This window comes from Yoonia vestfoldensis, assembly GCF_002158905.1.
GTDB classification, from domain to species: Bacteria; Pseudomonadota; Alphaproteobacteria; order Rhodobacterales; family Rhodobacteraceae; genus Yoonia; species Yoonia vestfoldensis_B.
Window position 1 is genome coordinate 2,393,492 of the sequence record NZ_CP021431.1, and the last position, 56,396, is coordinate 2,449,887.

Consider the following 56,396-nt stretch of genomic DNA (forward strand, 5'->3'; position numbering starts at 1 on the left):
AAAGGCAGTGTTTGGTTGATGAGGGCTTTGACCAGCGTTTCGCTGGTGCTGTCTGCAAAAATCATGTCGGCTGTTGTTTGTGGATTTGTAATAAGCATGTGTGTTCCCCTTATGCTGCTGCTTTGATTTCTGTAGTGCTGTCGACCGCCATCGCACGCGCATTTTTGGCGGCGATAGCGTGCTCTTCCGACACCTTTTTAGCGACCGCTTTGGTTTGCTTGCTGTGGTTGGTGTAGACGTTGCTGAGTGCTGCACTGACAGCTGTTTTTGCTGCGCACACCTTGTCTGACGGCGATAATTCGAAGCACACGTGCCGCACGTCCACCGTGCCTTTTGCAGTGACCACGCCCACCAGCAGAACAATGCTGCCTTTGAGTGTTGCAGCGTTGTGCTTGGTGCTGTCTACCATCACCTCCGCAAGTGATTTGCCGTTCAGCGCGATGCTGCGTCCTGTGTCTGCGCGTTGTTTGGGCGTTTTGGTGTTTTTGGCAAGCGATGCGCGGATTTCTTCAACCCCGCCGTATTTGCTGATAAACACGGGTACATCCGCTGCTACCATCACCTCGCTGCTTTGTGCGGCCGCTGTGAGCACACGTGTGTAGCTGCTGATGCGACGGCTGTCTGTGTCAGTGTCGCAGAACACAAGTTTGACGAGAAGCTGAATGAACGACGGATTTTTGTTGAGCGTTAGATTACGCTTTGAGCACTGCTGCAACAGCCAGTCACGCTTTGCTTCATCAGCGGCAGTGGCACCTTTGCTATCATCATAAAGTGCGTAGATTTCTGCCAGCAGTTCATACAGCGCGTCGTTGGCTGTTTTGAACTGTGTGTCTTGCCATGAGCGGCGGTCTTGAGTAATCGTGTTAACACGCTCTTTGAAAGATGCGACGATAGAAGTGGTGAGTTTATGAGTTGCGTTTGTCATTTTATATCCTGTTATGTTGATTTGCGTTGCCATCATCAGCAACATATACAGAATACGCTAAGGTGGGCGTTAACGGGACCGGCCAGCTTTATAAACGTTGATGGATGTTAACACATGCTGCGATTTTTTCATTCGCCCTACCCAACTTTTGGGAGCTACAAAAACCCCACGCATTGGAAGATTGAAGCAAGCCCATATTTTTGGTGGTGGTATGCGCTCACACTGAACACAGACTATGCACAGCTGTGTGAGCAGATGGCAGAGAAGCAAACCACACACAGCGCAGACGCGCGAATGCTCAAAGTGTACGAGGATTTTGGCGACACACGCTATGATGGCTGTCGCTACCTCGCATTCACTCAATGGTGGCTAAATCGTGTTAACACGATTGAGCAGCGTGGCGTGTATCTGTTCGCTGAGCCCTTGAACACAGCAGCCGTAAGTGTTGTTGACGGTATAGAACAGGCGACATCAGCATTGAGCTGCAACGACACAGTGATGATTGCAGTCAACGTCACACGGCAGCGCAAACACATCGACAAGAGAATTGACCAAATTCTCAAGCAGCACATGGGCGAGTTGAAGCGCGGGCGACAGGTGCGTAACCCCAAGTTCAGTCAAGCGCGCTACCGCCTCAGCCATGCTGTACAGGCACATTCGTTGAAAAAGACCTTTGCCGTATATGACATACGCAGCAGTGCTGCTGCTGAGGGGCGCAAAATCTCAAACTGGGACGTGGCAGAGTTGGCAAAGCTGGACTACCAACAGCGCGACAAACTTAGAGCAGCGCTGGACGGTGTTGATGAACGACGCGTGGTCAGCGCAATTGTTGCCCGCCATGTCAAAGACGCTAAAACGATGATTCAAAATACTGCTTTTGGTGTGTTTCCAAAATAGAGCAGCAGAGGGTGAGCGTAGCTATGGACAAGAAAACCGAACAACGCATTCAGCGTTTTGAAAAGCGTATGGGTTGCTCTCTGGGCGAATGCGGGGCGCACATCACAATCACAGCGTCTAAAGACTACTTGGACAATGTTGAAAGCGACAAGCAGGTATACAGTTCACGCTGTGCAAAATGTGGCAGCACCTTTCAGCTCAAAAAGACGGAACTTGAATTTTTCGAACGACATTTTGGCAAGGCTGAGTTTCAAATTCTCTCCACTACATTCAACACTTTGTTTGACGAATAGTGAGCCAGCTTTAACCTGCACAAGCCTGACGGCGAAGCTGAACTGCTGTTGTGTGCCTATTGCTGTTTATCAGCCATGCGCTAACCTCGTTGTGTTGCATAGAAGGGGTAAACCGTAATGAACGAAGAAGAAAAGCGTCAAATATTCATCCGTCGGCTCAACAGCGCACCACACGCAGCGAAAGGCTTTTTTGAAACAGTTGCTGCTCATTTCGAGCGCCGCAATGACACAGCCGTAAAGTACACCCGTAAAGATGGCGGTGACATGAGGCTTTGGGCCTATTGGACAACACCACGTGGAGCGGAGAAACGGCAGATATTTGCTACGTTGGCTTGGCAACCTACTGCGCAGACAGTGTTCACTCGCTGCCAGCTTGCACCTGACGAGCTTGAGTTACTTGGGCTAACAGGCGCAACGAAGCCCACATCCCCAACTGAACCACAACGCTCTGATAAACGTTTGGGTGAAGATTACTGGCGGCTGCACGTAGGTGCGTTTATCCGGATTTTGGAAACTGCGCGTATCAAACTGGTTGGGGTCTAATACCCACTGGCGTCAAACACGCGCTGTGCTGCGCGTACAGCCGTGCCACAGTCCCTGTAGGTGGTCAGTGTAGCGGACAACGCCAACAGCGCGCTGTGTGTGGGCTTTTAGCGGGTTTTTGTGATGGATAGTGCTGGACCAATGATCCGTTGCACAAACGGCGGACTGGCATAGCGATGCAGGTATCAAATGGTTTTGGTAGATGTTGGGCGTACTCCACACTAAATCGCTAGTTACCCACACCGCAACGCGATTGAGAACGGTGAGGTTTAATGCCCAACTCACCCTCCTCCGATGATCTAAAAAACACGTTTACGCAGCAGCCTCAGGCGCATCGAAACCAAACAGCCATGCTGTGCGTTCAATCTGTTCCTGCGTAGACCCAGCTCCGCGCAGCAAGAGACCGGTGCTGGATACAGCCATCGTGGTGCGCGTATCGGCCCCTGTGGCAATATCTGCGAAGTTACCTGAACGGCTCAACACGGTTTTCGAACTCAGTGAGCTTTCGGCCAACGTGTCAACGAACCGCACAGTGCCGTAATCCGCATGATTGACCAACGCATATTCTTTGTCGCTGTTATAAAGCTGCCTTGTCGCCGCACGTGCCGCATCTATCGGGTTGCCAGATGACATGATCTTTGACCAATCACGCAGGTCAGCGTTGCTGCCGATCACACCATAAAGAAGCTCGCTGGCGTTTGCTGCGGATGCACCGGTGGCATCCATGAATTCTTTCATGTTTGGTCGTGCGGCTGTTGCATCGCTTTGGCTATCAACCAACCAATCCGCCGCCTGAAACGCTGCAAAAGAAACCGCGTTTGGCTGAAAGGTAACGGGTGCGTTATCAATGTCAGCCGCGTTCACTGCGACTGGCACCACATTAGGCTGGTCAAGTTTCGACAAAGCGTCAGAAAACAGTGCATCAAACTCAGAGCGTTGCTGGCTATTTGGAACAGTTGGTGTCGACGCCTTGAAGGTCTCAAGGGTTGAAATCAAACGATCAACACTTGCTGCGATATCCATCCGAAATTCCCCACGATCAATTGCTTGTTACGCCTTGCTTTGCAGGAAACATGCCAATCATGGTGCAAGTTATCGGTTTGCAAGCAGCTATCTAAGGTAGATGGGCGTATTGAACTAATTACCACACACAATGATAAGATCGTGCGTGACAGTGCGCAGATGCACAGATGCACAGATCAGTATTCACTCCACTGCGAACATTTCGGCGCGGGTCGTTCGCCTGCGATACTAGCACCATCAGCGGTACATGCCCGCACACGGCCACCATAGGCATGGATAAACCAAAGTTTGTCTTCTAACAGCGGCATGGTCAGCAGCGCATCGGCACCGGTGTTCAACACAGTATTAGTATCTGGTGCAGGCTGGGTCTGGGCTATCGCCATGGGTGAATAGGACGACAGGAATGCTGCCGCCCCGATCATGCCGACGGACAATATCACGGCAGTGATCGCATTCATCGCGTCACGCTGTCCCGGTTTTTTCAAGCTCTGCCTTCAATGCGGCAGCATAGCCAGCGCGGGCTGTCTGATAGACCGCAATTTCGTTTTTCAGCTTCTGCATCTGCACTTCGAGGAATTGCAGGCTGGCCAATTGGGCCTTGCCGTTCGTGCTGAGGTTTTCGGTGTCGTATTCGGTGCCGTCTACGGTGATTTTGGGCATTTCAATCTTTCTATTGTCGCTGTCGGTAATCGGATCAGGCTTTGGCCAATTCACGGCTGAACGCGGCGGTATAGGCCATGCGGGCCGTGTCGCAAACCGCCCATTCATTGTTCAACTGTTGGATTTGCGCATCGACGAACTGGATATTGGCGATATGGGCGCGCGCGGCCTCGGTCAGATCGGCAAGTGCGTATTGTTTTTCGTCGATGGTGATGGTGGCGGCTTTGGTCTTGGTCATGAAATTCTCTCAATTCTTTGGTTATTTGTGGTGGTCGCGCCTGCCGGAATTTAATCGCTTTTCTCGGGTTTCACAAATGCCGACAGATCGAAATCGCCGGTATCGGCGGCGATATTGACGACATTGTCGTTTTCGACCGGTTCTAAATCTTGCTCTGGTGCGGAGGATTTATGCCGCTGCAATATCCCGTCAACATCGATCTGGTCACTCATTTCGGGCATCCGGTTTTTGACCTCTTCCAATTTGCGCGCAATCAGGCCCAGCGTCTGGATATTGCCCATGCTTAGCAATTGGCAGTAAGCAACGGGCAGACCACCGGCCTTTTGAACGCGGGCCAAGGCGTCGGCATCAAGGCTGTTCAAACGGGCCTCGTCGATGCGGAACAGGCCGTCGACGCGGCGTTCGCCATTGGGGCCTTGCACTTTCAACGGCCAGGGCTGGAACAGGTCTTCGGCGGCCAGTGCGGCGCACACACGCTTGGTGACGGCGCGGTTGTTGTGGATCTGCTGCAGAAAATTCAGCGCGTCCTTGACCGGTTGCGCGGCCTCGCCCGCGTCATCGAAAAACGGCTGGTCGAAACCGTCACCCGCGCCCACCAGCCCGCTGTCCATGTCGATGCACAGATGCAGATCATCGCCGTCACCCTGCGCCAGTGCGAAAGGATAGCCGCGATAGGCGGCGGGGGTGTAGGGGCCGACCCATGTGCCGTTGACCACGAACAAGTTGCGGCCAGCTTCCAGCCCCTGAACGGCATGGGGAACAAAGGCGTCGCCCTGCTGCAGAAAGGCGATAGGCAAGCTCATGCAGGCCTTCGCCAGTTCCTGCACCAAAAGCGGAGCAACAGCGTCCGTCGCGGCAAAGGCATGGTTGTCATATCGCCGCCAGGCCTGCGCAGCAAAGCCGGATTTGGTGATCAGTTCATAGCGGGGCATGGATATTCCTGACGTGTATTTACCAAAGAAAAACCCCGCACTTACGCACGGGGTTTATCACTCACCATGAGAAGGACCAGAACTCAGAAGCACCGGCGCCAAATTGGTTTGGTAGCAAATGAATGCTCAGTGGCACCGACAGCTTCAACATCAAAAATGATGCTTGGTAAGAATGATTTTCAGGTAGGTACCTGCCCCCGAAGGGGCAGGACCATTTCGAAAGAGCGAACTCTTATACGATGATGTCGGTAGCAGCCAGTGTACCAGTCAGACCAGTCAATTCGACAACAACATCGGCAGCTGTGAATGAACCGCTACCATCGATGTCGACCGCAAGAAGAATTTTGCCATCTGACAGGGTCAACAGAGCAGCATCGGCACCCGTACCATCGAACTTAGCCGTTGTCGCGGATCCAGTGGCTGCATTGAGCAAACCATTAAGTTCAGCGATTGTGTCGGCCTCAGAGTACGAAATCGTAAGCGTCTGAGAGTTAAGCTCAGTAGCAGCCACGCCCACTTTCAGATCGTCTGCAGCACCACCAACGAAATCGGTGATCTTATCAATCGCGCCAGCAGTTGCAGCATTCGAGTGAGCAGCAGTTGTAATCACGAAGATATCACTACCGGCACCACCAGTCATTGTATCGGTTCCAGCACCACCAGTGATTGTATCGACTTCAACAGAACCAGTTATTGTGTCATTACCAGCGCCACCGTCTAAGGTGATGGTGCCAGGTACTGAAGTACCCGTTCCCATCGTGAAGGTGATTGTGTCGTCACCAGCACCACCGTTGATAGTAACAATGCTAGTGTCATCTGCATGGTTTGCGTCGTAGTTAATAATGAACTTGTCGTTTCCTGCGCCCCCGGTGTAAACATCTGTTCCTGCATTAGAAGCACCAGTTACAACAGTGTTGGTCAATGTAAGCTCAAGAGCGTTCGCACCAGTCAGGTTACTCGCATCAACCGTAATCACGTCGGCTGTAGCTCCCGAAGCAATGTTTGCAGCAGTAACTTTCAGAACATTTGAAGTGCTTGACGCGAGTGTGTTCGCGAAGCCACCCAACGTCCAGGTCAAGTCCCCTGCAACCGCGCCACTCAAGGAAATGTTCTCAATGTTTGCAACCTTGCTAAACATTGTATCTGCGATAGTCAGTGTATTGGTGGTCGTAGCCGACTCAGACATCGTCAGCGTATCTGTACCATCGCCACCGTCAATTAAGACCGAACCGGTCAGAATTGCTTGGGTAGTAGAGGTGAACGTATCATTACCAGCATTGCCCAGGTAAGTGGACCCAGCAGCACCGATCGTGTACTGATCAACAGCTGCTGAACCCTTGACTGTCGACGCAGCAAACAAGCTGCCCGCAGCGACAAGGCCCAAGCTTGTGGCAGCGCCGTTGCCTGTCAGAGCGGTAGCATCGATCGTGACAGCTTTGGCAGTCGCCACGTTTTCAAGATTAAACGACGAACCTGTAAGGACGATGCTCGTTGCTGCATCCGCAGTGAAGCTTGCTACCGTAGCAACCTTGTTAGCAGCAGTTGCGCTCGCCCCGTGAATTGAGGCCAGATTGATTGTCTCAAAACCGTTTACAGTGAGAGCGTCGGCATCCACTGCAGCGCCAGTAGCAGTCGAAGCCGCGCCAAGCTTAAGGGTCAAGGCGTCAGATGTGCCTACAGCGTTTGCCAGCGAGAAGGTAACCCCGCTGCCGGCGTTAACTGCACCAGTAATAGTGATGTCAGATGCTTGAGCCGCATTGAGGTTAGTAAACGTTGTCGCACCGCCTGTCGCGGTGATCTCGAGCGCCGTTACCGAGCTTACGAGCGACGCATCGTAAGAAGTAGCCGTCCGAACAACCTCAAATCCAGTGTACTTTGCAGCATCTGCAGCGGAGTCGAGGTCTGTAACCGCATTCACCACGAGTGTGTCGCGACCAGCGCCACCACTTACTGCCGCTGTTGAGCCTATTGCAGCAGTCGTGATAACGTCATTACCGGAACCACCTACGAAGCTGGTGGTATTGGTGCCGAGGGCAATCGTTACGCCACCGCTGTTGTCAGAAGCATTGATCGTTTTCACGTTAGCAGCAGTACCCAGGTCGACTGCACCAGCGCCGTTAATATCAAACGCTGCAGTGGTTGCAAAGTCTGCGCCCGTCAGGGTTGCTGTAAGACCTGTGGTCGCATTTACTGTCAAAGATGTTACAGTATTCGCACCGGCACTATCCAAAAGAATTGTGTCGACCTTGTTCGCAGCACCAGTCGAATTGATTGTCGCGGTTGTCACGCCTGTACTTGCAGTAGCGGTAATATTAGCCACGCCAGAGTTGAGTGTACCACCCGAAATGTTAATCGTTTGGGCGGATGTCGCAGTCGCGTAAGCGAAGCTTACAATGCCGTTAACGACTGAGCCATTGCCGACCATACCTATTGCGGCACCGGCCTCGAGGCCCGTTACTGCAATGTTGCTATTGCTACGGTCAGCGTTAACAGCGGTAATACCAGTGGCGAGACCTGCGTTAAACGTTGCAGCGTCAGCCGCAACGGTACCGTCACCATCAATCGCGCGAATGTTAATTACTTCATCAATCGCGCGAATGTTAATTACTTCGATGCCGGACATGCCCACCGAAGCAACGCCAATGTTTGCGGCTAGCACATTTGCGACCACGTTTACAGTGTCGGTGCCAGCACCACCGCTGATCGTGTCTGTGTTAGAAAGCGTGTTTTCTGCGGCCGTTGCCGAAACAGATGCTGAGAAAGTATCGTTCCCAGCAGCGCCCGTGAAGTTGTCGGCGCCTGTAGTGAGCGTGAAGGTTTGGCCAGCAGGTGTCGTTGGCGTCGTTGGCGTCGTCGTGCTTGTCGTCGTGCTGTCGTCATTACACGCAGCCAGCGAGACGGCCATCAGTGTCAGACCAGCGCCCTTGGCGGTGCGCTGCGTTGTTTTCGCTTCCCAAGCTTTCATCAGCTTGGCAACAGCGGCATTCTTTGGCGTGGTTGCGGCTGCATCCACGGGCACCAGACGTTGTACATCATCAGCGATGAAGTCTGTCGAAACGATCTTGTTCATTTTTGGTCCTTTTTTACCGATGTTGTTAAGGGCTTCGAAAACTCGCCCCCAATCGCGTATCGGTTTAGATGCAAAAATGGGGGACATCTTTACCTTTATTTATAAACACTTTTTGGCGTTGATGGCCTGATGCGCCGCGCTGCCGCATGATGTGCGGCAGGGCAGCGGGTGCCGCGAGGCCCCCTGCCCCGCCGCGCCCCAAAACCCCGGATTACAAGGGGTTTTGCGCTATATTCCCGCTATGGCCCGCGTTAATCGCGCAGGGCGAGTTCCTGTATCTTTGCCACCGGCTGCCAGATATATTCCAGCACCGTCCGCTTGCCCGAAAGCACATCAACGGTGGCCGTCATACCCGGGATAAGTGTCACAATTTCGCCACTATCTACGCGCAATTCACCCTCGATCGCGACCTCGACCAGATAGCTGCTGGGGGCGTTGGGGTTCTGCTCGTCGGCGACGGCGTCGGGGCTGATCTCGATCACCCGCCCGGCGACAGAGCCGTATTTCGACGAATCATAGGCCGAAAGCCGGATCCGCACGTCATCATCCAAGCGGATGCGCGAGATGTCCTGCGGCATGATCCGCGCCTCGACCACCAGGGCCTCGCCGGTGGGGACCAGTTCCAGCATCACGTCACCGGTCGCCACAAAACCGCCCGGCGTGCGGAAATTCAGGCGGCTGACGATGCCTTCCATCGGGGCGCGGATGATGGTCCGGCTGACGCGTTCTTCAAGCTTTGGCAGCGCCTCGCGCAATTCGCTTTGTTCGGCGACGACATCGTTCAGCTCGTCCATGGCGCGCAGGGTGTAATTGTCACGGGCATTCACCATCTCGGCCTGCAGTTCGGCCATGCCGGATTCAGCCTGGGCCATCGACACCGCCGCGCGTTCCCCGTCGCCGCGCGCCTGTTCCATCTGCCGCCGCAATTCCAGCAGCCGCGTCGCAGGCACGATATTGTCGCGCACCAGCGGTTCGACCAATTCGATTTCCTCTTGCAACAGCGCCACGGTGCGCGCGGCGGTCCCCGCGATGTTTTCAGCAGCAACCAGATCTTGCGACCGCTGTTGCAGCCGCTGTTCGAGAACCGCGATCCGTCCGGCCAGCTCTGCACGACGCGCAGCGAACAGGGATTGTTCGGTCAAGCTGACAAGCGGCGACATCGCGCTGACATGGTTGGGCGGGTCGAAATCGGTGCCATCAATCTCGGCACGCAGGCGGGATTCCTTGACGTCCAGACCAGTCAGGCGCTGGTTCAGACGATTCAATTCGCTGCTTGAATCAATCGGGTCGATTTCAAACAGGACATCACCTTCACCGACAATCGTATTCTCGGACACGAAACGGCGCAGAATAACGCCACCCTCGGCGGCCTGAACAAGCTGGTTTTGCACCGAGGATATCACGCGGCCTTCGCCGCGCGTCACATTATCCAGCTCGGCCCAGCTGGCCCAGATGAAAATGGCCACGACCAGCACGACAATTGTGCCCAATATCGTTGATCCAGACAGGCCCTCGCGGCCGGCCATATCGCGCGAAAGTGCTTTGAAGTTGATTGATGACATCTAATGCATCCCGCCTGTCTATGATCTAATTCTGTCAGGTGTCGTGTCGGCAACGATACTGCCGCGATCGACAACCAAAACACGGTCGGCCAATTCAAGAAGCGAATTGCGATGCGTCACCATGATGACGGTCCGGTCACCCGACCAAAGTTTCAAACGGTCCACCACGCCTTTTTCGGTGACGGTATCCATCGAACTGGTCGGTTCATCCAACACGACCACCGCAGGATCGTGCAGCAAAGCGCGGGCAAGATTGATTGACTGGCGTTGACCGCCGGAAAGCCCCTCGCCACGTTCTTTCAATTCCATGTCATAACCGCGCTGGTCACCGGCGACGAAATCATCAACACCAGAGATTTTCGCGATATTCAGAATATGCGCATCGTCATATTCATAAAAACCCATTTGCAGGTTTTCTTTGATCGTACCGGAAAACAGCCAGGTATCCTGCAACATGATCCCAAGGTTGCGGCGCAGATCGGATTTATCAATCTGTCTGACATCGACACCGTCAATCAGCACCGCGCCTTCGCTGGGCGTAATCAGCCCCGAAATCAGCCGCGAAACCGTCGATTTGCCAGACCCCATGCGGCCGACAATTGCCACCTTTTCGCCCGGTTCGATTTTCAGGGACAGGTTCTTGATGATCGGGTTGCTCGACCCTGGAAAGGAATAGCTGACATTGCGCAGCTCGACGCTACCGGCCATCTTGGGGCGGCTCAGGCGCTGCAATGTTTCGTCTGGCTGGTCCTCGCTAGAGGCCATCACGCTGGAAAGCGACCGATAAGCCTCGAGTGCGCCATTCGCCCGCGACATTGCCGCCGCCAATTGGGACAAAGGTGCCAGCGTCCTGCCGCCCAGAATGACCGCCGCGATCATCGCCCCCATGGTGATGGTGCCGTCCTGGATAAGAAACACGCCATAGAAAATCGTCGCGACCTGCGCAAATTGCTGAATTGACGCCGCCGAGTTGATGGCGAATTGCGACAGCATCCGGCTTTTCAACCCAAGTTCGGATTGTGCATCTGCGGCTTCTTCAAACCGGCGACGCATCAGGCGGCCAGAACCAGTGGCCTGAACAGTTTCCAGCCCGTTCAGCGTTTCGACCAGAACGCTCTGCTTTGACATATTGCTTTGCATGGCATTCTTTGTATTCAACGCCAGAAACGGCTGAATAACCAAGCCGGACAGAATGACCAATGGCACCGCGATCAGCGGGATCAACGCCAATGGCCCCGCGATCAGCGAGATGACCCAAATGAAGAAGAAAATGAACGGAATATCGACAATGGCAATCAGGGTTGCGGATGTGAAAAACTCGCGCAACGTGTCGAATTCCCGAACAATACTGGCCATTGCGCCGGCTTTTTGCTTCCTGTGATCCAGTTTCATATTCAGGATTTTGTCAAAGATCAGCCGCAGCATCCGTGTATCGGCGCGCTTCCCCGCGCGGTCCACAAATTGCGAGCGGAGCGTTTTGATAATGAAATCAAAACCCAACGCCAGCATGACACCAATCGTCAATGCAATCAGGGATTCAATCGCTTCGTTAGGTACGACGCGATCATAGACAACCATGATGAAAAGCGACGTCGACAGTCCCAGAAAGTTCGTCAACGCCGCAGCGATGATCACCTGACCATAAAGCCATTTCCCCTGCAGAAACGACCCAAAGAACCAATCATTCTTGCCCTTCGGCTTTGCGCTGACATGCAGCTTTCGGCACAGTACGAAATGCGGCTGTAATTGATCCTCGATCTCTTCTTTCGCGATCCGTTCGACCGTCTGGCTTTCATCCTTGTCAAAGCGGACAATTTCCAGCTCTCCATCCGGTTCGACGGAAACGATGACGACAGCCTGGTCAGTATGCGTAAAGCCGATCGCGGGGCAATGGCTCTGCTTCAGCGCTGTCACCGGCATTTCGCCGAAATTTGCTTCGAAATTCAAATGTTGAAACGCGGAAACCGCAGCCCGTGGGCCGAAAACATCGCTGGATAATTCCGCAAGATCACGCACAGCTGCCGCCGAGAAACTGAACCCTGATTTCGCAAGAACAAATTTGACCGCCAGGATCAGATGAAAATCTTCGAAACTTTCGGTGGCCTCAGCTGCCGGAACGACAGCCAGATCAGCGGGTTCCGCATGATCGGCGGCTTGATCAGCGCCGTCGGTTTCTTGTTGATTGGATTGGAAACCCTGCATTAGGAAATTCTTTCTCTTGGACTTGCTTTACCGACGTTTGATTGCCGAAAATGCTTTGACACCGCTGTGGTGGAATTCTTTATGAATCCGCATCGCGCAAGCCGATCTCACGCGCCAATAGACCCAGGCGCGCACCTATCGTCAGCACAAGGATTTCGCGTTCCGCCCGCATCGCAATGCTTTGATCTCGTACACGAAATAGCTGCACCTCGGCGTCGATCAGCTGGCTCAGACCGGTTTGGCCGGTGGCAAGCTGCGACTGCAACGTGTCAATCCGGGCGAAAGCCAATTCTTCACGCTGGGTTACAATCTGCAGGCTGCGTTCAATTGCATCCAGCCGCGTTATTGAGATATCGAGATCCGTTTCCAACGCCTGTTTGGCGGCGGCAACTTGTGCCTCTGCTCTTTGCAATTGCGCGGTCGCGGAGTCGAATTGCGATTGGCGCCGCCCGCCATCGCCAATCACATATTCCACGACCATGCCAAGCGAGCCATTGACATCATCTTGCTGATCGACCGGCGAGCGAACGCCCGCCTGCAATCTGACGCGCGGTTCAAATCCCGCCTCGGCGCTAGAAACTGCGCTGCGCGCAACGATCAATTCGGCCACGCTTTTCTGCAATTCGGGTGCCTGCAGCGGCGCGCTGGCCTCTGCCCTGATTGCGGGCGCTGTGATTACATTTGCAGGCAGCGATAAACGCACAGGGGATGTATTAAATAAGCTCTGGAATCTCAATTCGGCATCTTGCAGGTCCGCCTGGATATTCAGATTGACCATTTCGAATTCCAGGCGTTCACGCGTTGCACTGTCAACGACAGACCGGTCCACCATGCCATTGGCGGCCATGCGTTCAACCTGACTAATAAGCTCATTTAGCTTCGAGATACGCGAGCCAAGCAATTCCGCGCGTGATTGCTGTTGCCATACATCCACCCAAGCCCGCGCGGCCTGCGAAGCTACGTCATTTCCACGTACCATACGGTCGGCTTCGGCAATCAAGACCTGGGCATTTGCGCGGTTTATTTCGGCAGTGCTTTCACCACCATCATAAATCAATTGCGACAGATTGATGCCGGCTATAGCACCTTTTTCGACGTCGTCATCATTCGACGTATCCTGTATCAAGCCTGCGTTCAGGCTGCTTGATATCTGGGGTCGTTTACTGCTGAGCGCAGTATTCACCTGAGCTTTCGCGGCGGTTTCCGCGGCCAGCGCCGCGCGGTAGAGATCATTTTGAGAGACCGCCGCCAAAAGCGCCGCCTCGAATTGACCAAGCTGCAAGGGTGTTGTTTCGGTTGCGTCAATATCTGACGTTTCCAAAAGGATTTGTTCATCGATCACTAAACGCATGCTGGCAATATCATCCGGCGCTTGACCACAGCCCACCAAGGAGGTCGTAACCGCCAAAGCATTCAGCAGGGTCAACCGACGATAGCGGCCATGCGATCCCGCCACCCCATGTTTTGCATTTGCCGTTTTTACGTTGAGGTGCGATTGTTCTGCGCTAATCATGTTTAATCTCTTGAAGCGAATTGGTTTATTTTAATTTGGTAGTGTTGAAAGTAATCTTTCAACTCTTCAGTTACCTTATCGCTCAAGGTCAACATCCGACGGCTTTTCTTTTCGCCCTGCCGTGATAATATCGTTCCCTCGGCAACACGGTCTTTGATAAAATTCCGGACCGTCACCCGATTAACCTGCATTGTCGCAATGTTATCAAGATAGTCCTCGATCCCGATGTCTTGGTTGTTCTCGTTGATCGCAATCAACAGCATCAGCTCCCAATACTCTGGGTATTTTATGAAAATTTTCAGGTATTTCGTTCCAGCGAGATACCGGAGCCGATCAAGCTCTTTATCAATGGGGGCTTTCATTTTTCAGGCGTTATGCTTGATGCGCAGATTGACGGCCGGGCTTTGCATCTGCCGACAGGAAGGTTGAAATCTTCATTTCGTCGGATTCATCCGGAATGTTGCACAGCGTCACAGTGGCATAATTTACCCGATCAACATTGCTTTTGATGCCAAGGATAGGCAGTAACTGATCAACCAATTCTTGCGATGGTTGCAGCAACACCTCTGACTGTTTTCTGCCTTTGCGCTCGATCAGCAATCCCTGTTTACGCAGTTCTGCGATACGCTTGATCATTCCCGAGCGCGTGCTATATCGCGACTTTACCCGGTCGAGAGTCGCGTACAGCGGCAGTCCGGGTTCTCCTTTTTCGAGCAGAAGGAGGATGAATTCATAGACGCCCAAATTCGCCGATGCACGCAAGGTGTGATCTACCGCACCCATGGCCCGGACATATTCGATTTCGCGGGTAACTGACTGTTTTGATGTATCGTTTTCAATATCTGTCATAGTATTAATCGCACCTTCTATATTGATGAATTATACCCGCACAGACGAATCCGCGCATAACACACAATAGGTATTTGCGATATTTGTAAGCAAACATAAATAAAGTTATTAGTAGGCAAAAAGTAATTATAAAAATGTAACCAATGTGGATCAATTGATCATTATTCTATCTTTCGATATTTAATAGTGCTTTTATTTAATTCGCAGCGTGAAAAAATTATATTCACTTCACTCTCATCAGGATGCATTCACTGCTCCTGCGTGCATGCAATCGCTCGCCTTTGCCTTGCGAAAGATCAGCTATTGATTGCCCCCAAGCAGCACATAGGCCCGCGTTTCAACGGCATGCCCCATCGGCCAGCGCCCCGGCAAGGTCGCTGATGCCGTCTCCCAAATCATGCCCGCAAACTGCCTAATCAGCGCCGGGCGCGGAGGCTGTGGCTATTTCGATAGTCTGAATGCAAGCCCTGCCGACGCCCTGGGGCGCCGGATATAGGTCAGGACGATGGGTCTTTGCCGGCCCTGGCTTCACTTTCGTGGCGAGCTTTGCGCAGGCGCGCCATCTTGTCCTCGCGCTGCTTTGCTTCGGCATCCTTGATTTGTTTGACGACGCGGGTGGTTTTGTCCATCGTGGTTTCCGACTTGGTTTGGGCCGTCGTGAAACCGCTTAAATTCATGTTCTTGGCCATGGCGTTCGTCTCCTTCAAATAACTTCGGGATCGTGCTGAATACGCGTCAACTGATGGGATCTTGGGTGGCGCGGGCCGCCTGCGCCGCCGCGCGCAGGCACCTGCGCAAAGGCAAAAGCGCCTATTTGACGGCTGATAGCCCAATGGCCTGTCGTTGTCCAATTGCGCGGCGGGGCATGCATGGTTTGAACCGGCCCGATTTTGGTGGCATCTGTGCAAGCAAGGCTTACGGACCACAGGAAAGATCGGAATTTGCGCGCAACACTTGGTCTTTATCCGCCGCACAGCAGGCTGGCGGAAAGCATCCTGGCAGGGGCGGACCCTTTGGTGCTGATCTCGGCGCTGCCGGGCACCGGGCGATCAACGCTTTTGGCCCGGATCGCAGAATTATCCGGCGCGCAAGTCGTCACCGCGCCATGCGATGTGCCGCCGGGGGCAAGGCTCGGTCTGATCGACCTGCCCGCAGGGGCGCATTTTGCATTGCCGTCCGGGCAGACCCGGATCATCATCAGCGCCGCGCCACAGCAGATCACGGATTTCGCCAGGCTGCGGCTTTACGGTGATCTGCGCATTGTCGGCAATGCCGATCTGTTTCTGGCAGCAGGTGATGATCCCAGCTTTCACCAAAGCGGCGGCTGGCCGGCACTATCCGCCTTTTTCAGCCGCGAAATGCCAAGCTCTGCGGCACAGTCGATCCCCACCGCCTATCTGCGTGATACGGTGCTGGACAGGATAGATGGCGGCACGGTCGCGGTGCTGCATGCGCTGGCGCTGTCGCGGCGCGGGCTAGACGCGGCCCCGCTGGATTCCGATGCCTGCGCGGCGCTGCATTGGCTGCAACCGCTTGTGGTGCAAAATAGCGACCGCTGGACCTATCGCACCCCGGCACTAGGGCAGATGTTCCGCGATGCCATGGCCGAGATCGCGGTCGAAACACGCACCAGCCGCCTGTTAGAGGCAGCGGGCGAACCCGGCGTCGCGATCCGTTCGGCATTGGCGGCGGGGCACCGGCGGCGGGCGCTGGCGATCCTGGAACGCGGCGGCGGCGTCATGCTGGGCCACATGGAAGGCCCGGCCGAGGCGCGCGCCGTGCTGGATGCTTTCGGGCAGGATCCCGATCCATCGGTGCTGGCGTTGCGCGTCATGGTCGCGTTGAAAAGCGGCCAAGCCAGCCATGCCGCCTTGTTGCTGGATGCGGCGGAACAGACGATCCTGAATCCAGCGGCAGCGCCTGACCGCGCCGCATTGCTGTCCCGGCAGAATATCCCGCCGGAATTGCGCATGGTCCGCCTGCTGCTGGGCGTTTACAGCGACAAGCCGGTCAGCGCCAATTTCTATGGGGAATTCGCCGCCCTGCTGGCAGAGGCCCCGCCCGAAAACCATCTGTTGCGCGGCTCGGTCTATAATGTGGCGCTGGATGAACAGATCCGCAGTGGCCGCATGGGTGAGGCGATTGCAACAGGCGAACGCGCTTTGGCGCATTACGATGCAGCGGGCGCGCCCTATCTGGCATTCTATATCCATGTCCATCTTGCGCTGATGCATCTGATGGCGGGCGCACCAAATGACGCCGCACCACGGCTGGCATTGGCGCGGCAGAAACTGGGGAATACCGCGTTCGAGACGCCGCAGGACGATCTGTTTCTGGAATTGCTGGATGCACAGGTCGCCTATGAACAGGGCCGCCCGGAAAAGATGGCGCGCTTTGCCGAAACCGCATTCGAACGCTTTGCATATGGTGAATTATGGCCGACCATCGCCGCACAGGCGCTGGCCTTTGGCGCGGAATCCCTGCTGCAATTGCGCGGCGCCGCGGCAGCGCTGCAATATATCGACAGCTGGCGGGTGCAGATGTGGCGCACAAGACGGTTTCGCCTGCTGGTCGCACAACGCGAAGTGCTGATCCTGCAATCCGCCAACCGCTGGCGCGAGGCCCGCACCCAGCTTGAAACCATGGCAACACGCATCGGTCATATCTGGATCGAAAGCGCTGGCGAGAACCTGACCGATCTGCGCGATGCCGAGGATCTGACGCAGGCCCTGATCTGGCTGCGCCAAAAGCTGCTGGAACGTCCGCGCGATACCCTGCTTGGCGATCAATTGGCGATGCTGGCGGCCAATCCGCATCTGTCCTGGCGGCAACGGCAATGTCTGGCGATCTGGCAGGCCTGGTCTGCGCGCCGACGCGGCAAGATCGGCGAGGCGCGCCGCCTGCTGGCGCATGTGCTTGATACGACGGCGGCACGCTCTTGCCGCGCGCCGGTGTTGGAGGAACGCCAGCTTGTCGTCGCCATGCTGGATGATCCGCGCATGGCAGGCGGCCCGATGGAAAACAGGCCAGTGCCGCGCGACCTGCGGCGCGGGGCGCTGGATGTGGCGGTCACCGGGCTTTTATCGCGGCAGGAATTGCGCGCGCTTTTGTTGCTGTCGGAAGGCTGTTCAAACAAGGAACTGGCCCGCGAAATGCGTGTCAGCCTGCCTACGATCAAATTTCACCTGCGCAACCTTTACGCCAAATTGGGCGCGGCGGACCGGCGGCAGGCGATTGACATCGCGCGCAGCCGCCACATCCTGAAAACCTAAACCTATCCCTAAAGCACAAAAACCTATCCCTCGGACCGCTGGATCATCAGGGCCCGCCCCCGCAAGCTGCCGGCAATTGGACACCTGCCGGAGCGACCATGCCACCCAGCTTTGCCGAATTCATCCTCAGGCGGATTGCCGGTTTACTTGCCGTGCTACTGGTCTTGTCGATGATGATCTTCGTCCTGGCGCGCGTGGTGCCCGGCGATCCGGCGCGCATGGCGCTGGGGCCTGCGGCCAGTGCCGCACAGATTGACGCGATGCGCGCGCAGATGGGTTTGGATGATCCGCTGCCCCTGCAATATGTCAATTTCCTTGGCGGCGCGGTCCAGGGCGATTTCGGGCTGTCGCTGATTTCCGGCCGCCCCGTCGCCGCCGAGGTGATGGGCCTGCTGCCCGCCACGCTGGAACTGGTACTGGCGACCCTGGTCCTGATGCTGGTGCTGGGCGTGCCGCTGGGGGTCTTGTCGGCGCGCTATCAGAACACTTGGGGCGATACATTGCTGCGGCTGTTTTCGCTGGTCGGCGTGACGATGCCTGCGTTTCTGGCCGCGATCCTGCTGCAATTATGTGCCGCCTATTATCTGAATGACTGGCCGATCCTGGGGCGCATAGAGCGCGGGATCGGCGCGCCTGACGGCCCCACCGGCCTGCTGACGATCGACGGCCTGCTGACCGGACGGCTGGATGTGACGCTCAGCGCATTGCAACATCTGGCATTCCCCGCCATCGCCCTGTCGCTATCGGGGATCGCACAGATCATGCGGATCACACGCTCTGCGATGATCGAGAACCAGCGCCGCGATCATGTCCAGACCCTGCGCAGTTTCGGCGTGCCGGGGCGTGTCGTGACCTTCCGCTATTTGCTGAAACTATCCTCGGTCGCGCCGCTGACCATCATGGGGTTGGAATTCGCCTCGTTGATCGGCAATGCCTTCGTCGTCGAGATGGTCTTTGCCTGGGGTGGCTTTGCGTCACATGGATTGGAATCGATCCTGCAAAAAGATCTCAATTCCGTGATGGCGGTCGTCATGCTGTCGGGGCTGTTCTTTGTCGTGGCGAACCTGGTGATTGATATCATCGTCGGCCTGATCGACCCCCGTATCCGTATGAAAGAGGGTCGCTGATGCCCACCCAAGACGCGCCAAACGTAATCCTGACCGCGCGCCGCATGGCCTGGCTGCGGTTCCGGTCCAACCCGGTGGCGATCATCGGCGCGCTGATGGTGCTGTCAGTGCTGATCTGTGTGGCCTTTGCCCCCTGGATCGCCCCCTATCCCGACCATAGCGGCAATGTGCTGGATTTCAGCAACCGGCACGTTGCACCAAACGCCGATCATTGGCTGGGCACCGATAAGGTGGGCCGCGATATCCTGACGCGGGTGATCTATGGCTTTCGGGTGTCGCTATTGCTGGTCGTGGGCGTCTTGGGCGTCGCGGTGCCGGTCGGGGCGGCTTTGGGCCTGGCTGCGGGCTATTTCGGGGGCCGGGCCGAATTTGTCATCACCGGTTTTACAAATGTCATGCTGGCAATCCCGCCCCTGGTCATGGCTTTGGCGGTTGGCAATATCCTGAACCCCAATCTGATCAATGCGATGATCGCCATCGCGCTGCTGTGGTGGACCTGGCATGCGCGGCTGGTCTACCGCGTCGCCAAATCCGTCGCCGCCGAGGATTACATCGAGGCCACCCGTCTGGCAGGTGCATCGCATTGGCATATCCTGACCCGCGAAATCCTGCCCAATTGCATCGCGGTCATTTCGGTCAAGACGACGCTGGATGCGGCTTTCATCATCCTGTTCGGCGCAACCCTGTCCTTTCTGGGTCTGGGTGTGCGCCCGCCAACCCCGGACCTGGGGTCTATGGTCGCCGATGGCCGCCAATTCCTGCCCGAACTCTGGTGGGGGGTGTTGGGGCCTGCATTGGGGATCTTTTACGTCACGCTGGGTTTCAACCTGCTGGGCGACGGGCTGCGCGACATGTTCGATGTAGAGGTCTAGGCGATGGCATTGCTTGATATTCAGAACCTCAACCTGTCCTTTACCAGCTATGGCCAGCGCAGCCATGCGCTGCGTGATGTCTCGCTGAAGATCGAACCGGGCCAGCGTGTCGCGCTGATCGGCGAAACCGGCTCTGGCAAATCGGTGACGTCAAAGGCGATCCTTGACACCCTGCCCCGCAATGCCGCGGTGGAAAGCGGCAAGATCCTGTGGCACGGCAAGGACCTGTTGCTGCAAAGCAGTGCCACCCGCGAGGCTCTGAAGGGCGTCGAGATGTCGGTGGTGATGCAGGACCCTTTATCCTCGTTCAACCCGGTGTTTTCCATCGGCACCCATCTGGAGGATGTGCTTTACTGGGCGGACCGGCGCAAAGGCCAGGGTCGCAGCCGGGCCGCCCGGCGCGATCATATCCGGCAAGTGCTGCGCAAGGTGCAGCTTGCGGACCCCGACCGCGTGATGCGCGCCTATCCATCGCAGCTGTCGGGCGGCATGCGCCAGCGGGTGCTGATCGCGCTGGCGCTGATGAACCGCCCCGCCTTGCTGATCGCCGATGAACCGGGCACCGCGCTGGATGTGACAACACAGGATGAAATCCTCAAACTGCTGAATGCGCTGGTGGTCGAGGATGGGCTATCGCTGCTGATGATCACCCATAATCTGGGCGTGGTGCGGATGACCGCCGACCAGGTCTATGTGATGCATAAAGGCGAGATCGTCGAAAACGCGCCGCTGAAACAGCTCTTTGCAACACCGCGCACCGATTACGCCAAAGAGCTGATCGCCGCGATCCCGCCGCTTTATGGGCCGCAGGTCAAGGACCAGCCAGCCACCCCGCAACAGACGCTGGTCAAGCTCGAAGACGTCGGCAAGGATTTCATCGAAAAGCGCCTGCTGCGCGCGCCCGTGGTCAATAGTGCCGTCAAAGGCGTGGATATCGAGATCGCCAAAGGCGAGATTTTCGGGCTGGCCGGCGAAAGCGGATCGGGCAAAACCACCGTCGCGCGGATGATCATGGGGATCATGCGCCCCACCTCGGGCCGGGTGATCCTTGATGGGCAGCCGCTGACCGACCGGCTGGATGGGCGCGCGGACCGGGGTTTGGCGCAGATCGTCTATCAGAACCCCGGCACCTCGTTGAACCCCAAGCGCACGGTGGGCCAGACCTTGCAGGTGCCGTTCGACTTTTCGCAGACACCCAGATCGCAGCATCCCCGCCAGATCGCAGCCTTGCTGGACCGTGTCGGGCTGGGCGCGGATTATGTCAGCCGCTATCCGCATGAATTATCGGGCGGACAAAAACAGCGCGTGGCAATTGCCCGTGCGCTGGCCGCCAATCCGCGCCTCTTGGTGCTGGATGAACCGACATCCGCGCTGGATGTTTCCGTGCAGAAAAAGGTCATCGCCCTGCTGGAAGAGCTGCGCGATGAACTGGGTCTGACCTATCTGTTCATCAGCCATGATCTGTCGCTGATGCGTAATTTCTGTTCACGCATCGCGATCATGCTGCGTGGGCAGGTCGTCGAACAGGGCACGCCGGCAGAGGTCTTTGCAAACCCCAGCCACCCCTACACCCGCGCCCTTATTTCCGCGATTCCCGTCATCACCGACGCAGAGGAAGCGCAGAAACCCAAAGTCACCGATGAAGAGCGATCAAAATTTCTCGTGTCCTCGGCGGCATGAGCAAGAAGGAGAAGAAGAATGAGAATGAGACTGGGCATTGATGTCGGCGGCACCAATACCGACGCGGTGATCCTTGATGGCCGCCGCGTGCTGGCAGGCGTCAAGCGCATGACAACCGAAGACGTCATGACCGGCATCAGCGACGCATTGGAAGCCGTGATCGCGCAGGCAGGTGTGGCGCGCGATGCCATCGACGTGACCATGATCGGCACGACGCATTTCACCAATGCCGTGGTGGAACGCCGCGCGCTGGACCCGGTCGCCGCGATCCGGCTGGGCCTGCCCGCCACCGCCTGCCTGCCGCCGATGGTGGACTGGCCCGCCGATCTGGTGGCAGAGGTCGGCGGCCACCGTTACCTGCTGCATGGCGGCTATGAATTCGACGGGCGCGAAATCGCACCGCTGGACGAAGACGGCTTGCTAAGGGTGGCCGATGATATCAACGCCAAGGGCATCCGCGCGGCGGCGATCTCTTCGGTGTTCTCGCCGATCAACCGCGCCATGGAAGAGCGCGCCCGCGATATCCTGCAGGAACGCTGCCCCGGTCTGGCCGTCGTCATGTCGTCACAGATTGGCCGCATCGGCCTGCTGGAACGCGAAAGCGCCGCGATCATGAATGCCAGCCTGCTGACATTGTCGGATCAGACCGTCTCGGCCTTTGGGCGCGCCCTGTCAGAGGCCGGGCTGACCTGCCCGTTCTATGTCACCCAGAATGACGGCACCTTGATGGCGGCGGATATGGTGCGCCGGTTCCCGGTGCTGACCTTTGCCTCTGGCCCGACCAATTCGATGCGCGGGGCGGCCTTCCTCACCGGTCTGAAAGACGCCATCGTGATTGATATCGGCGGCACCACAACCGATGTGGGCGCGCTGCAACACGGCTTTCCGCGCCAAGCCTCTAGCGTGGTCGATGTCGGGGGGGTGCGGACCAATTTCCGCATGCCAGATGTGTTTTCCATCGGGCTGGGCGGGGGCACCCGCGTCGATGGCACGGCCGAGACGCTGGTCGTCGGCCCGCGGTCTGTCGGCTATAGGCTGACAAAAGAGGCCTTGGTCTTTGGCGGAACGACCCTGACCTGCACCGATATCGCCGTCGCGGCGGGCACGGCCGATATCGGCGAGGCCAGCCTTGTCGCGGACCTTGATCCGGCGCTGGTGACTGCGGCCCGCGCCCGGATTGCCGAAATGCTGGAAACCGCCGTGGAACGCACCCGCATCAGCCCCGATCCAATGCCGGTGATCGCAGTGGGTGGCGGGTCGATCCTTGCGCCTGACACTATCGGTGGGCTGAAGGTGCTGCGGCCCGAAAACTTTGCCGTGGCCAATGCCGTGGGTGCAGCCATCGCGCAGATTTCGGGCGAAGTGGACCGGATCTTCTCGCTCGAAGGGCGCACACGCGACGCCTGCCTTGCCGATGCAGAGGCAGAGGCCCGCGCCGCCGCTATCGCCGCAGGTGCGCGCGAAGACACGCTTGACGTGATCGAGCGCGAAGACGTGCCGCTGGCCTATCTGCCCGGCAATGCCACCCGCATTCACGTCAAAGTCGTCGGGGAAATGGGGGCGCTTGATGCTTGATCATCCACGAAAAGGCCGCCTGCTGACCGAAGACGATATCATCGCATTGGAAATCGGCGCGGGTATCTTGGGCACCGGCGGCGGCGGCAATCCCTATATCGGCAAGCTGCGCGCGCGTGAAATGCTGCGCGCTGATTATGAAATGCGCCTGCTGTCACTGGATGATCTGGATGACGAGGCGCAGATCGTGGCCGTGGGCGGGATCGGCGCACCCTTGATTTCTTTTGAGCGGATCAAGGAAGGTCGCGAAGGGTTGCGCTGCCTGCGGGCGCTGGAACACCGGCTGGGCTTTACCGCCGATGCCATCGGTTGCGAAGAAATCGGCGGCCAGAATGCAATGGAACCGCTTGTGGTCGGCGCCATGGCCGGGCTGCCGGTGGTAGATGGCGATGGGATGGGCCGCGCCTTTCCCGAAATGCAGATGACCACCTATTCGATCTACGGCCATCGCTCGACCCCATCCGTGATGTGCGATCCGCATGGCAATGTCGTCAGCTTTGATCATGCAATCACCGAAAAATGGCACGAAACCATGGCGCGGGCCTGCGTGATCGCCCAGGGCGGTGCCTCGGTGCTGGCCTCTGCGCCAATGTCGGGGGCGTTCATGAAACGCTATGCCATTCCGCATACCTATACCCAGGCGATCGGTCTGGGTCAGGCCGTGATCGACGCGCGCAAGACCCATGACGACCCGGTCGCGACGATCTGCGCACGCGAAGGCGGGCAGCATGTGTTTTCCGGCAAGATCACCGATCTGCAACGGCATTTCAAAGGTGGTTTCAACGTCGGAATAGCCCGGATCGAGGGGCTGGACGATTGCCGCGGCTCGCAGGGCGAGATCGTGATCCAGAACGAATTCCTGATCTTCCGCCGCGATGGGGAAATGCAGGTCTGCGTGCCCGATCTGGTCGTGGTGCTGGAACTTGATACCGGCCTGCCGATCACCACCGAACTGCTGCGCTATGGCCAGCGGATCGCGGTGTTGGCCCTGCCTTGCCACCCGCTGCTGCGCAGCGACGAGGCCCTGAACGTGGTCGGGCCTGCGGCCTTTGGCCATCCTGATATCACCTACGCGCCGCTGGCGGAAAAGGGGGCAGCATGACCCGTATCATCGGACCTGACGACATGGAAGCAATCTCGCTTGGCGGGGCCTTTCTGGGCACCGGCGGCGGCGGCGACCCGTATATCGGCAAGCTGATGGCCCGCGCGATGATGACAGACCACGGCCCGGTCAAGGTGGTTGCCGCCGCCGATGTGCCCGATGACGCGCTTTGCGTGCCGGTCTGCATGATGGGTGCGCCAACCGTGATGGTCGAAAAGCTGCCCAATGGCGACGAGGCCCTGGCCGCCCTGCGCGCGCTGGAGGCCTATCTGGGCCGCAAAGCCGATTTCCTGATCTGCATCGAGGCGGGCGGGTTGAATTCCACCATCCCCTTTGCGGTGGCGGCAGCGACGGGCCTGCCGCTGATCGATGGCGACGGTATGGGGCGCGCTTTCCCCGAATTGCAAATGGTCAGCCTGACCCTGCATGATATCTCGGCCACGCCGATGGTGATCGCCGATGACAAAGGCAATACCGGCGTGCTGAACGCGGTATCCAATCAATGGACCGAACGGCTGGCCCGTGCGGCAACCGTCGAGATGGGCGGCGCAGCTTTGGTCGCTCTTTACCCGATGTCGGGGCGTCAGATGAAACAAGGGCTGCTGCATGGCACGCTCAGCCTGATCCATGATATCGGCAAAACGATCCTGACTGAACGCGCCGCCAACCGGCATCCGGCGGCCGCGCTGATCAAGATGCGCGGCGGGTTTGATCTGTGCACCGCGCGGGTGCTTGATATCGAACGCAAGACAACCGGCGGCTTTGCGCGTGGGCGCGCGCGGCTGCGTGGCATGGATGAGGATTCAGGCCGCGCATTCATCCTGTCCTTCCAGAACGAATTTCTGTGTCTGGAAGATGATGAGGGCCAGCCGCTTGCACTGACGCCGGATCTGATCTGCGCGCTGGATGCCGATGGCGGCCTGCCGGTCACGACCGAAAACCTACGCTTTGGTCTGGCCATCCGGCTGATCGGCCTGCCCGCCGATCCGCAATGGCGCAGCGACGGCGGGCTGGCCCTGGCCGGTCCAGCCTATTTTGGCTACCCGCATCCGTTTCAGCCGCTCGAAGACCTGGTGCGGGCAAGACGACCCAAGGACAAACCACGCAACATGGAGGTTACCAAATGAAAAAACTACTTTACGCAACAGCCCTTGCCGGGACCTTCGCATCGGGGGGGCTGCCCGCCCTTGCCCAGGACGAGGTCGCGATCACCGTCAATATGGTGCAGATCATCGGCAGCATCGATCCCGCCAAAGTCAGCGATTACACCGAATATATGGCCGCGGTGAACCTGTATGACGGGCTGACCACGGTCGATCCCGACGGCAATGTCATCCCGCAGCTTGCCGAAAGCTGGGAGATTTCGGACGACGACCTGACCTATACATTCCGGCTGAAACCCAGTGCCACCTTTACCGATGGTAGCCCGGTCACGGCGGCGGATGTGGTCTATTCGGTGCAGCGTCTGATGGCGATCCAGCAAGGGGCCAGCTATCTGTTCGAAGGCATCGTGGAACCTGATGCCGTGGTCGCGCTGGACGATCATACCGTCGAATTCACCCTGACAGAGGTCTACTCGCCCTTTATCGCCGTCACCCCGCTGATCTTTGTCGTGAACCAGAACGCGGTCACGACAAATGATGATGACATCTGGGGCGAGGCGCAATTGGCCGAAACCCCGCTGGGTGCCGGGCCTTTCACGCTGCAAAGCTGGACGCGCGGGTCCGAAATGGTGCTGCGGCGCAATGCCGATTACCACGCCGGCTGGGCACAGAACCGGCCGATCGATGAGGTCCGGCTGGTGGTCACGCGTGACGAATCCACCGTGCGCGCGCTGGCGCGGCGCGGCGAATTGGGGCTGTCGTCGCAATATCAATCGACCGAAACCTATGACGGCATCGCCGCCCAGGACGATTACCGGCTTATCGAGGCAGCAACAGCCACGGGTTATTACCTCAAGCTGAACAACCAACTGGCCCCCACCGATGATATCCATGTGCGGCGGGCGATTGCGCTGGCCACGGATTACGAGACAATCCGCAATGTGCTTTATCCCGGCAGCGTGATGACCGGGCCGCTGGCCAGCGCGTTCGCCGATGCGGTGCCAACAGATGCGACAGCGCCTGTTTTCGATCTAGAGGCAGCACGGGCCGAGCTGGAACAATCGCCCTATTTCACCGGCGCGCCGATTGATCTGGTGCATACCTATGTCGCCAACACGGCCTTTCAGGAAGAAATCGCATTGTTGCTGACGTCAAACCTGGAACAGATCGGGTTTCGCGTGACGATCCAGCCCGAGCCGTGGAACCGGGTGACCGAACTGGCCACCTCGATCGAGACCACGCCGCATTTCAGCCAGGTCTTCTATGGCCCGACCTATCCGTCACCGGATTCGGTGTTCTATGTGCAATATCATTCTGATGCTGCGGGGAGCTGGGCCTCGATGGATTGGGTAAACGACCCAGAGGTCGATGCGATGATCGACGCCTCGCGGCTGGAAACCGACCCCGATGCGCGCAACGCGATCTACCGCGACATCGGCACGAAACTGACCGAGGATCAGCGGTCTGTCTGGCTGCTGGCGCAACAGCAACGGCATGCGGTGCATGTCTGCCTGGAAGGCTTTGCCTGGGTGCCGATGCAAAGCGTCGAGTTTGATTTCTCGCGCTATTCATGGACCTGTGATTGATCAAAACGCGAGGCCGCGCATCCCTGATCCGGGGGTGCGCGTCCAGCATTGCCCTGCGGCTAACAACGCCACCCGGGGGGCAGCCTGGTGTCGTTATATGTCTTCTGGTTGTGGCAGGCGGCATAGACCCTGCACAAGCATCAGGCGTTTCGCGATCTGTTCATGCCTTGAGAAAAGGTCTTATGCGCTCTTGCGCCTGACCATGCGCGGTTGTGTAAAGCCCCACGACATCAGCCCGCATATGGGGTGCCCGCTCGGCTATTTGCCGGAACAAGGCCATGGCGCGCTCCGGCTCGCCACTTTGCAGGGTAGCAACACCAAGTTCGCGCAGAGCGCGTAGCTGCAGGGCGTTGTCGGGTCGCGCCATCATGTGACTGTCGCCATCCAGAATTTCCTGCAACACAGCTTTGGCCTTGTCGTGCTGGTCAAGGCGCATGGCGGCGATGGCGACATGCAGCTTGGCGGGCCAGTATAGCGACGCCGCCTCCTGGAAAAGGCTGGGCGCCAGCGCAATACCGTGTTGTATCAGTTCTGCCGCGACTTCAAATCCTCGCAAGGCATCCGGTAAAAACGCCTTGCCCTGTAAGGTCAGCATGGCCGCATAATATAGGTAAGCCGGCGTAAAATAAGGCGCTACCATGCCGAATTCCTCGAAAGTGGAGGTTCTCAAAACGCGTTCACGCATTGTTTCAGGATTAGCCGGATCAAGCTCATAGGTCCCTTGGATCAGTGCGAGCAATGCGTTTGCCGTGGACAAGGCACCATCAAAATCACCCGCATTGACCTGTTCCTTGAATGCCCTGAACAACAGCCCGCTCAGGAGGTCAGGGTCATCTGCGGTGGCGGACTTGTCGAGCAGATACCGCACATAAGATTTCCTTTCCGCCGCGGGATCCTCGATGCGCTCAAAGGGCACCTCGGAGGCATATGCGATCAGCCGTTCATTGACCTCTAGTACGGACACATAGGCAAAGCCTGTCCGGCGCAGCAGATCTTCAAGCGCCTGCTGCGAGAAGAGCAGACGGTGCAAGCCGGGCGATAGGGCTGCCATCAAGACACCCAACGGGTTCAAAGGGTCTATGTAACCCGCATTGGGCGTTGTCAGGACAAGAATGCCATCCTGCGCGGTCACAGCTTTCAATTCGGCCACAAAACTCGCTGTATCATTCACATGTTCGATCACTTCGGATGAGAAGACCCGATCAAACTTGCGACCGTTCAGCGCGGGAACGTCCGAAAGATAATCGGGAATGATACTGTCATCCAAAATTCGCGACCCCAACCGGCCATAGGCGGACGGTTCAACGCCATGTCCGTCGCCTTTGGCCCAGTTCCAGTAGCTGACCGTAAAACCGACACCACAGCCGACATCCAGCAAGGAAAGCTGCCCGCGCATGCCAATTCGCTGTAAGGGTCTGATCATGAAATCAATGCCTGCGCCGGATTGCAGGTAGTGGCGCATCCACTGCGCGTTTTCCGTAAAAGCGTTATCTTCGTCGTAATCGGTGAAGACCGTCAAATCGCAATTCAGCGTCCCGCAAGCAGAGCAGCGGTTGAACCCCATGCTGGGTTTGTCCAACAAAACATGCGGCACGGAAATGACATGCGCCATGTCGCTTTCGATCCCGCAGGCACGGCAGGCCATGCGGGTCTGCGTGCCATTGGTCCAATGCACCTTTGCCAATGCATCCCCGCCAGCGTATCGGACTTTCTGGGACATGATGTTTTCCTTGTTTCAGGGCTATTTGATGCCCAGATGCTGCTCTGCCTCATGACGTCCAACCGGTCCATCATGCGGGATGACGTCTGGCCAATCCGCGATATCGGGGATGCGCGCTGCATTTTCCGTGATCAGGTTGGTCTTGATGAAAGGGAAACCGAATTCCTTGATCAGGACGCGCCAATAGTAATGCGTTGGGTTCAGCGCCAGACCAAGCAGGTGGAACTTAATCTGCAATCTATTCGACCGCACGGCATCGAAATCCGCACCAAATGAATCCGTGGTTACATATTGGCCCCGCAAACTCGGATAGCATGCCAATAGCGTCTCGAGATACATATCAACGTCACGCGCCTTTTCCTCTACCTCGTCAAAGGGGTACAGAGCGTTCATCGGGACATTTCTGGCGGCAAGGAACCTCGCCAAGCCGAGTTCACCGCGTTGGATCATTGTCGTCTTGTCAAAGGATAACTGAAGACAATCCATGAAATCCAGCAGGGCGCTAATGGCAATCTGACCTGTGAACAGCAAAAAGTAGCTTTGCAGATGAGGCTCAATATCAGGGCTGTCGGTCAGCCCGAAGACACCATCTCCGCCTTGGCGCATGCTCTCGAACAGGGGATCGATCGGGGCGAAAGGGCCAAGCAGGCTGTCATTTACCAGCAGGATTTCCTCGGCGCCGCGCATAACCGCCAAATTGCTCTGGATGATATCGTGCCAAGCGCCGAAATCGCGGCCAAAGGATTTTCGGACCACGATACTGCGCACAAGCGGGCGCAGCGCGGCCAAATCCTCTTGGCGGTCGATCTGCGACATGGACACCAGCATGATCTCGAAGCCCGCGGCGCGAATTGCCTCTAGCTGCTTGAGCACCATCGCTGAGATGCAGGCCTTCGGATTGTAATGCGCATAGATCGCGATATGCCGTGGCGCAGCATCAGCCCGGACACCCGTGATGCTTTTCAAAAAGCGCGTGCTGATAGGGCGGCGGCTCTCCAGACGGTCACGCAATCGGGTTCGCGGGCCAAAATATTTGCGCAGCTTGTGCCTGAGTTTTCTCCGCTGAAACAACATGCGTTTGGCGCAGAGCGGTTGCGGCGGACGGATCAACTTGTTCATTTGTAGAACTCACCGATATTGTCCCAGGCCGCCTGCTCATCCCAGTCCGGGACAAAGACAGTCGCAAGGTCCGTGTTGACCCGAAACGCTGGTTCCGAGAATTCCGTTTGATGCGCCAGCTCCAGTTCACAGGCCAGCCCCAGACGCGACCGCATTTCAGCCGCGAACCTTGTTGCAAAGGCACCTTGCGATTCAACATAGCCAGAGGGGTAAAGCGCCGCAGCGGCGCAATCCGCAAGCAGGTCCTCTGCATAGCGGCAATATGCGCGGGCCAAGAGGTCGACATGTATATTGTCGCGCACATAGGCGGGTGTCCGCACGCTCGCGGTCTCGCCAGCCTTCCAGCTGCGTATCAGGTAAGCACAAAACCGCGGTTCCTCGAGCGGGCCAAAGGGGTTGGGGATCACGAAGCGCCCCAAAGGCAAATCGGCCTCGGCGGCGCGATAGGTGACGATATCAGAGGTGATGCCCTTGGACAGGCCATAGGGCGAAAAGGCTGGTAAAGGTGCCGTACCCGCGCCTTCGCCCTGGGCAAAGACAGAGGACGTCAGCACCATCCCCCGCAGTTTGCCACGGCCCAAGATGTCGCGCAGATTATGCGTATTCGCCGCCACCGCGCCGGTGATGTCGAAATCATCTGACCGGTAATCCCCTACGGTCGCCGCGTGATGCGCCAGCAGGTCAAACCGTTCATCAAGAAGGGCCATGAAGGCTGGGGAACCGAAAGCGCAATCCGGCACCAGGCGCAGTATGCTTTCCAGCGCCGACACGCGCTCTGCCCGGGTGTCGCCAGCATAGGCCGCGCGCGCGCGAAACAAGGGGGCCACAACCTCGTGGCCGGCCTCGGTCAGGGCCTTGGCGAACCAATATCCGGTGAATGAACTCGCCCCTGTCAGCAGAACTTTCATCACGCGCCCCGCATCGTTTCAAACCCATGAAACGCAGCGTCAAGATCTGGCCAGTTGCGGTCCTTGTCCGAGATTTCAACCGGCGCGATGGGCCATTCTATGCCATGCGCGGGGTCATTGTAGCGCACCCCGCGTTCGGCATCAGGTGCGTAAAAAGCGCTGACCAGATACAATGCCTCTGTGTCATCCGTCAGGGTCACAAATCCATGCGCAAACCCACGTGGCACATACATCATTGTCCGGTTTTCGGCCGAAAGTGCGGCACCAAACCATTTCCCGAAGGTCGGCGATCCTGCGCGGAGATCGAGGATGACATCCCAAAGCGCGCCCCGGATGCAGCGCACGACCTTCACCTCCGCTGCGGGTGGCAACTGATAATGCAGGCCGCGCAAAGTGCCCGCCTTCGCGGTCAGAGAATTGTTAACCTGTACGAAATCTGTCTCAAGGCCCGCCTCACGGAACTCGGTTTCGCAAAAGAAGCGCGCAAAAAATCCACGGTCGTCACCGCGCTTTTCCAGATCTATGGTATAGGCGCCATCAAGTGGTGTCGGATTGAAGATCATAGCCGCAGATCCCCACCCTGTGTTGGCTTGGCCCAGTAAAGCATAGAGTCGAGCCGCCCCGAGGCCAGATGCTTTCTTAGCATGTTGAGGCGCATGAACGGGGAGTTGCGAAAATCAACATCGGCAAAACCCATGCCGCGCAATCCTTCAACCAGTCGGGCGATGGACAGCTCTAAATCCACCTGCGGCAAATGATCGGGGGCGAGGCTTTCGAACAGCGCGAAATCCACTTGGTAAGAGCGTTTGTCGGGCGGTGCATCTGTGTTGATCGATACTTTTGTGCCGGGCACTTGCTTTTGGACCGCTTCGGCCAGTCCGCGCACCTGATAATTGTTTGCGCTCTTGCCAGCATTGACCGCCAGCCAGGCACCGCCATTTGCGGCATCGCGGGTCATACCCCAATCGATTGCGCGGGCCATGTCTTCGACGTCAATCAGTGGACGCCAGGGTGTGCCATCGGACAGCACCGTGATTTCACCAGACGTCAGCGCGCAGGCAACAAAATCGTTAAGCACAAGGTCCAGTCGCAACCGGTCCGACATACCGCAGGCGGTTGCAAAACGCAGTGACGTAAACACCATATCCCCCAGATCTGCCGCACGCAGATCGTCCTCTGTTCCAATTTTGGACTTGGCATAGGCGGTCAGCGGATTGGTTGGGTCGGTTTCCTTGCGAGGGCCGCCCTCTGCGGCGCCATACATTGAACACGACGACGCGAAGACAAAATTCTTTACACCCGCGCGGGCCGCCATCTTTGCCAGGTTCACTGACGCCGTGCGATTAACCGCGGTGGTGACATCTTCGAACTCCTTACCCATCGGGTCATTCGAAATCGCCGCGAGATGAACCACGGCGTCCACATCCTGCAGCGCTGTCTCTGGTAGGTCCCTGGTATCGCCAAAGGCCTGAGAGCACAGCGCCGTTTCGGGCAGCGCGGCCGGACCTGTCAGCGCATGACCAAAAAATCCAGCATCATATCCGATCAGCTCCGCATCGGGGTACTTGCGGCGAAGATGACGCGTCAGGACTGGTCCAACGTATCCCATGTTACCCGTAATCAGAACGCGCATGATTTCACTCCCATACCTTCCAGGGCGCGGCCTTCGCGTCCCACATCGTTTCCAGTTCGCGCTTGTCGCGCAGCGTGTCCATCGGCTTCCAAAAGCCGTCATGGAACCACGCGTTCAACTGCCCTTCGCGCGCCAGATTTTCCATCGGCTCACGCTCCCAAACGGTCGTGTCGCCTGCGATGTAATCGCCCACTTTTGGGGACAGCACGAAATACCCGCCGTTGATGTAGCCGCCATCCCCCATCGGCTTTTCCTGAAAACCCGACACCGTGTTTTCGCCACTGATCTGGAGCGCACCAAACCGGCCTGGAGGCTGCGTTGCCGTGACCGTGGCCAGCTTGCCATGCGATTTGTGGAACGCGATGGTACCGGCAATATCAACATCGCTTACACCATCGCCATAGGTCAGGCAAAAGGCGTCGTCGCCGTCAATGAAAGGAAGAACCCGTTTTATCCGGCCGCCAACCTCGGTCAATTCACCTGTTTCAACCAGCGTCACGCGCCAGGGTTCGGCATAACGGTCATGGATTTCCATGGAATTGTTCGCGATGTCAAAGGTGACATTCGACATGTGCAAGAAGTAGTTCGAAAAATACTCTTTGATCACATAACCTTTGTAGCCCAAGCAGATGACGAAGTCGTTTATACCATGGGCAGAGTAGGTTTTCATAATGTGCCACAGGATTGGCTTTCCACCAATCTCGACCATCGGCTTTGGGCGTAAGTTCGTCTCTTCAGACAACCGGGTACCCAAACCACCAGCAAGAATTACAGCTTTCATGGCAACCTCCAAAAGGTCCGATATCGATGACGAAGGGCCTGACAACAGCTATAGAAGCTGATCCGCCTCACCCAAATCATCCTAAGCGACGGGTGATACGGGATGATTACCAAGTGAAAACTTGGGTCTCCGAAAAGGTCGGAGTGATTCAATGAGCCCCCACGGCATCGGTTCAGTTTTCGTTGCTTCCTTGGTGCTGTATCCCCTCTGGCTGATCTGCTGTCTAGTACAAATTATTAAACAAAATCTGTCGGTAACATTTATACCCACCCAAGCACCAATATCGTAACGTTTCGGTCGCTTTTCCGGGAAGGGTGTAGAACCTTGCCCTAACAGCTTGGGCAACGCCTGCCCATGTCACTGAGCCTGCAAAAGCGCATCAGATTTCTTTTACTTTAAAGTTGTTCGCGATTCATCACTTACAACTATAAGCCGATTTCGGTGATTGCTTAATTGATTTTCGACAGGCTTTCTATGGGCTTTGTTGCACAAACCCGCTTGGGGACGTGTTTCCCCTGACCCCGGACGGATTTAGCCTACGGCGACCGTACGCGGTATGCCAAGAGCTGTGAAGCCGTTTAGGATCGCGGCACGGATCTGGATCTCTGCAACCTGGCGATCGAAGTCCCGCGCCGAGAGGCGCTGACCGAGTAGCTTTACACAATGCATTTTTGTCTCAACGCGGCTCCGGCGGTGATATCCAGTCAGGTTTCGCCACAAAGCACGACCCAGATACTTTGAGGATCGCACTGCTTCGTTACGCGCTTTCGCTCCTGCTGTGTCAGGTTTCCACATCTTGGCGTTCTTGCGCGGGGGTATGACGGCGTGCGCATTGCGTGCCGCAATCGCATCATGGCATTTGCGTGTATCATATGCTCCGTCCGCCGTGACGCTGCCAAGCTCCTGATCAGGTGGGATCTGGCTGAGCAAGTCTGGCAGCATCGGGGCGTCCCCAATGCTGCTACTCGTCACCTCGATCGCGCGGATCTCCAGCGTTTCCTCATCGACCCCAATGTGGATCTTGCGCCACAAGCGGCGCTTTGGACCGCCATGCTTGCGGGCATTCCACTCTCCTTCGCCTTCAGCCTTAATGCCTGTGCTGTCGACAAGCAGGTGAAGTGGTCCTGCTGATCCCTTGTAAGGGATGGCGACGGACAACGTCTTCTGACGCCGACACAGGGTACTGAAGTCCGGCACCGACCAGTCCAGCTCAACCCGTTTCAGCAAGCTCTCCACAAACCCGGTCGTCTGCCGCAAGGGCAAGCCGAATAGTACCTTGAGGGTCAAACAGGCTTGGATGGCTGCATCGCTGTAGGTTTTCTGACGCCCACGGCGTCCAGAGGCCTCTGCTTCCCATGACATCTCTGGATCAAACCAGATCGACAGCGATCCCCGCTGCTTAAGTGAATGATTGTACTCTGCCCAGTTCCGGGTCTTGTACGTAGTCGGTGTCCAGCTGCTCATCGCAACCCGCTACCACGCTGGATTCACACAGTGAATCCCCTCATGATGGGATTTGTGCAACAAAGCCTGCTGAAACCAGCCCGCCGGTTGGACCAAAAGCACACCGGGATTCAATGTCACTGACAGGCATTTCGCCTCCCGCGCCTTGGGGTAAATATCATAATGCGGCGCTTCGGGTTTGAACCAGCAAGGCTGGCAGCGTTCCCCGCCCGCTCCATAAAGATAACTGGCGGATGCCCACGCCCAAGGTCTATGGTATGAGGAATCTTTCACCCTGTGCTCAGCTCGGCAAAGGTAATCTGTGTGACAAGTTCTGTGGCTCGCGCGTCACTACCGAACAAGTCTAACAATGCTGGAACCACATGTGCCTGCAAGCAGGTGCGCATGTCAGGCAAAAGCAAATTTCGTACGGCCGCGTTTTCGACGTCAGAATGCGGTAAGATGCCTGCAGCATCTGCTTGGACAACATCCGCGACTATCGTGACATCGAAGCCGTGGTGCGCCATCCAATGGGTTACTTTATGCACAATTTAAACATCCATGACTTGCGTTTATTGGCATCAATACACCTAAAACATGTGTACTTTTTCATGACAAGCCGCGTAGCTGTCAAGTTACCAAATTGTGACAACATAACACTTTGATGCCTAAGGTAGGTTGCTGATGACGTATCAGTACCCCTGATCTGACACACTAAGAGGCGTGGTCGATCCGGAGGACGAAGAAGGCGATAAGGTCTGCAAACAGACGGGCGGGTCACTGGCCAGGCTCTGTGCCCCATTGGCGCATGCAAAAAACGGCTCTTCGGCAAGGCATCACCGCCGGCGCGGAATTGGCCAACACCGTTGCCGCTGCGAAACGCGCTTAATGGGTAACGGTCCGCCAGACATTGCCTCGGAAATGCCGCATGAATTCTGTTGTAAACATGTATATTGTCCGTACATTATGGAGAAGGAAAAGCAGTGGGATACAGATGACCGACCTTCAGCAGAATTATGCGCATGTCTATAACAACTCCGTCGGGTTTGGACGCTATCCGTGCTTGATACTTATCGATTTTGCGCAGGCATATTTTGATCCAGACTGCCCGCTTTATGCAGAGGTCGACAGCGCACTGGCCTCAGCCTTGCGGTTGCGTAAGACTGCACAGACCGCCAACATCCCTATTGTCCTGACAAAGATGACTTATGATGTGGCAGGTGTGACAGGGGGTCGCTTTTTTGAAAAAGCGAAACCTTTGGAAGCTTTCCTGCCAGGGCGCGCGACGGGTGAGTTTGCAAAGGGGCTTGTGCCACAACCAACAGAGATCGTCGTTGAAAAACAATATCCCAGCGCTTTTTTTGGCACATCGTTGGCGTCCACCCTGATCTGCCTTGGTTGCGACAGCGTGTTGCTGACGGGGCTAACCACCTCCGGCTGCGTACGCGCCAGCTGTGTCGATGCGATGAGCCACGGATTTCGCACCATCGTTGTCGCAGATGCCTGTGGCGACAGGCATGACGCGCCGCATCAGGCAAACCTATTTGATATGAAAGCGAAATATGCCGATGTCGTCAGCGAGGCGGCAGCGCTCGAACACCTCGCCACATTGGTCACTAGAGGATAGCGCAGGCTTCATCAAATCTCAGGCGCGGCAGCCGATCGAACAGCTTTTCAGGGTCGCCATAGCCGATGTTGCACAGAAAGTTCGCTTTCCAGCCACGCTCTACCAGAAAGGCCTCTTCGACCATGCCGACGTCAAAGCCTGACATTGGCCCCACATCAAGGCCCAGCGCGCGTGCGGCCAGCATCAGATAGCCACCCATCAGCGTGCCATTGCGGAAGGCCGTTTCATGGGCCACAGATTCAGACCCGGTGAACCATGGGCGGGCGTCGGTATGGGGAAAGAGCACGGGCAATTTGTCGTAAAACGCAGGGTCCCATGCGATGATCGCGCAGACCGGCGCGGACATCGTCTTGTCGAGATTGCCGCCTGACAGTGCAGGGCGCAGTTTTTGCTTGGCCGCATCGCTGGTGATGAACACGAACCTGCCCGGCGAACAATTGGCCGATGTCGGTCCGAATTTCAGGATATCCCAAAGCGCGTGCAATGTCTCGTCTGACACCCGCTGACGGCGCCAACCATTCTGACTGCGGGCTTGGGTAAAAAGCTGGGATATCGCTGTCTTGTCGAGCGATGGTTTGGAATCGAACATGGTTGATCCTTCCTCTATGCGGCAAATGGGTGAGTGGGCCTCAGGGCCATTATCGTCTCAATCTGGGCGGCGATGGTAGCGATACGCGCCTCTTGGTGCGGTGGGCCGATGACTTGCAAGGACAGCGGGCGGTCTTGCACCATTGCGACCGGCAGGCTGATTGCGGGCAAGCCAAGCAAAGAGGCAGGGCGCGTGAAACGCGTCAGCCCGGCAATCACACGATCAAGCTGCGGGTCATTGCCGATATCGACGGTGCCAGCTTGTGGCGGCACATCGGCCAAGGTGGGCATGAGGATCACATCGACCGTTGTGAAAACCTCTGCCATCTGCCGCTGCGCCGCTCGCCGGATCTGACGGGCGCGCAGATAGCTTTGCGCCGGAATGGCCGCTGCTTGGATCAAGCGCGCGCGCACTTGTGGCCCGTAGGTGCCGGAATGCAGGCGCAGGCGGTCCGCGTGGATTGTCGCGGCCTCGCTGATCGCGATAACGTTGGCGGGTTCGGTGAGGTCGTCGAAAAACGCCAGCGGCAGATATGTCAGGCGGTGGTGGTTGCGGGCGAGCTCTTGCGCGACATCGGCCATTGCGGCCTGCATGGCGGCAGAGGCGCTCGCCTGCATCGGCCCGGATAGCAGACCGATCCGCAGGAAACCGGTCACCGTCGGGAAATGCCGCCCGCTGATGATTTCCAGTATCTGCAGCGCACAGCCGACAGATGCCGCAAGCGGGCCGATGCAATCCTGCGTCCACGACAGCGGCATGGCGCCATCGACAGGCACCAGCCCCTGTGTCGGTTTGAAGCCGACCACACCGTTGCAGGCCGCCGGAATGCGGATTGATCCGCCGGTGTCTGAGCCGAGCGCTGCGGGGACGATCCCAGCGGCAACGGCCACGCCCGAGCCGGAGGACGACCCCCCAGTGATTGCGCCAGCCACCACAGGGTTGTCCGGCATGCCGTGATGCGCATTATGGCCGGACGGCCCCATGGCAAACTCGCTCATCCGCAGGCGCCCGATATCGACCTGCCCAGCGGTATCGAGGCGGTCCAGCACTGTCGCGGTTCCAGTGCCGATCGTCGCGGCCGATGCATGTGCGCCCATGCCGACCGCTTCACCGGGTCGGTCGAACATATCTTTATGCGCCAGCGGGATACCGGCCAAGGGGCCATCCCTGCCCGGCAGCGCGCGGATGGTTGCGAAAGCGCAGCCAAGACGCGCTTTCGCGATGGCATCTTGCGTAAGCTCGTGTGCCGAGACTCTGCGCTGGTCCAATGCTTGCCGCAACGCGGCTATCGTGGTGAGGGGTGGCAAGGTCATGGATAGCCTGCCCCAAACGGATCAGACTTTTGCAGCCCATCTTTCGGGCGCAACAAGGGATTATCTGCGATCGCCCGCAGTCGCGACAGTTGATCAACATAGATCGCGCGGTCATCGGGTGAGGGCGCACCCCCCAGAAAGGCGGTCAGGATTTCATCCATCATCAGCCAAAGCTTTGCGGTTGGCGGCCACGTACAAGCTGTGACAGGGATACAGCCACGACAAGTGCGCCACCATAGAACAGGCTTTGCACATAGGCATCGGCGCCCAGCATAGTCAGCCCAGTGATTCCCGTGATCAGGAAGTAAACCGACAATAGCGTGCCTAAAGGGTTGAACCGACCGGGATAAAGGGTCGTGGCCCCGAGGAATGCCGCAGCGAAGGCCGGCAGCAACAGGCCGGACCCCGAGTTTGGATCAGCAGAGCCTGTCATGCCTGCATAAAGTACCCCGGCAATCGCGGCGAGGGTGGATGAGGTGACCAGTGCCATGGCGCGGACCCTGTCAACCTTGACGCCGTTCAGCCGTGCCACCTCGCGCCCGCGCCCGACGAACAACAGCTTGCGGCCCGCAATTGTGTATTCAAGCGCCCACCACATGATCAAGGCCAGTGCGAGACCGTAATAAAAGGCCAGCGGGATGCCGGCCAACCGCTTGATCACGACCAGTTGCACAAGCTCCATCGAAATGCCCGAGATCGTGCGGCTTTGCGACATCCACAGCGTCAGCCCTTGCAGGAAGGTGCCGACGCCAAGCGTAATGATCAGCGAATGAATCCGGAAAAACAGCACGAAAAAGGCGTTGATCGCCCCGATCAGCGCCCCGATGCCAAGCGCCAGCACGATGGACAGGCCAATCGGCAGACCAAGCTGCACATTGGTGACGGCCACCAGCATTGCGGTGAAGACCAGCACATTGGCGGCGGATAGATCAAAATCCCCCGCCGTCAGCGGCACCAGAATCGCAAGCGCCAGAACGACAAGCACCGCCTGTGATCCGAACATCGAACTAAAAGTTCGCCATTTCAGGAATGTATCCGGCACGGCCAGCGCGAAAACGACGATCAGTACCGCCCAAGCGCCGAGCAGGGCAAAACGCTCCATCTCTTTTGTCCAGTTGCGGCGGGGTTTGGCGGTGATGGGGTTGGTCGTTCCTGCCGTCATGCAAAGACCTCCGTATCCTGAGGGACGTCATTGGTTTGGCGCAGATCGTTGCCCAGACAGGCGCACGCGATCTTGTCTTTGGCGACATCAGCGCCGGTGAGTTCCTGCACCGGCACGCCCCAGCGAAACACGATCACCCGGTCGCAAAGCTGTGCCAGCTGTTCGTGATCGGTTGAGGCGACAAGGATTTTCATGCCGCGTGCTGCAGCCTGATCCAAGGCTGCGAAAATCTGCTGGCGTGCGCCGTAATCGACGCCCTGCGTCGGTTCATCGAGGCATAAAAGCTGCGGCTCTTCGGCCAGCCATTTGCCAAGTAATACCTTTTGCTGATTGCCACCCGACAGATTGCCAAGGTCCGCCGCCGGATTGGCTGGGCGCACATCATGTGCTGCGATCAGCGCTTTGGTCGCGCGTGTCATCATTGCATGGCTCAGCCCCGGACCGTGCCGCATGCGGGGCAATGCCAGAAAGCTAGCGTTTTCGGTGACCGAGAGGGTGGCCACACCGCCCTGCCCCATTCTGTCGCCCGGCAACAGGGCTATGCCTGCGCCATGCGCCTTTGCAGGTGACAGATGGGCCGCGTCCAACTGCGTCTTGCCCACAGTGATTTGCCCCTGACCGGGTGTTGCACCGAACAAAAGATACGGCACATCAGCAAAGCCTGAGCCGATCAGGCCAGTGATACCAAGGATTTCACCTTTTTTCAGCGTTGCATCAAATCCTTTGCACCGGCCACCAAGCAAGCCCGTGATCGTCACATTGGGATGTGTGGGCGCTGTTTTGGCAGCACGGTCATAGGCCGATATCACCCGACCGACGATTGTATCAAGAATTTGCTGGCGGCTTGTATCCTGCGTGTTCAGAATTGCCGCAAGCCGCCCGTCGCGCATCACGGCAACACGGTTGGTCAGGCTCAAGACCTCGTCAATGTCATGGGTGACGATGATCACCGACGCGCCGGTTTCGCGGATACCACGCAGAAGCGTGAAAAGCTTATCGACATCAGCGACGGACAGAAATGGTGTCGGTTCGTCCAGCACCAGAATACCTTCTCCGCCCCGGCCTGCATCCGATTGTCGCAATTCGGCAAAGGCGCGGACGATGGCGACAAAGGCACGCTCGACCGGGGAGAGTGACGCGACGATCGCGTCCGGGTCTATGGTCAGGCCGAATTCGGCCATCAGTGCCGATATCCTGCGCCTTTCTTTGCCCCAGTTAATGCCGTACGGACGCAGCGATCTGTCAGAGATCAGCATATTGTCGATCACCGACAGGCTTGGTACCAAGGCCAGATGCTGATGCACGAAGGCGACCCCCATCTGCCGGATTTGCCCTGCATCAAGCGGGAGAGCCAGGTCTTCGCCCCAGAGCCGCACGACGCTGCCGGGTTCAGGTGAGTTGAACCCCGCAAGCACCTTGATCAGCGTTGACTTGCCGGACCCGTTCGCCCCCAACAGACCAAGAATTTCCTTGCGGCGTAGTGTCAGGGTAACATCCTTGAGCACCTCGACAGGGCCGAATTTCATTCTGATATTTGACATCCGCAGGATATCGGCGTCATGCGTGGTGACACCGGGCGGGGACAGCGGCTCGACATTCATGGCTTAGTCCAGCATCCAGAGTTCGCGGAAACCGGCGATATGTGCATCGCCATATCCATCATCGAAATTGGCCGGAACGCCGACGGTTTCGATATTGGATTCGTCGAAAATCACCAGCGGGATGCCCAGATCATCCGGCACCGGCAGCCCGCAGAGCTGGCGCATCTGCACATCGACCGCCGCATATCCGGCCCAGCCAAGGCTTTCCCCGATCACCATTTGCACCGTACCTTCCCGAACCATATCAAGCACGAAAGGAGTGCCATTGAAGCTTGCGATCGGCACATCGGCCCCGGCGATCCGCAAGGCGGGGGTGACGAATTGTGACATACTGTCGTAGATTGGGATGATGAAATTGATATCAGGGTTCGACAGCAAGGCCGATTGCACACCCGATTGGATACGCGTGCCCCATTCGGCCAGTGGCACGTTGAGATATTGCTGCGCGCAATCGGGGCAATATTCGGTCAGCGACGCCTGAATGCTTTCGACAAAAGGCGTCGTCGGCAGAACATCGTCGGACCCGATGATCAGGACATTGGGCGCACCGTCAGTTTGGATGAATGCCCAAGCCGCCAGAATGTCACCGACTGTGGAAAATGGCACCTTGGCGGAGGCATCGACGATGTCAGCCTGTTTCTGCGTTTCATCATACAGATGGGTCGTGGTGATGGTCAGCCCCGCCTCGCGCGCCTGCATCAGTTGCGGCCCAATCACGACAGGGTTCAGACCACCGGCAAGATCGACTAGATCATAGCCTTGCGACATAGCCTGATCGACACCTTGGATGTAGGAATCCATCCCGCCTTGCGTTTCCCAAACCGTGTAGCGAAACCCGACATCGGCCGCAGCGCGCGACATCGCATCTTCCAGTGCGACCGCAAACGGGATCGTCATCGTCACTGGAATCGAAAATACTGATTTATCAGCCATGCAAGCACGGGCATCAAACGGTTCACCCTGTGGCACGAAGGCTGGAATTTCCCGATGCTTTTCGATCAGAGCCAATGCATCGTCCATGGCATCGGCCTGCGCAGTAGCAGGAATCAAGAGCGGTAAAAGCAGATATGTGGTGCGGAGTCTCATTGGCATGTCCCCATGTATGTTGGTCAAATCAATTGTCCGGACATATTTGATAAAATAAAGCCAATTTTATGATCTCTATGATTAATTTTGCAATTTGCTGAAAATATCGGCGCTTATAACCACGGACTGCTGATTATTTATGTCCGGACAAATATATCTGCCTTGTGCTGACGATAGCCGAGCACCCCACCGATCAGACCGGGTATCGCACCGATGGCAAAACATAGCGGGTAACTTCCCAGCAGCTGGTAAAGTGCGGCGAATAAGGATGGCCCGACGATCACCCCAATAAAGGTATAAGACAAAATGGCCCCAGTCGCAGCACCGACGCGCCCTGGCGATGCCGTGCGGGCGATTGCTGCCAGAAACACGCCGTTCCAGCCAGAGGCGCAGGCCCCAAGCGCAACAACGACGAAGGCCAGAACCAGTTGCGGCAATAAAGGTTGAAAGTAGAGCGCCAGTGACAGCCCCCCCGCCGCAAAGCCGAGCGCCGATAGCACGCGAAACGGACCAAACCGGTCAGCAACAACTCCCCAGCCCACGCGGCCTGTCGCGCCAGCAATCTGCAAAGCCGCGCCCAAGGCACCGGCAGCGGTGATCGACCAACCGATCTCGACCAAGGACACAACTGCGAAGGCTGTCACCGTCAACTGCATTGCCGACATAAGACAACCCAGCGCCGCAAGCGTGCGCAAGGCAGGATCGCGCATGATCGCCTTTTGCTCGTTCACGGCGGTTGAGAATATGCCGGGAAACCGCCCGCGGCGGCGCGCGGGCCGGTGCCACATACGCCGCAAGGTCGGCGGCAAAAGGATCGCAGGCAAAAACGACAGCGCCAATATCGCTGCCTGCCAGCTTGACAGCCACAGCGCCAACGGCGGTAGAAAAGCACTGGCGACAACCGCCCCCAAAGGCACACCACTTTGCTTGAGCGAAAAGATCAGGCTGCGGCGTTTGTCCGATGCCACCTCTTGCAGAATGACGGATGACGCAGGGTTGTTGATGCCGTAGGCAATCCCGAACAGGACGGAGGCCGCGACCATCAGCACCGGGCTGGCGCTGGCCAGCAGCACCAGACCGATGATCAGCAGGACCAGTTCGGTTGCAATGATCGCCTCACCGCTAAGCCGCGCGACCAGACTGCCGGCGCAAAGCGATGCGAAAAGCCCTGCGAAGTAGATAAAGCTCACCTGATACCCGATCCAGTAAGCACCAACGCCAATCGTTCCTGCAACAATCGGGGCAAGTGCGGTCAAAGCAAGAACGCTCGAGGTTGCGGCAATCTGAACGGCGGTCATCCGCGATAGCGTCAGCCACACCTGCGAAGTAGAAGGCTGAGTCTCGCCAAAGTGTTGTAGACTTGACATAATATGATCTGCCACAGGTACGTTTGTATCGTTTCGCTCCAGATACACATATGTCCGGACAAATAACAAGAGGACGCAAACCCGATATGCCCCCCCACCTGGACCGCGCCTCACCGCTCTATCTACAGATCGCGCATAAACTGGAACAACGCATTCGCGACGATATCTATCCCATCGGAACCCTGCTGCCGACCGAGGCGGAGCTTGTGAGTGCATTTCAGGTGTCGCGCTATACTGTGCGTCAGGCGATTGATCAGTTGAAACGCAATGGCACCGTCACCGCGCGTAAAGGGGTGGGTACGATGGTGAATACCAAAGGCAATGATTGGCGCACCCGGTTCCGGGGCCAGTCACGGCATGATCTGTTCGACTTCTCGCGCGATTCGGAACTGCATTTCCAGACCAAGACAGAGGTGATCGCCCGCCAGGAGATCGCGCATGAAATGGGAATTACCACCGGTCGCGCCTTCACCTATGCCGCTGGTTTGCGTTATTTTAAGGGCGAAGACCTGCCTTTTTGTTGGAACGAGGTCTATCTTGATGAAAGCGTGGCAGAGGTGCTGCAGGGCGTGGACGTTCTGCGCAAGGCGCTGTTCCATATGGTCGAAAGTTACACCGGAGAGCGAATTGCCTCAATCCATCAGGAACTGTCACCGGTACAACTGACAGCTGATCTGGCAGGAAAACTGATGCTGCCCACAGGATCGCTCGCTTTGCGGATGACACGCCGCTATTTGTCATCGCGCGGGCGTTTGCTAGAATATGCGATTCAGACCCTGCCGGCGGAACGGTTCAGTTACCGGACCGTGCTGTCAGCGGGTGAGCCGGGGACATGACATGTTCAAAATTTCGACAACCACACCAATAGGTAGCAAGAATTCCGGGCGCCGCAAAAATTTTAGCATTGTCCGGACATTTAACCCCACCAAAGACTAGCACGGACCACCAAAATCGAAACCATGTCCATACAAACCCCAACAGGAAGGTATTGCTATGGACATGGGCGTCTTTATCCTATCGGGAACAACGGCTGGCTGATTTCTGAAACCGCGCCACAATACAAACCCTCGTTTGAACTGAATAAACAGGTCGTGCAAAAGGCAGAGGGCTACGGCCTCGAATTCGCGCTTTCGATGATCAAACTGCGTGGTTTCGGCGGCAAGACTGAATTCTGGGATCATAATCTCGAAAGCTTCACGCTGATGGCCGGGCTGGCCGCAGTCACCAGCAAGATCAAGCTGTTTGCCTCGACAGCAATCCTTACTCTACCGCCAGCGCTTGTAGCGCGGATGGCATCAACGATCGATTCCATCGCACCGGGGCGGTTTGGTGTGAATATCGTCACCGGCTGGGCCAAGAACGAATATACCCAGATGGATCTTTGGCCCGGCGACGCATATTTTGGCTATCGCTACGATTACGGTGCCGAATATGTCAGCGTCATGCGCGATCTTTGGGAAAACGGCACGTCCGATTTCAAGGGCAAGTACTTCACCATGGATGATTGCAAACTCTCGCCACAGCCAAGCAAGGTTGAAATCGTCGCAGCCGGGCAATCAGCCAAGGGCATGGCCTTTGCCGCCGAACATGCCGATTACAATTTTGTCATGGGTGTCGGGATCAACACGCCGCTCGCATTTTCGGACGGTGCTGAAACGCTGGTCAAGGCCGCGAAACAGGCAGGCCGCGATGTCGGTGCCTATGTGCTGTTCATGATTATCGCAGACGAGACCGATGAAAAGGCAATGGCGCGCTGGGAACATCTGCGCTCTGGCGTCGATGCTGACGCGCTGGCCTGGATGGCGGATCAAGGGTCCAAGGACACGGCCGCCGATGATACCTCGACCGCAAAGCACATCAACCTGCCACAGGGTGCGGTGAATTTCAATATGGGCACTCTGGTCGGATCCTATGAGACGGTCGCGCGGATGCTGGATGATGTGGCAAACATCGAAGGCGTGAAAGGTATCATGATGACCTTCGATGATTTCCTTGAAGGTCTGGATACCTTTGGCCAAAAGGTGCAGCCGTTGATGCAATGCCGTCAAAGCAAGCTGGCGCTTGCTGCTGAATGAAAGACGCCATCCCATCGGGCGGCCTTCCTCTCGGGCCGCCCGCCGACCCTTTTGGCGCCTTTGATCTGAAGGCATGTGTCAGGCGTTTGTCGGCGCCGCATGCTGACTGGGACACGATCGGCGCGCCGGACGGCATTGCTGATCTACTGTCGCAATACGCAAAAGGTCAGACCAGCCCAGCCGCAGAATTCGCCCGCTTTCGTGCGGCGGTCAACGCGCCGAGGGCGGCAGAGGCAGTTCTGTCGGTGCTGGATAGCACCGCTGCGGTGGAGGATTCCACCGCGCGCTGGCAGGCCGGCAAGGCGCGTCCGCTGGAAGGCATTCTTTTCGGAGTAAAGGCGATCATTGATGTCGCGGGCGCAGAAATCACTTTCGGGTCGCTGTTGACCGGATCACATGCTGCCGCAAAAGATGCGCATGCTGTGGCCCGGCTGCGCGAGGCAGGCGCGATCCCCGTCGCGATGCTGGCGACCACAGAATTCGCCGCAGGCTCACCGTTCAATCCAAGGCATGGTGTTGTGACCAATCCCTACGATGCCGACCGTTGGACGGGCGGGTCGTCGACCGGATCAGGTGCCGCCGTGGCGCGACGCCTGCTGCCCTTCGCGCTTGGCACCGATACCGGCGGGTCAATCCGTGTGCCGTCCTGCTGGTGCGGGATCACCGGGCTGAAGCCGACACGCGCCTTACTGTCGACTGTCGGGGTCGCACCGCTGAGCTGGACGCTGGATCATCTGGGCCCGATGGGACTTTGCGCAGCGGATCTGGTGAAGGTCATGGCGATACTGGGCGAGGTACAGCCGCGCCGACTGTATCAATTGCGCATCGGCGTGCCGGACGGCTGGTTCACCGATAAAGTCGATACCGCAGTTCTGCAAGCTTGGCGCGCGGCGCTGCAGGTCATGGAAACACTGGGCGCGACCTGCGTGCCAATCGACACAGCCACAACATTCGGCGAGATGGCCGCCAATCATGAGGCGGGGTGGACCATCCTGACAGCCGAACTCGCCGCGAGCCAGCGGCACAACAAAAATCGGCGTGAGGCACAGGATGCAGGCCTGCAGTCGCGTATCTCGCGCGGTGAAAAAATCGCCGCCGCGGACTATCTGCTCGCCATGGGTCATCGCAGCGCCCTGATCGGAAGGCTTCTGGCGCGATGGGACGTTGATGTGCTGGTCACCCCCGGCCTTGGCGGCGAGGCCGGGCACCTTGATGGCTTGCGGATCGATATCGATGGAACGCCACATGGGTTCGATATCATCTCTCGCAATACAATGATCTGGGATCTGGTCGGCTTTCCGGCGCTGATGCTACCCTCCGGGGTCGGATCAAGCGGTCTGCCACTCGGGATACAAATCGTCGCGCGGCCTTATGACGATGCGCTGTGTCTTGCGCTTGGCGCGGCATTTCAGGGGGTGACAGCACATCACCTGATGCAGCCATGAAAGATCTGACACAGCTTGGTGCCGTTCAGGCGCGCGCAGGGATCCTGCGCCGAGACTTCACAGCGCTTGATCTGACACGCGCATGCTTAGCACGGATTGCCAGCCGCGATGAGGCTGTCAAAGCATGGCTTTGCCTCAATCCGCAGGCAGAGGCGGAAGCGAAGCAGATCGAGGCGGACGATCCGCGCCCCCTGGCGGGCTTGCCCATCGGTGTAAAGGATGTCTTTGCCACCGCGCAGATGCCGACAACCTACAACTCCCCACTCTACGCCCATCATCAGCCAGCAGGCGACGCCGCCGTCGTCATGATGCTGCGCGCAGCAGGTGCGATCATTCTCGGCAAAACCGACACGACCGAATTCGCCGCCGCAGGGCGGGATGCCGCGACTTGTAACCCAAGACAGCCAGCGCATACGCCGGGCGGGTCTTCCGCCGGGTCCGCGGCGGCGGTGGCTGATTGCCATGTCCCACTTGCGATTGCGACGCAGACCGGGGGATCGACCATCCGCCCTGCCAGCTTTTGCGGTAGCTACGGCATGAAACCCAGCTTCGGCCTAATTTCCACCGAAGGACTGAAACCCTACGCGCCAAGTTTTGATACCGTCGGATTTCATGCCCGCCATGTCGAGGACATGGCCCTGCTCGCTGGCGTGTTTGACTTGCCGGACAATGGTGCTGTGGGCCGCATAACTCTAGGCCTGTGTCACACGCCCTACCACGACAGGCTAACACAGCCGATGATTGATGCGCTGACCCGCGCAGCCAACTTGCCTTGCGCCCTGCCCTTCACGTTGCCGGCAGATTTTGCACAGATCGACAGCTTGCACAGGCAGATCATGTTCGCAGAAGGGGCTGCAGCCTTCCTGCCCCTTGCGCAGACGCAACCGGGTGGGCTGCACCAAGATTTCTGCGACCGGGTCAACAGCCGCACATCAGGCACAATGCGTGCAGCGTTCAGCGCAAGGGATCGTCTGACTGAACTTGCGATGCAATTGGAAATGATGATGGCAGATGCAGGGATCGCAGCTTTGCTCGCCCCGGCTGCGCCAGGGACAGCCCCGCTGGGCCGCATCCCGGGAAATCCGCTATTCAATGCGATCTGGACGGCGTTGCAGATGCCATGCATCGCCTTGCCTGCCGGCTGCCATGAGGGTCTGCCGGTCGGCCTTCAACTGGTTGGCCCGCGCGCCTCTGATGCAGGTTTACTGCGGATCGCGGCGACAATCGCACCTCAGCTTTTGAATATGGAGACGCCTTTTGCCCCTACCTGACGATTTCAAGAATGGCATGCGCCGCCTTGCTGCCGGTGTCAGCCTGATCACGACAATTGACGATAACTTCCGCTACGGCGTGATCGCAACAGCTGTCACATCGGTCTGTGCGGCGCCACCGACGCTGTTGATCTGTATCAACCGCAGCGCGTCGATCCACGATCACCTGCTGCGGGCCGGCTGCTTTTGCGTCAATGTTCTGTCTGCCGACCAATCCGCGATCGCCACCCGCTTTGCCACGCCCGCAGCACGCGAAACACGGTTCGACACGGGCAAGTGGTCCGTCCGCGAAACCGGCGCACCCGCACTTATCGGTGCTTGCGTCAGCTTCGATTGCCGCACCGCACATCATCTGGAGCACGGGACCCATACGGTGATTTTCGGTGAGATTCGCGATGTCTGGATACAGCAAAGCATGTGCCCGCTAACCTATCACGAAGGTCAGTTCGGCACGCATGCTGAACTGACGTCGGCTAAATTATCAGCCAATTCACACCAAAGACTTTGAACAGCTGTTTGCTCCACATATCGCCTGCGCCTTCGTCACGCTAACAAGCCGCGCTTAGCAAGATTGCGCATCAACGTGATCTGATCCCCAAGATTTCGGACCATTCAAAAGGAGAGTTTGCCCTCGTAACGTTCAAAGCAACGAGAAGAACAAAGAGTACGGAAGTCGCGTTTCACAGAGGAACAAATTGTTGGGATTTTGCAGAATATGACCTGCTCCCCTGAGAGTCCTCGTTTATGAGTTAGCTCTGTTCAGGTTTTAGTCTTCCTCTGACCGGTTAGCATACTCGAACCGCTGCCGTTCGGATGACAGATCCGTCAGTCGCGCCCGCAGCTCAATATCCTCCGATCGCGTCTCTGACCGCCGACAAACACGCGGATCGATGCCAACCAAACCGCAGGCCCGCCGCTGTCGGTATCCTTTCTATGTCATGGCCAAGTCCACGGCACGCCGCCGCGCACCAGGCTTCAGACGTCTTTTCCCAGCATTTCCTTCAGCGTCGACACATCCATCATCTGTTCGGCCAGCAGCTTCTTGAGCTTGGTATGCTCGGCCTCGAGCGCCTTTAGCTTCTTCGCATCCGACACCTCCATGCCGCCAAACTTTGCACGCCATTTATAGAAGGTCGCATCGCTGACGCCGTGCTTGCGGCACAGCTCCTTCGCACCAAGCCCGGCCTGATGCTCTTTCAATATGTCGATGATCTGTTCTTCCGTGAACCTTGATCGCTTCATCGTCCGTCTCCTTCGCAAGGAACAGACTGACCCCAAATCGCGGACTTTTCAGGGGAGCAGGTCATGGCCTGAGCCTTGGTATTGAGGAGAAGTCCGAACGCAAAAAGCGCCCCGTGGGGCGCTGTGGTGTTGTGGTTGTTGGCGTATTTTGGTTGCGGGAGCTGGATTTGGACACTGTTTATGCCGTTTCAGGGAAGCCCCCTAAAACCCCAGACCCTCTTTCAGACCTACAGCACCCCGATCCCTGAAGTCTGGCCCCTATTGGGTTCGGAGAAAAGCGCCGGCGTGTCATGGCAGAAGACTGTTATCTCACCACTGAGGCAGGCATTTTCAACTGCGACGGCAGTCAGGATATTCCGCCGCGTCGCCTTTGAGATTGCTGGGCCATCCAGCACTTCGATCAGGAAATCACGCCAATCGGTGCGGGGTGCTGAGCCTGAGAGCTTTTCGCTCCGGTTGTCGGCGGATTTGTCCCAGATGGCACCAATACGCGGCGACCAGACAACATCACCCAAAAGTGCCAAACGGCCCCAGCCGATTTTGTCTTCGCCAAACCGGACACCTTCGGGAAACCCCTGGCTCTCTATCAGGCACCTTCTCCACGTTCCAGCTGTGCTCGAGGAGACGATCATGGGCCCGGAACTCATTGCCTCAAAGAAACAGGCTAGTATTCCCCGCCTGACATAAGATTCCCAAGGCCGCCGCATCGTGGCATGATCGGCGGATGAGACGAACCGACATCTGCCTTTACCTTGGCCCCGCCGACCGCGCTGAGCTTCAAGCCCTGCTGACCAACCGCAACACGCCGCGCAAGCTTGTCTGGCGGGCAGATATCGTGCTGGCGACAGCGGACGGTCGGGGCACCGTTGCGATCATGCGGCGGACGGGCATGTCGAAGCCGACGGTCTGGCGCTGGCAGGAGCGGTATCTCGATGAGGGCGTGCCGGGGCTCAAGCGCGACAAGACGCGTCCCTCGCGCGTGCCGCCGCTTCCCAGGGAGGTCCGGTTGAAGGTGATCGCGAAGACCGTGCAGGAGACGCCGCCCAATGCCACGCACTGGAGCCGCACGACGATGGCCGAGGCGGTGGGCATATCGCCGTCGAGCGTCGGGCGGATATGGGCGGATGCCGGGCTGAAGCCGCATATCGTGAAGGGGTTCAAGATCTCGAACGACCCTATGTTCGAGGAGAAGGTCACCGACATCGTTGGGCTCTACCTCAACCCGCCGGATCGGGCTGTTGTGCTCTGCGTCGATGAGAAGTCCCAGATCCAGGCGCTCGATCGGACGCAGCCGGGCCTGCCCCTCAAGAAGGGACGCGCGTCGACGATGACCCATGATTACAAGCGCCATGGCACCACCACGCTCTTCGCCGCGCTGGACGTCAAGTCGGGCTTGGTCATCGGCGACTGCATGCCCCGCCACCGCGCCAAGGAGTTCCTGATCTTCCTCCGCCGGATCGACCGGGCCGTGAAGAAACCGCGCGACATCCATCTGGTTCTCGACAACTACGCCACCCACAAGACGCCCGAGGTGCAGGCCTGGCTGGAGAAGCATCCCCGGTTCAAGCTGCACTTCACACCCACCAGCGCGTCCTGGCTGAACCTCGTCGAGCGCTTCTTCGCCGAGATCACGGCAAAGCGCATTCGCCGCGGCAGCTACTCCAGCGTCGACGATCTCGAAGGCGCAATCTACGACTACCTGCTCCAGCACAACGCCAAGCCGAAGCCCTTCGTCTGGAGCAAAACCGCCAAGGGCATCCTCACCCGAGAGCGCCGCGCACTCGACGCGCTCGACCAAATCAGGGGAAATCGGTAGCAAATGTCGGACTCAGAACACTAGCGGTCCGCGACGATCAGATCCAATTCCGAAGCGGTGGTGTTTTGCCGTTCGATCCGGCGAAATCTCGCCCCACGCATCTGCATACAGCGCGGCTTCCGGGAATTCCGACATGAGAACCAGTATCTCTGAAACATGATGATCCTCCCAAGTGTCATCTGCATCCAGAAATAAGATGACTTCCCCACGCGCAGCTTTCCAACCGGCGTTGCGGGCAGCCGCGGCGCCCTGATTTTCCTGTCTGATGAGATGAAGAACACTTGCGTGATCGGGCTTCTCTGTCGCCCAGTCTCTTACCACATCAATTGAGCCATCAGTAGAACCTCCATCCACCACGAGAAGTTCAAAAGCGACGTCTGCGAGGCAGCAGGACCAATATCAAGCTCATGAGTGTGAATAGAGCGACCAACCAGTCAATCGGAAAATACGTATGTCAACGCGATCGTGCGGGACAAGCCGAATATTTTTGCAAGGTCCTTGGGCATAAGCACAGGGATCCCCTTCACCTTATCTCGGTCTGCAAGCTCTCCGTAGGCGTTGAAAACTGCAAACCGGATTAATGGATCGCTCGAGCGAAAGTCCAACTCCGAAACAATATCTGTCGACTTGTCCTTGCACCACCGGTCATAGTCACGAATGCTGCGAAGGTAGTTGGCAAAACTGATTTTGACGTTAGGAGAACACAATACCACCGTCTACGTTTAACGTTTGACCTGTCACGAAGGCGGATTCGTCTGATGCAAAAAACGCTACGGGGCCGACAACATCTTCGGGGTCGCCAATGCGTGCCAATGCGGTTTTCTCTTGCCACGCGTTGCGCACCTGTGGGTCTTCTAGGTTTACCCGGCCCATTTCTGTCAAAATGATACCCGGACACACACAGTTGACGGTAATCCCCATTGGCCCGACTTCTTGAGCCAAGACCCGCGAGAACCCCATCACGGCCGCTTTGGAGGCGGAATAGTGGGCCTGCTCGGGCGCGCCGTGTTTGCCACCGATGGAGGCGATGTTGACAATCCGACCGTAGTTGCGGGCCTTCATTGCCGGCAAGAACGACTGTATCACCATGAAAGATCCTTTGGCGTTGACGTCCATCACACTGTCCCACGCGTCCTCGGGTAATCCGTCGACGGCACCCGCGATCAGGATGCCTGCGTTATTTACGATGGCATCGATCTTGGCAAAATCATGCAAGATCGCCGCGGCCATGGAATTGACCTGCGTATGGTTGCTGACGTCAGCATGGTACACCTCAGCCCGTTGACCAAGTGCCCGGATATCGGTGGCGACCTGTGATAGATTATGGTCTTGATTGGGCAAGCCGTTGAGCGCCACATCGTAGCCACGCTGGGCCAATCCCAGGGCGATGGCAGCACCGATGCCACGGCTGGCCCCTGTCACAAGCGCGGTTTTGCTATCGGTCATGTCAGTCTTCTCCTCAGGTTGCTGTATATCCACCGTCGACCGTCAAAACGGTTCCGGTAATGAAGCTCGCGGCATCCGAAGCAAGGAACACTACAGCATCCGCGATCTCGTGGGGTTCGCCCAAGCGGCCCATGGGCGTACGATCAAGCCAAGTGTCAAACCAGTCGGCCCGCGACCGCCCTGCCAGCGTCAATTCAGTCGCCGTATATCCCGGCGCGACGGCATTGACGCGCACCCCGGATTTGGCCCATTCGACGGCCATGGATTTGACCAGCAGGTTAACCCCGGCTTTAGAAGCGTTATAAGCGGCCTGCGGTTGAGGCCAGACGACGATTTCGCCACACATAGACGACGTGCAAACAAAAGCACCTTCACCGCGTGTCAACATTCTCGGCCCGAATGCGCGTAAGGTGTTAAATACACCACCAAGATTCACGTCGATCACACGGGCGAAGTCTTTTGCCTCCACCTCGGCAGAAGGGGAATTGTGGACGATCCCAGCGTTAGCAATGACGATGTTGGGGAATTCAATGTCTGCTAGGGACTGGCACGCACTGCTGTCGGTGACGTCGAGTTTGTGAAAGCGACCACCTAATTCTGCTGCGAGTGTCTGCCCCGCCTCTTCGTCCAAATCAACGATGACAACAGTTGCACCGGCCTCGGCCAAGGCTTGACTGATCGCCGCGCCGATGCCTTTGGCCCCACCCGTGACCAGCGCGACCTTGTTGCTTAGGTCCAATCGGGTTGTGATGCTCACCGTTGAACACCTTTCAGAGCAGGGTAAAGCGCGCGGTAGCGGTCATAGATATCCCGATATTGCGCAACATTCGCGGCAATCGGGTCGATTGTGCGGCCCGGATGAACCATCGCCGCGATCCCGTCGTCGATTGTGGCAAAATGGCCTGCGCCATGGGCTGCCAGCACGGCAGAGCCGGTTGATGGCGCGTCAGGCGAAGATGGCACACGCACCGGAAGGCCCGACGTATCCGCATGGATTTGCAACCACAGCTGTGAGGCGGATGCGCCACCGCCCACCGTCATTTCATCCGCTGCGTAACCGGCCGCCTTGAATGCGTCCAAAATCGCGCGGGTGCCAAATCCGATGCCTTCCATCATGGCTCGGAAGATGTGGTGTTTTTCGTGCGCCAGCGTGAGACCGACGATTGCGCCACGCGACAGCGGGTCGGTATAAGGTGTCCGGTTCCCCTGAAAATGGTCTTGAACAATCAGCCCGTCACTGCCGGGCGCAAGTTCGGCTGCTTTCGCGTTCAGCTCATCGAAATCCAGCCCGCCGGTCAGACGGCCCAGCCAGTTGATGATCGATCCGGTCGAGGTTTGGCCGCCTTCGACAATATAGCGATCAGGATAAACGATATCAGCATACGCGCCCCAGACGCCCGGCGCGCTTAGCGGCGCTTCGGTGACGCCAAATTGCAGGTGGGACGAACCGGTGACCATCGCAATCTGTCCGGGCTTTGCGACCCCAAGGCCAATCATGCCGATCAATGCATCGGCCCCGCCCTGCACGACCTTGGTCGATTGCGGCATGCCAAGTTCATTCGCCGCAGACGCGGTCAACGTGCCCACAACATCACCAGGTGCGACGACGCGGTCCGGCCATTTGTCCAGCAGATCACCCATTCCAAGGGCATTAACCAACGATGTGGCCCACCCCCCATCGCGATTGCGGTAGTGCCAGCGAAGGCCAACATTATCAAGGCTCGCAGCCCATTCCCCGGTCAGGTGATAGGTCATATAATCCTGATATTCGCAAATTCGGTGGGCCTTATCGTAGATCTCAGGCTCGTTGCGCTTGAGCCAAAGTGCTTTGGGGATCATCCACTCGGCCGACACAGGGCCCGCCCCCGCGCTGTTCAAATCAAGTGCCGCGTCGCCCGTTGCCAGAACGGCGTCTGCCTCTTTGTTGGCGCGCACGTCCATCCAGATCAATGCAGGTCGCAAAGCATGGCCTTCTTTATCAAGTGCGACAACAGAGCAGCATGTTGTCGCGCAGGTAATCGCTTCGATCTGGGCGGGGTCGACGCCAGCCTCTTTGATCGCGACTTTGGAAGCGATCAAGAAGTTGGCCCACCAATCCGCCGGGTTTTGTTCGGCCCGCGCCCCCGCTGAAAACGTCGTCTTGTATGTTTCCGCGTGGCTTCCCAGACACGTCCCCTTAAGGTCGTAAATGCGCGCACGCAGGCTTTCTGTGCCCCCGTCGACTGTCAAAAAATATGCCATCGCTCCCTCCCATTCTTGGCGTTCAAAGTGCGCGGAATGCCTCCAACGCTTTGCCAGCATACATGATGGCGGGGCCACCACCCATTTCGACTGCGACCTCCAAAGCCTCGATCAAGGCAGCCTCGTCCGATCCGTGCCGTTTGGCGGCATCGACATGATACAGGGCTTTGTTGCACAAACCCGCTTGGGGACGTGTTTCCCCTGACCCCGGACGGATTTAGCCTACGGCGACCGTACGCGGTATGCCAAGAGCTGTGAAGCCGTTTAGGATCGCGGCACGGATCTGGATCTCTGCAACCTGGCGATCGAAGTCCCGCGCCGAGAGGCGCTGACCGAGTAGCTTTACACAATGCATTTTTGTCTCAACGCGGCTCCGGCGGTGATATCCAGTCAGGTTTCGCCACAAAGCACGACCCAGATACTTTGAGGATCGCACTGCTTCGTTACGCGCTTTCGCTCCTGCTGTGTCAGGTTTCCACATCTTGGCGTTCTTGCGCGGGGGTATGACGGCGTGCGCATTGCGTGCCGCAATCGCATCATGGCATTTGCGTGTATCATATGCTCCGTCCGCCGTGACGCTGCCAAGCTCCTGATCAGGTGGGATCTGGCTGAGCAAGTCTGGCAGCATCGGGGCGTCCCCAATGCTGCTACTCGTCACCTCGATCGCGCGGATCTCCAGCGTTTCCTCATCGACCCCAATGTGGATCTTGCGCCACAAGCGGCGCTTTGGACCGCCATGCTTGCGGGCATTCCACTCTCCTTCGCCTTCAGCCTTAATGCCTGTGCTGTCGACAAGCAGGTGAAGTGGTCCTGCTGATCCCTTGTAAGGGATGGCGACGGACAACGTCTTCTGACGCCGACACAGGGTACTGAAGTCCGGCACCGACCAGTCCAGCTCAACCCGTTTCAGCAAGCTCTCCACAAACCCGGTCGTCTGCCGCAAGGGCAAGCCGAATAGTACCTTGAGGGTCAAACAGGCTTGGATGGCTGCATCGCTGTAGGTTTTCTGACGCCCACGGCGTCCAGAGGCCTCTGCTTCCCATGACATCTCTGGATCAAACCAGATCGACAGCGATCCCCGCTGCTTAAGTGAATGATTGTACTCTGCCCAGTTCCGGGTCTTGTACGTAGTCGGTGTCCAGCTGCTCATCGCAACCCGCTACCACGCTGGATTCACACAGTGAATCCCCTCATGATGGGATTTGTGCAACAAAGCCGCATCGACCAACAATGCTCTCATTGCCTTATCCCCCTGTTTCGAGATGCGACCTGACCAGTCGACATCACCGGATTGGAATCGTTTGGGCGTCAGTCCAAGGAACGCGCCCACATCAGATGATTTGGCGAACCTGCTAGGGTCTTCAATGAGTGCGATGAAACTGAGTGACACGAGCGGACCAACGCCCGGGATCGTCATGAAACGTTTGGCTACGGAGTGCCTTGCAGCCTTAGTCTTCAACGCTTTTTCCAAATCGGCAGCCGCCTCG

At 57.5% G+C, this 56,396-nt stretch carries 54 protein-coding genes and 1 pseudogene (2 of these 55 running past the window's edge); 18 read left to right on the forward strand and 37 right to left on the reverse strand.

Features of this window, described 5'->3' with window-relative positions; genetic code table 11:
• A protein-coding gene (locus LOKVESSMR4R_RS11960) for an AAA family ATPase (RefSeq protein WP_087208688.1) crosses the window boundary here: on the reverse strand, positions 1-98 show its start. 586 nt of this gene lie to the left of the window's left edge; only the first 98 of its 684 coding nucleotides appear in the window; its start codon is at positions 96-98; its stop codon lies off the left edge, out of view.
• 11 nt (positions 99-109) lie between these two features.
• On the reverse strand, positions 110-925 hold the full coding sequence (locus LOKVESSMR4R_RS11965; RefSeq protein WP_157898201.1) for a hypothetical protein: 816 nt from the start codon (positions 923-925) through the stop codon (positions 110-112).
• A gap of 114 nt (positions 926-1,039) precedes the next feature.
• Here LOKVESSMR4R_RS11965 and LOKVESSMR4R_RS11970 point away from each other — a divergent pair, with 114 nt between their 5' ends.
• The 3 genes from LOKVESSMR4R_RS11970 to LOKVESSMR4R_RS20195 all read left to right on the forward strand — a co-directional run bounded on the left by LOKVESSMR4R_RS11970 (position 1,040) and on the right by LOKVESSMR4R_RS20195 (position 2,658).
• Complete coding sequence (locus LOKVESSMR4R_RS11970) at positions 1,040-1,822, forward strand: hypothetical protein (RefSeq protein ID WP_087208693.1); 783 nt, start codon at positions 1,040-1,042, stop codon at positions 1,820-1,822.
• A 23-nt stretch (positions 1,823-1,845) separates the two neighbouring features.
• Positions 1,846-2,115: a hypothetical protein gene (locus tag LOKVESSMR4R_RS11975; protein WP_087208696.1), complete on the forward strand. Its 270-nt coding sequence runs from the start codon at positions 1,846-1,848 to the stop codon at positions 2,113-2,115.
• A gap of 117 nt (positions 2,116-2,232) precedes the next feature.
• Complete coding sequence (locus tag LOKVESSMR4R_RS20195) at positions 2,233-2,658, forward strand: hypothetical protein (protein WP_157898202.1); 426 nt, start codon at positions 2,233-2,235, stop codon at positions 2,656-2,658.
• A 312-nt stretch (positions 2,659-2,970) separates the two neighbouring features.
• On the opposite strand, the gene LOKVESSMR4R_RS20200 is transcribed toward LOKVESSMR4R_RS20195, so the two are convergent.
• The 12 genes from LOKVESSMR4R_RS20200 to LOKVESSMR4R_RS12035 form a co-directional block, all read right to left on the reverse strand.
• Positions 2,971-3,681: a hypothetical protein gene (locus LOKVESSMR4R_RS20200; protein ID WP_157898203.1), complete on the reverse strand. Its 711-nt coding sequence runs from the start codon at positions 3,679-3,681 to the stop codon at positions 2,971-2,973.
• 176 nt (positions 3,682-3,857) lie between these two features.
• Positions 3,858-4,166 (reverse strand): hypothetical protein, encoded by a 309-nt coding sequence (locus tag LOKVESSMR4R_RS11985; RefSeq protein WP_237331775.1) that lies wholly within the window; start codon positions 4,164-4,166, stop codon positions 3,858-3,860.
• Positions 4,144-4,341, reverse strand: a complete 198-nt coding sequence (locus tag LOKVESSMR4R_RS11990; RefSeq protein ID WP_087208703.1) for a DUF6447 family protein — start codon at positions 4,339-4,341, stop codon at positions 4,144-4,146. The genes LOKVESSMR4R_RS11985 and LOKVESSMR4R_RS11990 overlap by 23 nt, the downstream gene beginning before the upstream one ends.
• A 34-nt stretch (positions 4,342-4,375) precedes the next feature.
• The gene (locus tag LOKVESSMR4R_RS11995; protein WP_087208705.1) at positions 4,376-4,579 is read right to left on the reverse strand and encodes a DUF6447 family protein; all 204 of its coding nucleotides are present in this window, start codon (positions 4,577-4,579) and stop codon (positions 4,376-4,378) included.
• A gap of 50 nt (positions 4,580-4,629) precedes the next feature.
• Entirely contained in the window at positions 4,630-5,511 is an 882-nt protein-coding gene (locus tag LOKVESSMR4R_RS12000; RefSeq protein ID WP_087208707.1) for a SapC family protein, read from the reverse strand.
• A gap of 232 nt (positions 5,512-5,743) precedes the next feature.
• Positions 5,744-8,581: a beta strand repeat-containing protein gene (locus LOKVESSMR4R_RS12005; protein ID WP_087208709.1), complete on the reverse strand. Its 2,838-nt coding sequence runs from the start codon at positions 8,579-8,581 to the stop codon at positions 5,744-5,746.
• A gap of 251 nt (positions 8,582-8,832) precedes the next feature.
• On the reverse strand, positions 8,833-10,143 hold the full coding sequence (locus LOKVESSMR4R_RS12010; protein ID WP_087208711.1) for an HlyD family type I secretion periplasmic adaptor subunit: 1,311 nt from the start codon (positions 10,141-10,143) through the stop codon (positions 8,833-8,835).
• An 18-nt stretch (positions 10,144-10,161) separates the two neighbouring features.
• Positions 10,162-12,345 carry a type I secretion system permease/ATPase gene (locus LOKVESSMR4R_RS12015; protein ID WP_087208713.1) on the reverse strand — a complete coding sequence of 728 codons (2,184 nt, stop codon included), beginning with the start codon at positions 12,343-12,345 and terminating at the stop codon, positions 10,162-10,164.
• A 79-nt stretch (positions 12,346-12,424) separates the two neighbouring features.
• Positions 12,425-13,858, reverse strand: coding sequence for a TolC family protein (locus LOKVESSMR4R_RS12020; RefSeq protein WP_087208715.1), 1,434 nt, complete (start codon positions 13,856-13,858; stop codon positions 12,425-12,427).
• A gap of 2 nt (positions 13,859-13,860) precedes the next feature.
• On the reverse strand, positions 13,861-14,220 hold the full coding sequence (locus tag LOKVESSMR4R_RS12025) for a hypothetical protein (protein WP_087208716.1): 360 nt from the start codon (positions 14,218-14,220) through the stop codon (positions 13,861-13,863).
• Between the two features lie 10 nt (positions 14,221-14,230).
• A complete protein-coding gene (locus tag LOKVESSMR4R_RS12030; RefSeq protein ID WP_087208718.1) occupies positions 14,231-14,707 on the reverse strand; it encodes a hypothetical protein in 477 nt (158 codons plus the stop codon).
• 497 nt (positions 14,708-15,204) lie between these two features.
• Positions 15,205-15,396: a hypothetical protein gene (locus tag LOKVESSMR4R_RS12035; protein WP_087208720.1), complete on the reverse strand. Its 192-nt coding sequence runs from the start codon at positions 15,394-15,396 to the stop codon at positions 15,205-15,207.
• Between the two features lie 252 nt (positions 15,397-15,648).
• Between LOKVESSMR4R_RS12035 and LOKVESSMR4R_RS12040 the strand changes: the two genes are divergently transcribed.
• The 8 genes from LOKVESSMR4R_RS12040 (at position 15,649) to LOKVESSMR4R_RS12075 (ending at position 27,024) form a co-directional block, all read left to right on the forward strand.
• The gene (locus LOKVESSMR4R_RS12040; protein ID WP_087208721.1) at positions 15,649-17,979 is read left to right on the forward strand and encodes a helix-turn-helix transcriptional regulator; all 2,331 of its coding nucleotides are present in this window, start codon (positions 15,649-15,651) and stop codon (positions 17,977-17,979) included.
• Between the two features lie 98 nt (positions 17,980-18,077).
• A complete protein-coding gene (locus LOKVESSMR4R_RS12045; RefSeq protein WP_087208723.1) occupies positions 18,078-19,106 on the forward strand; it encodes an ABC transporter permease in 1,029 nt (342 codons plus the stop codon).
• The gene (locus LOKVESSMR4R_RS12050) at positions 19,106-19,978 is read left to right on the forward strand and encodes an ABC transporter permease (protein ID WP_087208724.1); all 873 of its coding nucleotides are present in this window, start codon (positions 19,106-19,108) and stop codon (positions 19,976-19,978) included. The genes LOKVESSMR4R_RS12045 and LOKVESSMR4R_RS12050 overlap by 1 nt, the downstream gene beginning before the upstream one ends.
• Positions 19,979-19,981: 3 nt before the next feature.
• Complete coding sequence (locus LOKVESSMR4R_RS12055; RefSeq protein WP_087208726.1) at positions 19,982-21,658, forward strand: dipeptide ABC transporter ATP-binding protein; 1,677 nt, start codon at positions 19,982-19,984, stop codon at positions 21,656-21,658.
• 18 nt (positions 21,659-21,676) lie between these two features.
• On the forward strand, positions 21,677-23,233 hold the full coding sequence (locus tag LOKVESSMR4R_RS12060) for a hydantoinase/oxoprolinase N-terminal domain-containing protein (RefSeq protein WP_237331776.1): 1,557 nt from the start codon (positions 21,677-21,679) through the stop codon (positions 23,231-23,233).
• Complete coding sequence (locus LOKVESSMR4R_RS12065; protein WP_087208732.1) at positions 23,226-24,335, forward strand: DUF917 domain-containing protein; 1,110 nt, start codon at positions 23,226-23,228, stop codon at positions 24,333-24,335. Before LOKVESSMR4R_RS12060 ends, LOKVESSMR4R_RS12065 begins: the two co-directional genes overlap by 8 nt.
• Positions 24,332-25,462 carry a DUF917 domain-containing protein gene (locus LOKVESSMR4R_RS12070; RefSeq protein WP_087208734.1) on the forward strand — a complete coding sequence of 377 codons (1,131 nt, stop codon included), beginning with the start codon at positions 24,332-24,334 and terminating at the stop codon, positions 25,460-25,462. The genes LOKVESSMR4R_RS12065 and LOKVESSMR4R_RS12070 overlap by 4 nt, the downstream gene beginning before the upstream one ends.
• Positions 25,459-27,024: an ABC transporter substrate-binding protein gene (locus tag LOKVESSMR4R_RS12075; RefSeq protein ID WP_087208736.1), complete on the forward strand. Its 1,566-nt coding sequence runs from the start codon at positions 25,459-25,461 to the stop codon at positions 27,022-27,024. The genes LOKVESSMR4R_RS12070 and LOKVESSMR4R_RS12075 overlap by 4 nt, the downstream gene beginning before the upstream one ends.
• A gap of 160 nt (positions 27,025-27,184) precedes the next feature.
• Here the strand turns inward: LOKVESSMR4R_RS12075 and LOKVESSMR4R_RS12080 are convergent, their stop codons facing one another.
• The 7 genes from LOKVESSMR4R_RS12080 to LOKVESSMR4R_RS12110 form a co-directional block, all read right to left on the reverse strand.
• A complete protein-coding gene (locus LOKVESSMR4R_RS12080; protein WP_157898204.1) occupies positions 27,185-28,669 on the reverse strand; it encodes a methyltransferase domain-containing protein in 1,485 nt (494 codons plus the stop codon).
• A gap of 96 nt (positions 28,670-28,765) precedes the next feature.
• On the reverse strand, positions 28,766-29,863 hold the full coding sequence (locus LOKVESSMR4R_RS12085) for a rhamnan synthesis F family protein (RefSeq protein ID WP_335673962.1): 1,098 nt from the start codon (positions 29,861-29,863) through the stop codon (positions 28,766-28,768).
• On the reverse strand, positions 29,860-30,771 hold the full coding sequence (locus LOKVESSMR4R_RS12090) for an NAD-dependent epimerase/dehydratase family protein (protein WP_087208741.1): 912 nt from the start codon (positions 30,769-30,771) through the stop codon (positions 29,860-29,862). Before LOKVESSMR4R_RS12090 ends, LOKVESSMR4R_RS12085 begins: the two co-directional genes overlap by 4 nt.
• Positions 30,771-31,334, reverse strand: coding sequence for a dTDP-4-dehydrorhamnose 3,5-epimerase (gene rfbC / locus LOKVESSMR4R_RS12095; RefSeq protein WP_087208743.1), 564 nt, complete (start codon positions 31,332-31,334; stop codon positions 30,771-30,773). Before rfbC ends, LOKVESSMR4R_RS12090 begins: the two co-directional genes overlap by 1 nt.
• Positions 31,331-32,404 carry an NAD-dependent epimerase/dehydratase family protein gene (locus LOKVESSMR4R_RS12100; RefSeq protein ID WP_087208745.1) on the reverse strand — a complete coding sequence of 358 codons (1,074 nt, stop codon included), beginning with the start codon at positions 32,402-32,404 and terminating at the stop codon, positions 31,331-31,333. The genes rfbC and LOKVESSMR4R_RS12100 overlap by 4 nt, the downstream gene beginning before the upstream one ends.
• 4 nt (positions 32,405-32,408) lie before the next feature.
• On the reverse strand, positions 32,409-33,185 hold the full coding sequence (gene rfbF / locus LOKVESSMR4R_RS12105) for a glucose-1-phosphate cytidylyltransferase (RefSeq protein ID WP_087208747.1): 777 nt from the start codon (positions 33,183-33,185) through the stop codon (positions 32,409-32,411).
• A gap of 531 nt (positions 33,186-33,716) precedes the next feature.
• A complete protein-coding gene (locus LOKVESSMR4R_RS12110) occupies positions 33,717-34,649 on the reverse strand; it encodes an IS5 family transposase (protein WP_087207531.1) in 933 nt (310 codons plus the stop codon).
• A gap of 973 nt (positions 34,650-35,622) precedes the next feature.
• Between LOKVESSMR4R_RS12110 and LOKVESSMR4R_RS12120 the strand changes: the two genes are divergently transcribed.
• Positions 35,623-36,255 (forward strand): isochorismatase family protein, encoded by a 633-nt coding sequence (locus LOKVESSMR4R_RS12120; RefSeq protein ID WP_087208750.1) that lies wholly within the window; start codon positions 35,623-35,625, stop codon positions 36,253-36,255.
• Here LOKVESSMR4R_RS12120 and LOKVESSMR4R_RS12125 read toward each other — a convergent pair.
• From LOKVESSMR4R_RS12125 to LOKVESSMR4R_RS12150, 7 genes are all read right to left on the reverse strand, one after another.
• Positions 36,245-36,844 carry a malonic semialdehyde reductase gene (locus LOKVESSMR4R_RS12125; protein ID WP_087208751.1) on the reverse strand — a complete coding sequence of 200 codons (600 nt, stop codon included), beginning with the start codon at positions 36,842-36,844 and terminating at the stop codon, positions 36,245-36,247. The two genes, LOKVESSMR4R_RS12120 and LOKVESSMR4R_RS12125, sit on opposite strands and share 11 nt — an antisense overlap.
• Positions 36,845-36,858: 14 nt before the next feature.
• Positions 36,859-38,157, reverse strand: coding sequence for an amidase (locus LOKVESSMR4R_RS12130; RefSeq protein WP_087208753.1), 1,299 nt, complete (start codon positions 38,155-38,157; stop codon positions 36,859-36,861).
• Entirely contained in the window at positions 38,154-38,321 is a 168-nt protein-coding gene (locus LOKVESSMR4R_RS20205) for a hypothetical protein (protein ID WP_157898206.1), read from the reverse strand. Before LOKVESSMR4R_RS20205 ends, LOKVESSMR4R_RS12130 begins: the two co-directional genes overlap by 4 nt.
• A complete protein-coding gene (locus LOKVESSMR4R_RS12135; RefSeq protein ID WP_087208755.1) occupies positions 38,321-39,319 on the reverse strand; it encodes an ABC transporter permease in 999 nt (332 codons plus the stop codon). The genes LOKVESSMR4R_RS20205 and LOKVESSMR4R_RS12135 overlap by 1 nt, the downstream gene beginning before the upstream one ends.
• Positions 39,316-40,920: a sugar ABC transporter ATP-binding protein gene (locus tag LOKVESSMR4R_RS12140; protein ID WP_087208759.1), complete on the reverse strand. Its 1,605-nt coding sequence runs from the start codon at positions 40,918-40,920 to the stop codon at positions 39,316-39,318. The genes LOKVESSMR4R_RS12135 and LOKVESSMR4R_RS12140 overlap by 4 nt, the downstream gene beginning before the upstream one ends.
• Before the next feature lie 3 nt (positions 40,921-40,923).
• On the reverse strand, positions 40,924-41,940 hold the full coding sequence (locus LOKVESSMR4R_RS12145) for a sugar ABC transporter substrate-binding protein (RefSeq protein WP_157898207.1): 1,017 nt from the start codon (positions 41,938-41,940) through the stop codon (positions 40,924-40,926).
• A gap of 203 nt (positions 41,941-42,143) precedes the next feature.
• Positions 42,144-43,304, reverse strand: coding sequence for an MFS transporter (locus LOKVESSMR4R_RS12150; protein WP_157898208.1), 1,161 nt, complete (start codon positions 43,302-43,304; stop codon positions 42,144-42,146).
• 92 nt (positions 43,305-43,396) lie between these two features.
• On the opposite strand from LOKVESSMR4R_RS12150, the gene LOKVESSMR4R_RS12155 reads away from it, so the two are divergent.
• From LOKVESSMR4R_RS12155 to LOKVESSMR4R_RS12175, 5 genes are all read left to right on the forward strand, one after another.
• Positions 43,397-44,209: a GntR family transcriptional regulator gene (locus tag LOKVESSMR4R_RS12155; protein WP_157898209.1), complete on the forward strand. Its 813-nt coding sequence runs from the start codon at positions 43,397-43,399 to the stop codon at positions 44,207-44,209.
• Positions 44,210-44,332: 123 nt separating this feature from the next.
• Positions 44,333-45,448 carry a pyrimidine utilization protein A gene (gene rutA / locus LOKVESSMR4R_RS12160; protein ID WP_087208765.1) on the forward strand — a complete coding sequence of 372 codons (1,116 nt, stop codon included), beginning with the start codon at positions 44,333-44,335 and terminating at the stop codon, positions 45,446-45,448.
• The gene (locus LOKVESSMR4R_RS12165; protein ID WP_087208767.1) at positions 45,445-46,893 is read left to right on the forward strand and encodes an amidase; all 1,449 of its coding nucleotides are present in this window, start codon (positions 45,445-45,447) and stop codon (positions 46,891-46,893) included. The genes rutA and LOKVESSMR4R_RS12165 overlap by 4 nt, the downstream gene beginning before the upstream one ends.
• A complete protein-coding gene (locus LOKVESSMR4R_RS12170) occupies positions 46,890-48,164 on the forward strand; it encodes an amidase (RefSeq protein ID WP_087208769.1) in 1,275 nt (424 codons plus the stop codon). The genes LOKVESSMR4R_RS12165 and LOKVESSMR4R_RS12170 overlap by 4 nt, the downstream gene beginning before the upstream one ends.
• Before the next feature lie 16 nt (positions 48,165-48,180).
• Positions 48,181-48,672 (forward strand): flavin reductase family protein, encoded by a 492-nt coding sequence (locus tag LOKVESSMR4R_RS12175; protein WP_087208771.1) that lies wholly within the window; start codon positions 48,181-48,183, stop codon positions 48,670-48,672.
• Positions 48,673-48,954: 282 nt separating this feature from the next.
• Here the strand turns inward: LOKVESSMR4R_RS12175 and LOKVESSMR4R_RS12180 are convergent.
• Positions 48,955-49,406, reverse strand: a pseudogene (locus LOKVESSMR4R_RS12180) (transposase); the annotation flags it as partial.
• A 227-nt stretch (positions 49,407-49,633) separates the two neighbouring features.
• Entirely contained in the window at positions 49,634-50,038 is a 405-nt protein-coding gene (locus LOKVESSMR4R_RS12185) for a hypothetical protein (protein WP_157898210.1), read from the reverse strand.
• 92 nt (positions 50,039-50,130) lie between these two features.
• Between LOKVESSMR4R_RS12185 and LOKVESSMR4R_RS12190 the strand changes: the two genes are divergently transcribed.
• Positions 50,131-51,222, forward strand: a complete 1,092-nt coding sequence (locus tag LOKVESSMR4R_RS12190; RefSeq protein ID WP_087207240.1) for an IS630 family transposase — start codon at positions 50,131-50,133, stop codon at positions 51,220-51,222.
• Positions 51,223-51,234: 12 nt separating this feature from the next.
• Here the strand turns inward: LOKVESSMR4R_RS12190 and LOKVESSMR4R_RS12195 are convergent, their stop codons facing one another.
• From LOKVESSMR4R_RS12195 to LOKVESSMR4R_RS12225, 7 genes are all read right to left on the reverse strand, one after another.
• Positions 51,235-51,579, reverse strand: coding sequence for a glycosyltransferase family A protein (locus tag LOKVESSMR4R_RS12195; protein ID WP_087208774.1), 345 nt, complete (start codon positions 51,577-51,579; stop codon positions 51,235-51,237).
• Positions 51,580-51,915: 336 nt separating this feature from the next.
• Positions 51,916-52,668 carry an SDR family NAD(P)-dependent oxidoreductase gene (locus tag LOKVESSMR4R_RS12200; RefSeq protein WP_087213144.1) on the reverse strand — a complete coding sequence of 251 codons (753 nt, stop codon included), beginning with the start codon at positions 52,666-52,668 and terminating at the stop codon, positions 51,916-51,918.
• 13 nt (positions 52,669-52,681) lie between these two features.
• On the reverse strand, positions 52,682-53,425 hold the full coding sequence (locus tag LOKVESSMR4R_RS12205; RefSeq protein WP_204248666.1) for an SDR family NAD(P)-dependent oxidoreductase: 744 nt from the start codon (positions 53,423-53,425) through the stop codon (positions 52,682-52,684).
• Entirely contained in the window at positions 53,422-54,969 is a 1,548-nt protein-coding gene (locus LOKVESSMR4R_RS12210; protein WP_335673963.1) for an FGGY-family carbohydrate kinase, read from the reverse strand. The genes LOKVESSMR4R_RS12205 and LOKVESSMR4R_RS12210 overlap by 4 nt, the downstream gene beginning before the upstream one ends.
• Positions 54,932-55,087 carry a carboxymuconolactone decarboxylase family protein gene (locus LOKVESSMR4R_RS12215; protein WP_237331778.1) on the reverse strand — a complete coding sequence of 52 codons (156 nt, stop codon included), beginning with the start codon at positions 55,085-55,087 and terminating at the stop codon, positions 54,932-54,934. Before LOKVESSMR4R_RS12215 ends, LOKVESSMR4R_RS12210 begins: the two co-directional genes overlap by 38 nt.
• A 39-nt stretch (positions 55,088-55,126) precedes the next feature.
• The gene (locus tag LOKVESSMR4R_RS12220; RefSeq protein WP_087207531.1) at positions 55,127-56,059 is read right to left on the reverse strand and encodes an IS5 family transposase; all 933 of its coding nucleotides are present in this window, start codon (positions 56,057-56,059) and stop codon (positions 55,127-55,129) included.
• A 9-nt stretch (positions 56,060-56,068) separates the two neighbouring features.
• Positions 56,069-56,396, reverse strand: partial view of an IS110 family transposase gene (locus LOKVESSMR4R_RS12225; protein ID WP_257790129.1) — the 3' end only. It continues 569 nt past the right edge of the window; 328 of the gene's 897 nt are visible here — the last part of the coding sequence; its start codon lies off the right edge, out of view; the stop codon is at positions 56,069-56,071.

What these genes read in the sequence shown, in the direction of transcription:
- LOKVESSMR4R_RS12200 (WP_087213144.1), bottom strand. Translation starts at nt 52,668, where the DNA reads ATGACCGATAGCAAAACCGCGCTTGTGACAGGGGCCAGCCGTGGCATC.
- LOKVESSMR4R_RS12030 (WP_087208718.1), bottom strand. Translation starts at nt 14,707, where the DNA reads ATGACAGATATTGAAAACGATACATCAAAACAGTCAGTTACCCGCGAA.
- LOKVESSMR4R_RS12050 (WP_087208724.1), top strand. Translation starts at nt 19,106, where the DNA reads ATGCCCACCCAAGACGCGCCAAACGTAATCCTGACCGCGCGCCGCATG.
- LOKVESSMR4R_RS12010 (WP_087208711.1), bottom strand. Translation starts at nt 10,143, where the DNA reads ATGTCATCAATCAACTTCAAAGCACTTTCGCGCGATATGGCCGGCCGC.
- LOKVESSMR4R_RS11990 (WP_087208703.1), bottom strand. Translation starts at nt 4,341, where the DNA reads ATGCCCAAAATCACCGTAGACGGCACCGAATACGACACCGAAAACCTC.
- LOKVESSMR4R_RS12125 (WP_087208751.1), bottom strand. Translation starts at nt 36,844, where the DNA reads ATGTTCGATTCCAAACCATCGCTCGACAAGACAGCGATATCCCAGCTT.
- LOKVESSMR4R_RS12120 (WP_087208750.1), top strand. Translation starts at nt 35,623, where the DNA reads ATGACCGACCTTCAGCAGAATTATGCGCATGTCTATAACAACTCCGTC.
- LOKVESSMR4R_RS12145 (WP_157898207.1), bottom strand. Translation starts at nt 41,940, where the DNA reads ATGGACGATGCATTGGCTCTGATCGAAAAGCATCGGGAAATTCCAGCC.
- LOKVESSMR4R_RS12080 (WP_157898204.1), bottom strand. Translation starts at nt 28,669, where the DNA reads ATGGCCTGCCGTGCCTGCGGGATCGAAAGCGACATGGCGCATGTCATT.
- LOKVESSMR4R_RS20200 (WP_157898203.1), bottom strand. Translation starts at nt 3,681, where the DNA reads ATGGATATCGCAGCAAGTGTTGATCGTTTGATTTCAACCCTTGAGACC.
- LOKVESSMR4R_RS12020 (WP_087208715.1), bottom strand. Translation starts at nt 13,858, where the DNA reads ATGATTAGCGCAGAACAATCGCACCTCAACGTAAAAACGGCAAATGCA.
- LOKVESSMR4R_RS12055 (WP_087208726.1), top strand. Translation starts at nt 19,982, where the DNA reads ATGGCATTGCTTGATATTCAGAACCTCAACCTGTCCTTTACCAGCTAT.
- LOKVESSMR4R_RS12015 (WP_087208713.1), bottom strand. Translation starts at nt 12,345, where the DNA reads ATGCAGGGTTTCCAATCCAATCAACAAGAAACCGACGGCGCTGATCAA.
- LOKVESSMR4R_RS12165 (WP_087208767.1), top strand. Translation starts at nt 45,445, where the DNA reads ATGAAAGACGCCATCCCATCGGGCGGCCTTCCTCTCGGGCCGCCCGCC.
- LOKVESSMR4R_RS12220 (WP_087207531.1), bottom strand. Translation starts at nt 56,059, where the DNA reads ATGAGCAGCTGGACACCGACTACGTACAAGACCCGGAACTGGGCAGAG.
- LOKVESSMR4R_RS12085 (WP_335673962.1), bottom strand. Translation starts at nt 29,863, where the DNA reads ATGAACAAGTTGATCCGTCCGCCGCAACCGCTCTGCGCCAAACGCATG.
- LOKVESSMR4R_RS12100 (WP_087208745.1), bottom strand. Translation starts at nt 32,404, where the DNA reads ATGCGCGTTCTGATTACGGGTAACATGGGATACGTTGGACCAGTCCTG.
- LOKVESSMR4R_RS12075 (WP_087208736.1), top strand. Translation starts at nt 25,459, where the DNA reads ATGAAAAAACTACTTTACGCAACAGCCCTTGCCGGGACCTTCGCATCG.
- LOKVESSMR4R_RS11970 (WP_087208693.1), top strand. Translation starts at nt 1,040, where the DNA reads ATGCTGCGATTTTTTCATTCGCCCTACCCAACTTTTGGGAGCTACAAA.
- LOKVESSMR4R_RS20205 (WP_157898206.1), bottom strand. Translation starts at nt 38,321, where the DNA reads ATGATGGATGAAATCCTGACCGCCTTTCTGGGGGGTGCGCCCTCACCC.
- LOKVESSMR4R_RS12210 (WP_335673963.1), bottom strand. Translation starts at nt 54,969, where the DNA reads ATGCTGGCAAAGCGTTGGAGGCATTCCGCGCACTTTGAACGCCAAGAA.
- LOKVESSMR4R_RS12140 (WP_087208759.1), bottom strand. Translation starts at nt 40,920, where the DNA reads ATGAATGTCGAGCCGCTGTCCCCGCCCGGTGTCACCACGCATGACGCC.
- LOKVESSMR4R_RS20195 (WP_157898202.1), top strand. Translation starts at nt 2,233, where the DNA reads ATGAACGAAGAAGAAAAGCGTCAAATATTCATCCGTCGGCTCAACAGC.
- rfbF (WP_087208747.1), bottom strand. Translation starts at nt 33,185, where the DNA reads ATGAAAGCTGTAATTCTTGCTGGTGGTTTGGGTACCCGGTTGTCTGAA.
- LOKVESSMR4R_RS12060 (WP_237331776.1), top strand. Translation starts at nt 21,677, where the DNA reads ATGAGAATGAGACTGGGCATTGATGTCGGCGGCACCAATACCGACGCG.
- LOKVESSMR4R_RS12130 (WP_087208753.1), bottom strand. Translation starts at nt 38,157, where the DNA reads ATGACCTTGCCACCCCTCACCACGATAGCCGCGTTGCGGCAAGCATTG.
- LOKVESSMR4R_RS12045 (WP_087208723.1), top strand. Translation starts at nt 18,078, where the DNA reads ATGCCACCCAGCTTTGCCGAATTCATCCTCAGGCGGATTGCCGGTTTA.
- LOKVESSMR4R_RS12090 (WP_087208741.1), bottom strand. Translation starts at nt 30,771, where the DNA reads ATGAAAGTTCTGCTGACAGGGGCGAGTTCATTCACCGGATATTGGTTC.
- rutA (WP_087208765.1), top strand. Translation starts at nt 44,333, where the DNA reads ATGTCCATACAAACCCCAACAGGAAGGTATTGCTATGGACATGGGCGT.
- LOKVESSMR4R_RS12065 (WP_087208732.1), top strand. Translation starts at nt 23,226, where the DNA reads ATGCTTGATCATCCACGAAAAGGCCGCCTGCTGACCGAAGACGATATC.
- LOKVESSMR4R_RS12110 (WP_087207531.1), bottom strand. Translation starts at nt 34,649, where the DNA reads ATGAGCAGCTGGACACCGACTACGTACAAGACCCGGAACTGGGCAGAG.
- LOKVESSMR4R_RS12000 (WP_087208707.1), bottom strand. Translation starts at nt 5,511, where the DNA reads ATGCCCCGCTATGAACTGATCACCAAATCCGGCTTTGCTGCGCAGGCC.
- LOKVESSMR4R_RS12005 (WP_087208709.1), bottom strand. Translation starts at nt 8,581, where the DNA reads ATGAACAAGATCGTTTCGACAGACTTCATCGCTGATGATGTACAACGT.
- LOKVESSMR4R_RS12170 (WP_087208769.1), top strand. Translation starts at nt 46,890, where the DNA reads ATGAAAGATCTGACACAGCTTGGTGCCGTTCAGGCGCGCGCAGGGATC.
- LOKVESSMR4R_RS11995 (WP_087208705.1), bottom strand. Translation starts at nt 4,579, where the DNA reads ATGACCAAGACCAAAGCCGCCACCATCACCATCGACGAAAAACAATAC.
- LOKVESSMR4R_RS12025 (WP_087208716.1), bottom strand. Translation starts at nt 14,220, where the DNA reads ATGAAAGCCCCCATTGATAAAGAGCTTGATCGGCTCCGGTATCTCGCT.
- LOKVESSMR4R_RS12185 (WP_157898210.1), bottom strand. Translation starts at nt 50,038, where the DNA reads ATGATCGTCTCCTCGAGCACAGCTGGAACGTGGAGAAGGTGCCTGATA.
- LOKVESSMR4R_RS12190 (WP_087207240.1), top strand. Translation starts at nt 50,131, where the DNA reads ATGAGACGAACCGACATCTGCCTTTACCTTGGCCCCGCCGACCGCGCT.
- LOKVESSMR4R_RS12135 (WP_087208755.1), bottom strand. Translation starts at nt 39,319, where the DNA reads ATGACGGCAGGAACGACCAACCCCATCACCGCCAAACCCCGCCGCAAC.
- LOKVESSMR4R_RS12035 (WP_087208720.1), bottom strand. Translation starts at nt 15,396, where the DNA reads ATGGCCAAGAACATGAATTTAAGCGGTTTCACGACGGCCCAAACCAAG.
- LOKVESSMR4R_RS11965 (WP_157898201.1), bottom strand. Translation starts at nt 925, where the DNA reads ATGACAAACGCAACTCATAAACTCACCACTTCTATCGTCGCATCTTTC.
- LOKVESSMR4R_RS12070 (WP_087208734.1), top strand. Translation starts at nt 24,332, where the DNA reads ATGACCCGTATCATCGGACCTGACGACATGGAAGCAATCTCGCTTGGC.
- LOKVESSMR4R_RS11975 (WP_087208696.1), top strand. Translation starts at nt 1,846, where the DNA reads ATGGACAAGAAAACCGAACAACGCATTCAGCGTTTTGAAAAGCGTATG.
- LOKVESSMR4R_RS12150 (WP_157898208.1), bottom strand. Translation starts at nt 43,304, where the DNA reads ATGACCGCCGTTCAGATTGCCGCAACCTCGAGCGTTCTTGCTTTGACC.
- LOKVESSMR4R_RS12175 (WP_087208771.1), top strand. Translation starts at nt 48,181, where the DNA reads ATGCGCCGCCTTGCTGCCGGTGTCAGCCTGATCACGACAATTGACGAT.
- rfbC (WP_087208743.1), bottom strand. Translation starts at nt 31,334, where the DNA reads ATGATCTTCAATCCGACACCACTTGATGGCGCCTATACCATAGATCTG.